General features: G+C 45.8%; 61 protein-coding genes, 1 pseudogene, 1 riboswitch and 1 other annotated feature (2 of these 64 cut by a window edge). Of the genes and pseudogenes, 55 read left to right on the top strand and 7 right to left on the bottom strand.

Features of this window, described 5'->3' with window-relative positions; all coding sequences use genetic code 11:
* Nucleotides 1-418, top strand: the 3' end of a protein-coding gene (locus tag BUB66_RS07710) for a TolB-like translocation protein (RefSeq protein ID WP_143156253.1). The gene continues 1,103 nt to the left of window position 1, outside the view; only the last 418 of its 1,521 coding nucleotides appear in the window; the start codon falls outside the window, past its left edge; its stop codon occupies nt 416-418.
* On the opposite strand, the gene BUB66_RS07705 is transcribed toward BUB66_RS07710, so the two are convergent.
* Entirely contained in the window at nt 405-1,133 is a 729-nt protein-coding gene (locus BUB66_RS07705) for a pseudouridine synthase (RefSeq protein WP_073257089.1), read from the bottom strand. The two genes, BUB66_RS07710 and BUB66_RS07705, sit on opposite strands and share 14 nt — an antisense overlap.
* Before the next feature lie 404 nt (nt 1,134-1,537).
* Here BUB66_RS07705 and BUB66_RS07700 point away from each other — a divergent pair, with 404 nt between their 5' ends.
* From BUB66_RS07700 to BUB66_RS07675, 6 genes are all read left to right on the top strand, one after another.
* A complete protein-coding gene (locus tag BUB66_RS07700) occupies nt 1,538-1,852 on the top strand; it encodes a hypothetical protein (protein ID WP_073257086.1) in 315 nt (104 codons plus the stop codon).
* Between the two features lie 61 nt (nt 1,853-1,913).
* A riboswitch (TPP riboswitch) is annotated at nt 1,914-2,019 on the top strand.
* Between the two features lie 55 nt (nt 2,020-2,074).
* Complete coding sequence (gene thiC, locus BUB66_RS07695; protein ID WP_073257083.1) at nt 2,075-3,373, top strand: phosphomethylpyrimidine synthase ThiC; 1,299 nt, start codon at nt 2,075-2,077, stop codon at nt 3,371-3,373.
* A gap of 22 nt (nt 3,374-3,395) precedes the next feature.
* A complete protein-coding gene (gene thiM, locus BUB66_RS07690; protein ID WP_073257080.1) occupies nt 3,396-4,190 on the top strand; it encodes a hydroxyethylthiazole kinase in 795 nt (264 codons plus the stop codon).
* Nucleotides 4,191-4,369: 179 nt separating this feature from the next.
* Entirely contained in the window at nt 4,370-5,521 is a 1,152-nt protein-coding gene (locus BUB66_RS07685) for a glycerate kinase family protein (RefSeq protein WP_073257078.1), read from the top strand.
* Between the two features lie 13 nt (nt 5,522-5,534).
* The gene (locus BUB66_RS12355; RefSeq protein ID WP_073257075.1) at nt 5,535-5,795 is read left to right on the top strand and encodes a GntT/GntP/DsdX family permease; all 261 of its coding nucleotides are present in this window, start codon (nt 5,535-5,537) and stop codon (nt 5,793-5,795) included.
* On the top strand, nt 5,795-6,430 hold the full coding sequence (locus BUB66_RS07675) for a GntP family permease (protein WP_198409399.1): 636 nt from the start codon (nt 5,795-5,797) through the stop codon (nt 6,428-6,430). The genes BUB66_RS12355 and BUB66_RS07675 overlap by 1 nt, the downstream gene beginning before the upstream one ends.
* Nucleotides 6,431-6,661: 231 nt before the next feature.
* Here BUB66_RS07675 and BUB66_RS07670 read toward each other — a convergent pair.
* Nucleotides 6,662-7,480 (bottom strand): annotated as a pseudogene (locus BUB66_RS07670) (M15 family metallopeptidase); the annotation flags it as partial.
* 189 nt (nt 7,481-7,669) lie between these two features.
* Between BUB66_RS07670 and gatC the strand changes: the two are divergent.
* From gatC to BUB66_RS07630, 8 genes are all read left to right on the top strand, one after another.
* Nucleotides 7,670-7,960 (top strand): Asp-tRNA(Asn)/Glu-tRNA(Gln) amidotransferase subunit GatC, encoded by a 291-nt coding sequence (gene gatC / locus BUB66_RS07665; RefSeq protein ID WP_073257066.1) that lies wholly within the window; start codon nt 7,670-7,672, stop codon nt 7,958-7,960.
* A gap of 20 nt (nt 7,961-7,980) precedes the next feature.
* Nucleotides 7,981-9,429 (top strand): Asp-tRNA(Asn)/Glu-tRNA(Gln) amidotransferase subunit GatA, encoded by a 1,449-nt coding sequence (gene gatA, locus BUB66_RS07660; protein WP_073257064.1) that lies wholly within the window; start codon nt 7,981-7,983, stop codon nt 9,427-9,429.
* A gap of 17 nt (nt 9,430-9,446) precedes the next feature.
* Nucleotides 9,447-10,874, top strand: coding sequence for an Asp-tRNA(Asn)/Glu-tRNA(Gln) amidotransferase subunit GatB (gene gatB / locus BUB66_RS07655; protein WP_073257061.1), 1,428 nt, complete (start codon nt 9,447-9,449; stop codon nt 10,872-10,874).
* A gap of 253 nt (nt 10,875-11,127) precedes the next feature.
* Nucleotides 11,128-12,768: a peptide ABC transporter substrate-binding protein gene (locus BUB66_RS07650; RefSeq protein WP_073257058.1), complete on the top strand. Its 1,641-nt coding sequence runs from the start codon at nt 11,128-11,130 to the stop codon at nt 12,766-12,768.
* Between the two features lie 135 nt (nt 12,769-12,903).
* The gene (locus BUB66_RS07645) at nt 12,904-13,821 is read left to right on the top strand and encodes an ABC transporter permease (RefSeq protein WP_073257055.1); all 918 of its coding nucleotides are present in this window, start codon (nt 12,904-12,906) and stop codon (nt 13,819-13,821) included.
* Between the two features lie 45 nt (nt 13,822-13,866).
* Nucleotides 13,867-14,763 (top strand): ABC transporter permease, encoded by an 897-nt coding sequence (locus tag BUB66_RS07640; RefSeq protein ID WP_073257206.1) that lies wholly within the window; start codon nt 13,867-13,869, stop codon nt 14,761-14,763.
* Nucleotides 14,764-14,780: 17 nt separating this feature from the next.
* Nucleotides 14,781-15,797: an ABC transporter ATP-binding protein gene (locus tag BUB66_RS07635; RefSeq protein ID WP_073257052.1), complete on the top strand. Its 1,017-nt coding sequence runs from the start codon at nt 14,781-14,783 to the stop codon at nt 15,795-15,797.
* Nucleotides 15,797-16,759 carry an ABC transporter ATP-binding protein gene (locus tag BUB66_RS07630; protein ID WP_073257048.1) on the top strand — a complete coding sequence of 321 codons (963 nt, stop codon included), beginning with the start codon at nt 15,797-15,799 and terminating at the stop codon, nt 16,757-16,759. Before BUB66_RS07635 ends, BUB66_RS07630 begins: the two co-directional genes overlap by 1 nt.
* Before the next feature lie 72 nt (nt 16,760-16,831).
* Here BUB66_RS07630 and BUB66_RS07625 read toward each other — a convergent pair whose 3' ends face one another.
* Together BUB66_RS07625 and ltaE are read right to left on the bottom strand one after the other, a co-directional pair.
* Nucleotides 16,832-17,575, bottom strand: a complete 744-nt coding sequence (locus tag BUB66_RS07625; protein ID WP_073257046.1) for a tRNA lysidine(34) synthetase — start codon at nt 17,573-17,575, stop codon at nt 16,832-16,834.
* Between the two features lie 38 nt (nt 17,576-17,613).
* Nucleotides 17,614-18,657 carry a low-specificity L-threonine aldolase gene (gene ltaE / locus BUB66_RS07620; RefSeq protein WP_073257203.1) on the bottom strand — a complete coding sequence of 348 codons (1,044 nt, stop codon included), beginning with the start codon at nt 18,655-18,657 and terminating at the stop codon, nt 17,614-17,616.
* A gap of 234 nt (nt 18,658-18,891) precedes the next feature.
* Between ltaE and BUB66_RS07615 the strand changes: the two genes are divergently transcribed.
* The 33 genes from BUB66_RS07615 (at nt 18,892) to BUB66_RS07455 (ending at nt 49,771) form a co-directional block, all read left to right on the top strand.
* Entirely contained in the window at nt 18,892-19,167 is a 276-nt protein-coding gene (locus BUB66_RS07615) for an acylphosphatase (protein WP_073257043.1), read from the top strand.
* An 18-nt stretch (nt 19,168-19,185) separates the two neighbouring features.
* Nucleotides 19,186-20,523 carry a replication-associated recombination protein A gene (locus tag BUB66_RS07610; RefSeq protein WP_073257040.1) on the top strand — a complete coding sequence of 446 codons (1,338 nt, stop codon included), beginning with the start codon at nt 19,186-19,188 and terminating at the stop codon, nt 20,521-20,523.
* A gap of 55 nt (nt 20,524-20,578) precedes the next feature.
* Nucleotides 20,579-20,980: an Asp23/Gls24 family envelope stress response protein gene (locus BUB66_RS07605; RefSeq protein ID WP_244269795.1), complete on the top strand. Its 402-nt coding sequence runs from the start codon at nt 20,579-20,581 to the stop codon at nt 20,978-20,980.
* Between the two features lie 169 nt (nt 20,981-21,149).
* Entirely contained in the window at nt 21,150-22,856 is a 1,707-nt protein-coding gene (locus BUB66_RS07600; protein WP_073257034.1) for an ABC-ATPase domain-containing protein, read from the top strand.
* 388 nt (nt 22,857-23,244) lie between these two features.
* Nucleotides 23,245-23,907 carry an N-acetylmuramoyl-L-alanine amidase gene (locus BUB66_RS07595; protein ID WP_073257031.1) on the top strand — a complete coding sequence of 221 codons (663 nt, stop codon included), beginning with the start codon at nt 23,245-23,247 and terminating at the stop codon, nt 23,905-23,907.
* On the top strand, nt 23,907-24,206 hold the full coding sequence (locus BUB66_RS12350; RefSeq protein ID WP_198409398.1) for a hypothetical protein: 300 nt from the start codon (nt 23,907-23,909) through the stop codon (nt 24,204-24,206). The genes BUB66_RS07595 and BUB66_RS12350 overlap by 1 nt, the downstream gene beginning before the upstream one ends.
* 83 nt (nt 24,207-24,289) lie before the next feature.
* The gene (locus BUB66_RS07585) at nt 24,290-25,018 is read left to right on the top strand and encodes a copper amine oxidase N-terminal domain-containing protein (protein WP_143156252.1); all 729 of its coding nucleotides are present in this window, start codon (nt 24,290-24,292) and stop codon (nt 25,016-25,018) included.
* Between the two features lie 176 nt (nt 25,019-25,194).
* On the top strand, nt 25,195-25,605 hold the full coding sequence (locus tag BUB66_RS07580; RefSeq protein WP_073257028.1) for a secondary thiamine-phosphate synthase enzyme YjbQ: 411 nt from the start codon (nt 25,195-25,197) through the stop codon (nt 25,603-25,605).
* A 192-nt stretch (nt 25,606-25,797) separates the two neighbouring features.
* A complete protein-coding gene (locus BUB66_RS07575) occupies nt 25,798-26,805 on the top strand; it encodes an ABC transporter ATP-binding protein (protein WP_244269794.1) in 1,008 nt (335 codons plus the stop codon).
* Nucleotides 26,786-27,586 carry an ABC transporter permease gene (locus BUB66_RS07570; RefSeq protein WP_073257023.1) on the top strand — a complete coding sequence of 267 codons (801 nt, stop codon included), beginning with the start codon at nt 26,786-26,788 and terminating at the stop codon, nt 27,584-27,586. The genes BUB66_RS07575 and BUB66_RS07570 overlap by 20 nt, the downstream gene beginning before the upstream one ends.
* A complete protein-coding gene (locus BUB66_RS07565) occupies nt 27,570-28,361 on the top strand; it encodes an ABC transporter permease (RefSeq protein WP_073257020.1) in 792 nt (263 codons plus the stop codon). Before BUB66_RS07570 ends, BUB66_RS07565 begins: the two co-directional genes overlap by 17 nt.
* A 315-nt stretch (nt 28,362-28,676) precedes the next feature.
* Nucleotides 28,677-29,030, top strand: a complete 354-nt coding sequence (locus BUB66_RS07560) for a nucleotidyltransferase domain-containing protein (RefSeq protein WP_073257017.1) — start codon at nt 28,677-28,679, stop codon at nt 29,028-29,030.
* Nucleotides 29,002-29,421 (top strand): HEPN domain-containing protein, encoded by a 420-nt coding sequence (locus tag BUB66_RS07555; protein ID WP_073257014.1) that lies wholly within the window; start codon nt 29,002-29,004, stop codon nt 29,419-29,421. The genes BUB66_RS07560 and BUB66_RS07555 overlap by 29 nt, the downstream gene beginning before the upstream one ends.
* A 200-nt stretch (nt 29,422-29,621) precedes the next feature.
* Nucleotides 29,622-29,838, top strand: a binding site (T-box leader).
* A gap of 56 nt (nt 29,839-29,894) precedes the next feature.
* Nucleotides 29,895-32,543, top strand: coding sequence for a valine--tRNA ligase (locus BUB66_RS07550; RefSeq protein ID WP_073257011.1), 2,649 nt, complete (start codon nt 29,895-29,897; stop codon nt 32,541-32,543).
* 17 nt (nt 32,544-32,560) lie between these two features.
* A complete protein-coding gene (locus BUB66_RS07545; protein ID WP_073257198.1) occupies nt 32,561-33,862 on the top strand; it encodes a bifunctional folylpolyglutamate synthase/dihydrofolate synthase in 1,302 nt (433 codons plus the stop codon).
* Between the two features lie 65 nt (nt 33,863-33,927).
* Nucleotides 33,928-34,182, top strand: coding sequence for a DUF2508 family protein (locus BUB66_RS07540; protein WP_073257009.1), 255 nt, complete (start codon nt 33,928-33,930; stop codon nt 34,180-34,182).
* 134 nt (nt 34,183-34,316) lie between these two features.
* A complete protein-coding gene (locus tag BUB66_RS07535; RefSeq protein ID WP_073257006.1) occupies nt 34,317-35,348 on the top strand; it encodes an FAD:protein FMN transferase in 1,032 nt (343 codons plus the stop codon).
* A 104-nt stretch (nt 35,349-35,452) separates the two neighbouring features.
* Nucleotides 35,453-36,085, top strand: a complete 633-nt coding sequence (locus BUB66_RS07530) for a redox-sensing transcriptional repressor Rex (protein ID WP_073257003.1) — start codon at nt 35,453-35,455, stop codon at nt 36,083-36,085.
* The gene (locus BUB66_RS07525) at nt 36,082-36,891 is read left to right on the top strand and encodes an ATP-binding protein (protein ID WP_073257000.1); all 810 of its coding nucleotides are present in this window, start codon (nt 36,082-36,084) and stop codon (nt 36,889-36,891) included. The genes BUB66_RS07530 and BUB66_RS07525 overlap by 4 nt, the downstream gene beginning before the upstream one ends.
* A 26-nt stretch (nt 36,892-36,917) precedes the next feature.
* The gene (locus BUB66_RS07520) at nt 36,918-38,228 is read left to right on the top strand and encodes a [Fe-Fe] hydrogenase large subunit C-terminal domain-containing protein (protein WP_073256997.1); all 1,311 of its coding nucleotides are present in this window, start codon (nt 36,918-36,920) and stop codon (nt 38,226-38,228) included.
* 23 nt (nt 38,229-38,251) lie between these two features.
* Nucleotides 38,252-38,602, top strand: a complete 351-nt coding sequence (locus BUB66_RS07515) for a DRTGG domain-containing protein (protein ID WP_073256994.1) — start codon at nt 38,252-38,254, stop codon at nt 38,600-38,602.
* Nucleotides 38,596-39,351, top strand: coding sequence for a PHP domain-containing protein (locus tag BUB66_RS07510; RefSeq protein ID WP_073256990.1), 756 nt, complete (start codon nt 38,596-38,598; stop codon nt 39,349-39,351). The genes BUB66_RS07515 and BUB66_RS07510 overlap by 7 nt, the downstream gene beginning before the upstream one ends.
* Nucleotides 39,352-39,412: 61 nt before the next feature.
* The gene (nuoE, locus tag BUB66_RS07505; protein ID WP_073256987.1) at nt 39,413-39,901 is read left to right on the top strand and encodes an NADH-quinone oxidoreductase subunit NuoE; all 489 of its coding nucleotides are present in this window, start codon (nt 39,413-39,415) and stop codon (nt 39,899-39,901) included.
* Between the two features lie 5 nt (nt 39,902-39,906).
* Nucleotides 39,907-40,470 carry an ATP-binding protein gene (locus BUB66_RS07500; RefSeq protein WP_073256984.1) on the top strand — a complete coding sequence of 188 codons (564 nt, stop codon included), beginning with the start codon at nt 39,907-39,909 and terminating at the stop codon, nt 40,468-40,470.
* Nucleotides 40,467-40,832: a (2Fe-2S) ferredoxin domain-containing protein gene (locus BUB66_RS07495; protein WP_073257194.1), complete on the top strand. Its 366-nt coding sequence runs from the start codon at nt 40,467-40,469 to the stop codon at nt 40,830-40,832. The genes BUB66_RS07500 and BUB66_RS07495 overlap by 4 nt, the downstream gene beginning before the upstream one ends.
* A gap of 30 nt (nt 40,833-40,862) precedes the next feature.
* Entirely contained in the window at nt 40,863-42,656 is a 1,794-nt protein-coding gene (gene nuoF, locus BUB66_RS07490) for an NADH-quinone oxidoreductase subunit NuoF (protein WP_073256981.1), read from the top strand.
* A 22-nt stretch (nt 42,657-42,678) separates the two neighbouring features.
* Nucleotides 42,679-44,430 (top strand): NADH-dependent [FeFe] hydrogenase, group A6, encoded by a 1,752-nt coding sequence (locus tag BUB66_RS07485; protein ID WP_073256978.1) that lies wholly within the window; start codon nt 42,679-42,681, stop codon nt 44,428-44,430.
* Between the two features lie 242 nt (nt 44,431-44,672).
* Nucleotides 44,673-45,989, top strand: a complete 1,317-nt coding sequence (rsxC, locus tag BUB66_RS07480; RefSeq protein ID WP_073256975.1) for an electron transport complex subunit RsxC — start codon at nt 44,673-44,675, stop codon at nt 45,987-45,989.
* 51 nt (nt 45,990-46,040) lie between these two features.
* Nucleotides 46,041-46,961: an RnfABCDGE type electron transport complex subunit D gene (locus tag BUB66_RS07475; RefSeq protein ID WP_073256972.1), complete on the top strand. Its 921-nt coding sequence runs from the start codon at nt 46,041-46,043 to the stop codon at nt 46,959-46,961.
* A complete protein-coding gene (locus BUB66_RS07470; protein WP_073256969.1) occupies nt 46,961-47,503 on the top strand; it encodes an RnfABCDGE type electron transport complex subunit G in 543 nt (180 codons plus the stop codon). Before BUB66_RS07475 ends, BUB66_RS07470 begins: the two co-directional genes overlap by 1 nt.
* Nucleotides 47,503-48,108: an electron transport complex subunit RsxE gene (rsxE, locus tag BUB66_RS07465; protein ID WP_073256966.1), complete on the top strand. Its 606-nt coding sequence runs from the start codon at nt 47,503-47,505 to the stop codon at nt 48,106-48,108. Before BUB66_RS07470 ends, rsxE begins: the two co-directional genes overlap by 1 nt.
* Before the next feature lie 15 nt (nt 48,109-48,123).
* A complete protein-coding gene (gene rsxA / locus BUB66_RS07460; protein WP_073256963.1) occupies nt 48,124-48,708 on the top strand; it encodes an electron transport complex subunit RsxA in 585 nt (194 codons plus the stop codon).
* 25 nt (nt 48,709-48,733) lie between these two features.
* Nucleotides 48,734-49,771, top strand: a complete 1,038-nt coding sequence (locus BUB66_RS07455) for an RnfABCDGE type electron transport complex subunit B (RefSeq protein WP_073256960.1) — start codon at nt 48,734-48,736, stop codon at nt 49,769-49,771.
* 92 nt (nt 49,772-49,863) lie between these two features.
* On the opposite strand, the gene BUB66_RS12045 is transcribed toward BUB66_RS07455, so the two are convergent.
* Nucleotides 49,864-50,067, bottom strand: a complete 204-nt coding sequence (locus tag BUB66_RS12045) for a hypothetical protein (protein WP_073256957.1) — start codon at nt 50,065-50,067, stop codon at nt 49,864-49,866.
* 25 nt (nt 50,068-50,092) lie between these two features.
* Between BUB66_RS12045 and BUB66_RS07445 the strand changes: the two genes are divergently transcribed.
* Genes BUB66_RS07445 through BUB66_RS07435 form a run of 3 tightly spaced genes read left to right on the top strand, consistent with a single transcriptional unit; the run spans nt 50,093 to nt 52,104 of the window.
* On the top strand, nt 50,093-51,535 hold the full coding sequence (locus BUB66_RS07445) for an ASKHA domain-containing protein (protein ID WP_143156251.1): 1,443 nt from the start codon (nt 50,093-50,095) through the stop codon (nt 51,533-51,535).
* Complete coding sequence (locus BUB66_RS07440) at nt 51,532-51,804, top strand: hypothetical protein (RefSeq protein ID WP_073256951.1); 273 nt, start codon at nt 51,532-51,534, stop codon at nt 51,802-51,804. Before BUB66_RS07445 ends, BUB66_RS07440 begins: the two co-directional genes overlap by 4 nt.
* 42 nt (nt 51,805-51,846) lie before the next feature.
* Nucleotides 51,847-52,104: an SHOCT domain-containing protein gene (locus tag BUB66_RS07435; protein ID WP_198409397.1), complete on the top strand. Its 258-nt coding sequence runs from the start codon at nt 51,847-51,849 to the stop codon at nt 52,102-52,104.
* Nucleotides 52,105-52,155: 51 nt separating this feature from the next.
* On the opposite strand, the gene BUB66_RS12730 is transcribed toward BUB66_RS07435, so the two are convergent.
* Entirely contained in the window at nt 52,156-52,239 is an 84-nt protein-coding gene (locus BUB66_RS12730) for a four-helix bundle copper-binding protein (RefSeq protein WP_073256948.1), read from the bottom strand.
* A 94-nt stretch (nt 52,240-52,333) separates the two neighbouring features.
* The gene (locus tag BUB66_RS07425) at nt 52,334-52,513 is read right to left on the bottom strand and encodes a YHS domain-containing protein (RefSeq protein WP_073257188.1); all 180 of its coding nucleotides are present in this window, start codon (nt 52,511-52,513) and stop codon (nt 52,334-52,336) included.
* Between the two features lie 230 nt (nt 52,514-52,743).
* On the opposite strand from BUB66_RS07425, the gene BUB66_RS07420 reads away from it, so the two are divergent.
* The 4 genes from BUB66_RS07420 to BUB66_RS07405 form a co-directional block, all read left to right on the top strand.
* Complete coding sequence (locus BUB66_RS07420) at nt 52,744-52,959, top strand: hypothetical protein (protein WP_073256945.1); 216 nt, start codon at nt 52,744-52,746, stop codon at nt 52,957-52,959.
* Nucleotides 52,960-53,089: 130 nt separating this feature from the next.
* Nucleotides 53,090-54,229 carry a spermine/spermidine synthase domain-containing protein gene (locus BUB66_RS07415; protein ID WP_073256942.1) on the top strand — a complete coding sequence of 380 codons (1,140 nt, stop codon included), beginning with the start codon at nt 53,090-53,092 and terminating at the stop codon, nt 54,227-54,229.
* A gap of 65 nt (nt 54,230-54,294) precedes the next feature.
* A complete protein-coding gene (locus BUB66_RS07410; RefSeq protein WP_073256940.1) occupies nt 54,295-54,636 on the top strand; it encodes a spermidine synthase family protein in 342 nt (113 codons plus the stop codon).
* A gap of 286 nt (nt 54,637-54,922) precedes the next feature.
* On the top strand, nt 54,923-56,878 hold the 5' portion of the coding sequence (locus tag BUB66_RS07405) for a heavy metal translocating P-type ATPase (protein ID WP_073256937.1). 444 nt of this gene lie beyond the right edge of the window; the window shows 1,956 of its 2,400 coding nt (coding positions 1-1,956); the start codon lies at nt 54,923-54,925; the stop codon falls past the right edge of the window.

Here is a 56,878-nt window from a genome sequence, read left to right as displayed (position 1 = left end):
TGGAAATGTCACCGAAGTTGCAAAAAATCTGAAAGTCCCGCTGGTAAGTTATTTTGATAAGGAAAAAAGAGCCTTATATATAGCGGACAAAGATGTTCTCGCTTCAAAAGGGGAGCTTTTTTACGTTTCTCCCGGACAGGAAAAAAAGGCGGTCAAAATCGATGGCATGAAAAATTGGATAATAAATGAAGAGACGATAATAGAGAACAGCATACCAGAATATAAGGGAAAGCCGCTGGTTGCGGCTTACTTGGAGGATGGGACATTCAAAATTTTCGCCTTAGAAAGGGAAAAAGCCGAAGAAGTGTTCTCAGAAAAAGGCAGCCTGTGGAAATACACCGTAGCGGGAGATTTTCTCGTGCTTTCGTACACAATGAAGGAGGGGCAAAAGGAGAGACTGGAATTTATAAAGCTGTGAATTTTAACGCCCTTATCTCTTCCTCTGTAAGTTCGCGCCATTCGCCGGGTTTCAGGCTTTCGTCTAATTTGATGGGTCCCATTGAGAGGCGCTTCAGATAAGTCACTTCTTTGCCCCTTGCTTTTACCATGCGTTTTATCTGATGGAACTTTCCTTCGTAAACAGTGACGATGGCCGAAGAGACATCACCCGACTTCAGTATTTCGAGTTTTGCAGGGAGTGCCCTGTAATTCCCCAAAAAAATACCTTCTTTAAAGGCTTTTACATCATCTTCTCCTAAAAGCCCCCGGACCTCGACGTAGTAAACCTTTTCCACTTTTTTTCGGGGCGAAAGCAGCCGGTGGGCGAGCTTCCCATCATCGGTAATGAGCAGGAGGCCTTCGGCGTCCTTGTCGAGCCTGCCGACCGGAAAAAGGTTGCGGTGGGAATATTCCCCATCGAGCAGGTCTATAACCGTAGTCTCGTGGAGGTCGCGGGTGGCAGAGATGACGCCTTTCGGTTTGTTCATCATTATGTAGACGTATTCTTTGAAGATTAGCGGTTCGCCTAGGACCTGTACGAAATCGACGGCAGGGTCTACCGGTGTGGAAGGGTTGGTTGCAGTCCTGCCGTTTATTGTTACATCGCCCTGCTTTATTATCCTTTTAACGTCTTTACGGCTGCCGTATCCCGACATGCTTAGGATTTTGTCAAGTCGCTCTTTTTTGCTGGGCATTTTGAAAACCTCGCTTTGCACTTTGCTGCAACATAATAATATCACTTCTTCAAAAAAATAAAAACCGAAAAATAAAAAAAGCCCCGAACATTCGGGGCTTTCTCTTTCGGATTAGTTGGAAAGGACTACTATCACTATCGGCAGGAAGAATATTATGATTATAATCGGTAAAAACCACCACCACCAGGTCTGAATGCTGCTGAGGTCTGCCATCGTTTTACCCCCTTTCTTTAATCCTCAATACATAATATGTTTATGGGGATAGAAGAGGTACTGATGGTTTTTAAATTAATAAAAAAATACACATAAAGTAATTATATGGCAAATGTTCTCTATACATATTAATCGGGATGGCGGGTCAACATAAATAAAAGAGGACAAAGTTTTTAAGGGGGTTTGTCGTTATGAGGGCGTTAAGACCTTTTATTACAGGAGTTGCAACGGCAGCCTTAGCGTTTATCTTGGGGCCAGAAATAAGGAGGAAAATGAAACCAGCATTAGAAAAGGGCATTGAGAAGGGGAAAGAAAGGATAGCGAAAATTAGGATTGGCAATGATGATGAAGTTGGTGAAGAATATTCAACGGCGGAACAAAGATATGAGAGGGAAATTGTGAAATTGAAAGAAGAAAATAAGGCATACTTGGAAGAAATAAGGGACCTAAAGAATTTGGTAAACAAGCTTTTTGATGAGATTGCATCGTTGAAAGGGAAAAGTTAGCGAAAAAACTTTTTCATTGACTTCAAAAACCATTTTGTATATAATTTTAGCAAAACTTAATATAGACTACCGGGGGTGCTGCGAAAAGCGGCTGAGACGGGAGTTTTTCCCGAACCCTTGAACCTGTTTGGGTAATGCCAGCGTAGGGAGGGTAGTCAGTCGGTTGCTTTTTGAGTTCGTACCCCTGGGTACGATTTTTTGTTTTTAAAGGGGGAGTTTTTTGTGACACAAATGGAAGCTGCCCGGCAGGGCATAATTACCAATGAGATGAAAGAGGTGGCAGAACAAGAACGAGTGGATGCCGAAGAGGTAAGAAGAGCAATTGCTGATGGAACTGCGGTTATCCCGTGCAACAAGAACCACAAGGGCCTGAAACCCTGCGGCATAGGAAGTGGCCTGAGGACAAAGGTCAACGCCAATGTCGGGACTTCAGAAGCCTATGCTGACCTTGAAGAAGAGCTCTTAAAGGCAAAAGCGGCAATCGAAGCGGGAGCCGATGCCATCATGGACCTTTCCACCGGCGGAGATATCGCAGCAATTCGGAAAGCAATACTCGCAGAAATCCACGTGCCGTTAGGGACTGTCCCTATATACGAAGTGGGAGTTAGGGCCAGGAAGGAACGGGGCAGCGTTGTCGAATTTACAGAAGAAGAACTATTTGAAGTCATCGAAGAACAAGCCGAACAGGGTGTGGATTTCATGACCGTCCACTGCGGCGTTACGCTCGAGGCTGTGGAAAGGCTTCGCAGAGAAGGAAGGATTACGGACATAGTGAGCAGGGGCGGGGCATTCCTGACAGGATGGATGCTGAAAAGCGGCAGGCAAAATCCCCTCTATGAAAAATTCGACAAGCTTCTTGAAATAGCTCGAAAGTACGATATTACTTTAAGCCTGGGGGATGGCCTGCGTCCCGGATGTCTTGCCGACGCTACCGACAGGGCGCAGATCCAGGAGCTTATCGTTCTTGGTGAACTAGTGCAGGAAGCGAGAAAGCATGGGGTGCAGGTTATGGTCGAGGGGCCGGGTCACGTGCCGATGGACCAGATTGAGGCGAATGTAAAGCTTCAAAAGAGAATCTGTCACGGTGCGCCCTTCTACGTGCTGGGTCCCCTGGTTACCGACGTGGCGGCGGGTTACGACCACATAGCAGCGGCCATAGGTGGAGCAATCGCAGCGGCGGCTGGTGCAGACTTCCTTTGCTACGTGACTCCCGCGGAACACCTTGGGCTTCCAACTGTGGAAGATGTGAGGGAAGGGGTTATAGCTTCAAGGATAGCAGCCCACGCCGCCGATATCGTCAAAGGCGTCTCTGGAGCAAGAAAATGGGACCTTGAAATGGCAAAAGCGCGAAAAAACCTGGACTGGGATTCTCAGATTAAACTTGCCATCGACCCGGTTAAGGCCGCAAGATACAGGGAAAAAAGGAACACTTCAGATACCAAGACCTGCACAATATGCGGAAATTTCTGCGCCATGGACGTGGTAGCCAAATTCCTGGGTACGGAAAAGATTAATTGTTAATAAATTAGAGGAGTGATTTTTGATGATAGAAGGTTTGCTTGATAAGGTAAGGAATCAAAAGCCCTTAGTACATCACATCACCAATATCGTGACAGTAAACGACTGCGCCAATGTAACGCTGGCAATCGGAGCCCTGCCGGTTATGGCATACGCTCTTGAAGAAGTGGAGGACATGGTGAAAGCGGCGTCAGGCCTCGTGCTGAATATAGGAACTCTTACGCCAAAACAGGTGGAGTCCATGATAAAAGCCGGCAAAAAGGCGAATGAGCTGGGAATACCAGTAGTGCTGGACCCGGTGGGGGCAGGAGCCACGCCCCTCAGAACCGAAAGCGCAAAAAGAATACTTAAAGAAGTCAGAGTCTCTATAGTAAAGGGTAATAGCGCAGAAATAGGGGTGCTTGCTGGTGCAGGGGGTGAGATACGCGGGGTTGAGGCTGTAGGCAGCAGCAAGAACCTTCTCGCAGCCGCAAAAGACATGGCGAAAAACTTTGGAGCAACCGTGGTGATATCGGGAGCAACAGATGTGGTGACAGATGGGGAGAGGGTGGCTTTCGTGGACAACGGCCACCCGTGGATGGGAACGATAACCGGCACGGGGTGCATGCTGGCGTCGGTAATCGGCAGCTTCTGCGGCGTGGAAAGGGATTATTTTAAAGCTTGCGTTGCGGCTCTGGTTGCTTTTGGCCTCGCCGGGGAACTAGCAGCGAATAGACCGGAAGTTCGGGGGCCTGCGAGCTTCAAGGTGTGCTTCTTTGATGAGCTTTATAGCCTCGCGGAGGAAAAGATACGAGCGGGGATGAAATATTCTATTGGTTAGAAGCGGGGAAACCCGCTCTTTTTTTTTCTTTTAGCCACCTCGTCTATGCAGGTGGCATATTATTTTGTCATTTTGCTAAAAAAGTTAGTAAATTATTACTAAAATTTAAGCACAGTGGATATTACAATTTTATAAATATTGGGGTAAAATATACAATAAAAATAAGCTCGGAGGTACTTATGAAAGCAGTTAATATACTGATCGCACCTGATTCCTTTAAAGGAAGCCTCACTTCCTTGCAGGCTGCTAATGCCATCGAAAGGGGGATATTGAAGGCAGCGTCTTGTGTCGGTGTAAAAGTGGATGTAGATAAGGTCCCGATGGCAGACGGCGGCGAGGGCACCGTGGAGGCCATAATCTGTGCCGCTGGCGGTAGAATGGTAAGAACGAAGGCCTTAGATCCTCTGGGTAGAGAAACGGATTCTTTTTTCGGCTTGCTACCGGACGGCACTGCAGTGATAGAAATGGCTGCGGCATCTGGCTTAAATCTTTTAAAACCAGAAGAGCGTAACCCCATGAAGACGACTACCTACGGCACCGGTCAACTGATAAAAGCGGCCTTGGATTACGGTTCAAGGAAACTCATAATAGGTATAGGCGGCAGTGCCACCAACGACGGCGGGACGGGCATGGCACAGGCACTTGGAGTAAGATTTTTAGACGCTGAAGGCAAGGAGATAGGTTTCGGCGGCGGCGAACTTTCGAGAATAGCCAAAATAGATGTTTCGGGGCTTGACCCCAGGGTAAAGGAGGCCGAAATAGTTGTGGCTTGCGATGTGAAAAACGTGCTTTGCGGGCCTCAGGGAGCTTCTGCGGTTTACGGGCCTCAAAAAGGTGCCACGCCGGAAATGGTGAAAATTTTGGATGAAAACTTAAGGCATCTTGCCTGGATAATAAAAAGGGATCTTGGAAAAGATGTATTGGAGGTTCCAGGCTCTGGAGCTGCAGGAGGGCTCGGCGCAGCGCTTATTGCATTTCTTGATGCTAGGATGAAGCCGGGAATAGAGATAATAATGGAGATTACAAAATTTGAAAAAAAATTAAAAGAGGCAGATATGGTGATTACTGGTGAGGGCTCTACGGATAGCCAGACGCTTTACGGCAAAGTACCCCTTGGAATTGGCCGGATGGCCTGCAAGTGGAGAAAACCTCTTGTGTGCATTTCGGGATCGCTAAAAAGGGGTTATGAGGCGCTTTATGCTGAAGGGATAACAGCCTTCTTCAGCATAACAAGCGGTCCCATGACCCTTGAAGAAGCCATGAAAAGGGGGGAAGAACTTCTCGAAAAAACTTCTGAAAATGTATTTAGATTATATTTTTATTCTAGATAGGGGGGGAAGATAAATGACGCCGGAACAACTGGCTGCCGCGAAGGCGGTAATGGTTCACGGTCCCTTGTTGATTTTTATAGTGGTTTTGGCAATACTATTTATCATCTTTGCTACCGCAAAGCTAAAGATACACCCATTCTTGGCGCTCTTACTTGCAGCTTATGGTGTAGGTTTTTTGAGCAAAATGCCCGTAGAATTTATAGGGCCGATGATAGCTCAGGGATTTGGCAATTTAAAGCTCTGGCAAAGAGGGCCAATCTTCCAATTGCAGTGATGGCAGTTGCCCTTTCAACCGGATTGTATGCCACTCATACGTTGGTGCCGCCAACGCCCGGACCAATAGCAGCCGCCGGGAATGTCGGAGCGGACCTCGGACTTGTAATTCTCATTGGAATGGTAGTCTCTATACCGGCTGCTCTGACCGGGCTGTGGTGGGCTCATAGAATAGGGAAGGATATTAAGTCTGAGATGGATGAAGGTGGAATGAGCTATGAAGAATTGAAGAACCAATTCGAAAAACTTCCGAGTACAACCAAATCCTTTATGCCAATTGTAATACCTATATTGCTTATAGCTCTTGCTTCTATAGCAAAATTTACTAAATATTCTGGACCAGGGAGTAATTTAATAATATTTCTCGGTACCCCGGTGAACGCTCTGATGATAGGAATGCTACTTTCACTTTCGCTACTTCCTAAATTTGATGAAGAAACCCTTATGAGTTGGGTGGGACAGGGGATAAAGGATTCGGCGATAATCCTGCTGATAACGGGTGCCGGTGGTTCCCTCGGAGCGGTCCTTTCGGCAACGCCTATATCCGACTACATTAAGACGCTTGCAGGAGGAAGCATATCCGGCGGAATTTTAAAATTACGGGTCTTGATGCACGGAACTTCTCGGATGCTATAAAATTGAAACTGCTTATTTTGATAAGCGAAATGATGGGTTAGGAAAATTTTTATATTTTCACTCCACCTCCAACGTAAGAATAAGTCCTCCAGTATTGTCTAAAGATGCACCGATAGCTTGTCCGGTGTAAGCCCAAACTTCTATTTCCTTTATGTTTCTTATGTTTTCTAAGTAGTGGATAAGGAATTTCTGGCCGTTTTCGGAGGTATATTCGATCTTTTTGTTTTTCTTAAGGTAATCGATGTATTCTTCAAGGCAAAACTTATTTTTATAAATTATTTCCGAATGGGGCTTCCCCAAATACCTGAAGTGCCACGGCTCATATATTATTCCAGTTATTGACTGCTTGTCTGCCGGGTAACGCAAAATAAAACCAAATTTATAGGCATTGTCGCGCAGCCATATACCTTCAGGTGTGCTTTCGAAGTTTTGTTCTAAGCCCCCATTTTTTAAAATCTCTCTTGAAGAAAAGTCTACTGCTAGGCTCGTCTGATGCTCGCTGGTCCCGGGCAGCGCCACTACGGTTGCTGCCAGTTTTTTTGCTTCATTTAAAGATTTTCCCTGCTTTAAGTAGAAGTCTATTTTTCTGTTGTGAAGGTTGTTTTGGTAGTTGTAGGACCTATATGCGCTAACGATGGTAAGATTTTTAATGCCGTCATTTTTTGCAGCACAAAACAAATCGATGAGGGCTTGTGCAGCTTCGCTAGCAAGTTTCAAATTATTTTTTGTTGTAGGAAGTTTATCGGTTAAATCTATCGAATTAGGGTTGTAGAAGTCTTTGTTTACAGGATGGGTTTTATTTACCAGGAGTAGCGGGGCTTTGTCGATTTCTGCAAACCTGAATATTTTGGGTTCTTTAATGTTTTTAAAGTAAGGATTTTGTCCTATCGTAATTCTATTATTAGAAAGGTCAACTGTTACTAATTCCACAGAACTTGCAAGTTGCGCGATATTTTCCGACTGAGCTTGCGTTGAACTGGCGTAAAAATTAGCACTCAAGAAGAAAGTAGATAAAAATGCTATTAAAAAACAGAGAATTAATTTTTTCATAAACCTCATCCTTTTATAAATTTTCTACAATGAGATTATATCCTATAGGGACTATATTCTGCAATTGATTATTGCGGTATTGGCTTAGAGTTATAAATTTTTCCCTAAGGTTGTTTATTTAAACCCAAAATGATAAAATTATAACCGTTAGAAAGAAGGGCGAGTAAATTTTGAAAAGAGGGTGAAAGCGTGAAGATAACAATAGAAACTGTGGAACACGTTGCAAATCTTGCGAGGCTATATCTTTCGGAGGAAGAAAAGAAGGAGATGGCAAATACTCTCAGCTCAATATTAGACTACATGGACAAATTGAATGAGCTCGATACTGCTAATGTTCCTCCGACTGCCCACATCATCCCGATTAAAAACGTCTTCCGCGAGGATGTGGTAAAGGAAAGCCTCCCGCGGGAGGAGGTATTGAAGAACGCTCCAGAAAAAGAACGGGGTTTCTTTAAAGTACCCAGAATTATAGAAGATTAAAGGGAATGGAGGTAGAAGCGTTGAATTTGAGCAAACTCACCATCCATGAAGCGCATGAGCTCCTTTCAAAGAGGGAAATTTCGTCCGAAGAGCTAACGAAAGCTGTGTTAGATAGGATAGATAAGGTGGAGGGAAATATAAGGGCTTTTTTAACTGTCGATAAAGAGAGAGCATTGGAAATAAGCAAAAATGTAGATAAAGATGGAGATTTTTCGAGTCCGCTGGCGGGAATCCCCGTAGCCATAAAAGACAATATATGCACCAAAGGCCTTAAGACTACCTGTGCTTCGAAAATACTTGCTAATTTTGTGCCGCCTTACGATGCTACGGTTTGCGAAAAATTAAAATCTGAGAAGGCAGTAATAATAGGGAAGACCAATATGGACGAGTTTGCGATGGGCTCGTCTACGGAAAATTCCGGTTTTTTTTCGACCAGAAACCCCTGGGATGTTGAGAGGGTCCCGGGAGGTTCCTCCGGCGGTTCGGCGGCGGCAGTGGCGGCGGACGAATGCATATTCGCTTTAGGCTCGGATACCGGCGGTTCAATAAGGCAGCCAGCTTCGTACTGTGGCGTTGTGGGTCTTAAACCGACTTACGGCAGGGTTTCCAGATACGGCCTCGTGGCCTATGCCTCTTCCCTGGACCAGATCGGCCCCATAACGAAGGATGTGACCGACTGTGCCATAGTGTTAAACGCCATAGCAGGGTGGGATGAAAGGGACTCTACTTCTGTAAACTTACCGGTGCCGGACTTCACGAAAAGCCTTGTGGAAGATGTCAAAGGCATGAAAATGGGTCTCCCTAAGGAATACCTGGGAGAAGGAGTGGAGCCGGAAGTTAAAGAGGCAATTTTATCTGCGGCGCGCGTTTTTGAAAGGCTGGGAGCTTCTGTCGAAGAAATATCGTTGCCGCACACTGAGTACGCCCTGTGGGCCTATTACATAATAGCGCCGGCGGAAGCCAGTTCAAACCTTGCCCGCTATGACGGCATTAGATACGGAGTGAGAGCGAAAGATTACGACGATCTCATAGACCTATACAAGAAAACGCGAAGCGAAGGTTTCGGCAGCGAAGTAAAGCGCAGGATTATGCTGGGAACTTATGCCTTGAGTTCGGGTTATTACGATGCCTACTATCTTAAAGCCCAGAAGGTCAGGACGCTGGTGAAGGCCGACTTTGACAGGGCTTTTGAAAAGTACGATGTAATTATAGCACCTACCGCACCGACTCCGGCTTTCAGGATAGGAGAAAAAACCGACGATCCTTTAAAGATGTACATGTCCGATGTCTGCACCATCCCCGTTAACATGGCGGGACTTCCTGCAATTTCGATACCCTGCGGTTTTTCCGGCGGTTTGCCGGTAGGGCTTCAGATAATAGGGAAACCCTTCGATGAAGCTACGGTAATAAGGGCGGCGTATACTTTTGAACGGGCCACCAGCTTTAACACCGAAAAACCTGCCCTATAACGTCTGGAGGTGGAACGATGGAATTCGAAACGGTAATAGGCCTTGAGGTCCACGTGGAACTTCTTACTAAATCCAAAGTCTTTTGCAATTGCACCACCGAATTCGGCGGCGAGGTTAATACCCACTGTTGCCCCGTTTGCCTTGGAATGCCGGGGGTATTACCGGTGCTCAATAAGAAAGCGGTGGAATACGCCATAAAAGCGGCTTTGGCGTTAAACTGCGAGATACCGGAGTTTTCCAAATTCGACAGAAAGAATTACTTTTACCCCGACCTGCCGAAGGCTTACCAGATTTCGCAGTACGATTTGCCTTTGGCCAGAAAAGGTTATATCGAAATCGAAGTAGATGGTAAGCCGAAACGCATAGGCATAAACAGAATCCATCTCGAAGAGGATGCGGGAAAGCTCATCCACGAAGAGGGAAAGTCATATTCGCTTGTGGACCTAAACCGCACCGGCGTTCCATTGATAGAAATTGTTTCTGAACCAGATATACGCACTCCCGAAGAGGCGTGGCTTTACCTCAACAAGTTGAAGACCATCCTCCAGTATATTGAGGTTTCCGACTGCAAGATGGAAGAAGGTTCGTTAAGATGCGATACCAATATCTCACTGAGGCCAAAGGGGTCGGACAAGTTCGGTACGAAAGTGGAGCTTAAAAACCTGGGATCGTTCCGGGCCGTCCGGCGAAGTCTCGAATACGAGGAAAAGCGCCAGAGGGAAATTTTAGAATCAGGTGGGGCTGTTGTTCAAGAGACCCGCCGCTGGGATGAGGCAAGGGGTATTACGATTCCGCTAAGGAGCAAGGAAGAGGCCCACGACTACAGGTACTTCCCGGACCCCGACTTGGTGCCGATAGTTATAGATAGAGAATGGGTTGAAAAGCTTAAGTCCGAACTTCCTGAACTGCCCGATGCTCGGAAAAAAAGATATATGGAGGAGTACGGACTGCCGGCCTATGACGCTGGAGTCATAACGGCTTCCAAGGCACTTGCGAATTTCTTTGAAGAATGCGTTTCTAAATACCACGATCCAAAAACAATTAGCAATTGGGTAATGTCCGAAATGCTGGGGATACTCAACGAAACCGGAAAGGAAGTCGATGAAGTTCCTTTTGAGCCCGCACAGTTCGTAAAAATGCTGAAGATGATAGATGACGGTACGATAAGCACAAAGATAGCAAAAGAAGTTTTCAGGGGAATGTTTGATACCGGCATGGACCCGGAGGTCATTGTAAAGGAAAAAGGCTTGATTCAGATCTCGGACGAGGCAGAACTTGAAAAGATAGCAAGGAAAGTTATTGAAGAAAATCCAAAGTCAGTTGAGGACTACAAAAAAGGCAAAGAAAAAGCCTTAGGATTTTTAGTAGGACAGGTAATGAAAGAAACCCGGGGCAAGGCAAATCCTCAACTGGTAAATAAAATATTAAAGGAACTTCTAGTTTGATCAAAAGCCCCTGCATTTAAGGCGGGGGTTTTTATATGGATGGAAAAATTGGATTGAACGAGTTGTTTTTTAAAAGAAGGATTTTTGTTTTCGTTGAAGAATATATATTTAGCGGAGGCTAAAAACTTTTCATAGAAAGTGTGATTTTAAAAAATTTTGATTGTTTTTGAAGGGGGGTTGAGGAATAAGAAAACCAAAATAAGAAAAGCAATTTGCTCAATTAAAAAAATAGGCAAATCTGGGAGGGGATTTAATGCTAAAGAAAAGTCTAGCAGTTGTTTTAGCGCTGGTACTGGTGGCTGGCGTACTTGCGGGATGCGGCCAGCAGGGTAGCCAGCAACAGGGAGGACAGCAAAGTAAGGCTAAGGAAATAGCCTTTACGATTGGTGCCGAAGTGCCAAGCCTTGACCCGCAAAAGGCGACGGACACTTACGCTATTCTCGTCGGTCACCATATTTTTGAAGGTCTCGTAAGAGTACACGACGGCCAGATACAGCCTGGTATGGCCGAAAAGTGGGAAATCTCTGAAGACAAAACGACCTACACCTTCCACTTGAGGGATGCCAAGTGGAGCGATGGCAAACCCGTAACTGCTTATGATTTCGAATATGCTATAAAGAGGTTACTGGACCCGAATACAGCATCCGAATATGCTTTTCAGGGTTACTATATTGTAAACGGCGAGGAATATAATACCAAAAAGATAACCGATCCGAACCAGATAGGAGTAAAAGCCTTAGACGAAAAGACGCTCGAGATTAAATTGAAAGTGCCGGTTAAGTACTTTGAAAGCCTCCTCAGCTTCATTTCGTTTATGCCCGTGAGAAAAGACTTTGTGGAACAGATGGGAGAAAAATTTGCAGCAGATGCCGACAAGCTCCTTTACAATGGCCCATTCATCTTGAAGGAATGGAAGCACGAACAGGAGCTGGTACTTGAGAAGAACCCCAATTATTGGAATAAAGATGCCGTAAAGATTGATAAAGTCACCATATACGTGGTAAACGATGCAAACACTGCTTTCCAGATGTTTGAAAACGGAGAGACCGACTGGGAATATATACCTGCAGAAATGGTAGAGCAGATGGAAAAGGAAGGAAAGGCCAAGTACTTCTATGATGGCGCCGAATTCTACCTGCAGTTCAACGTAAAGCGCGAAGGCAAGCCGTGGCTTGCAAATGAGAATTTCCAGAGAGCGATAGGTTTTGCAATAGACCGCGAAGCTTTAATAAAAGCAGTATTAAAGGGAGTTTCTGATCCTGCTACAAGATACGTGTTGCCGCAACTTGCAGGCCTGGAAAAGACCTTTGCAGAAGAATATCCTTATGAATTTTATTCGAAGAATGCAGATGTAGCAAAAGCCAAGGAGTATCTTGAAAAAGCGATGAAGGAACTTAAAATAAACGATCCTTCTAAGCTGACTTTTGAATATCTGACTGACGATACCCAAAGGGCCAAGTTAACTGCCGAGTTTATACAGGACCAGCTTAAGAAGAACCTTGGCATCAACATGACTGTCAAGCAGGTTCCCTTCAAACAGAGGCTTGAGCTCATGACCAAGATGGATTACGACGTGGTATTTGCTGGTTGGGGCCCGGACTACAACGATCCGATGACTTACCTTGACCTGTGGGTAACCGGTGGAGGTCATAACGACACCGGTTGGAGTAACAAGCAATACGACGAGCTTATACAGTTTGCCAAGACCACCACTGACTTCAAGAAGCGTGCCGATGCCATGTTTGAAGCCGAAAAACTCTTACTTGAAAAAGGGCCAATTATACCGATATATTTCAGAAAGAGAGCTTGGGTCTGCAATGACCGCATAAATGGCTTAGTAACAGACTTTATCGGTGCAACTTTCGATTTCGTATACGCTGACGTACAAGAGTAAATTTAGTCTTGGGAGTTAATAAGTCGGAGGTATGTGCGATTATGCATATACCTCCGATTATCGTAATATAGGCGATGCATAAATATAAAAAAATATATTCGATTTAAGAAAAATTGAAATGGGGGTGCAAGATATTTGGTCAAATATATTCTGAATCGCCTATTGGTCTCATTAATAACAGCATGGGTGCTGGTAACCATAGTATTTTTCCTCGTTAGACTTCTTCCAGGCGATCCTTTTTTAAGCGAAAAGGTTACACCGGAAATAAAGGCCAATATGATGAGGTATTACGGATTAGATAAACCAATTCACATTCAATATGTGACATTTTTACGGAACTTGCTCAAAGGGGATTTCGGCTATTCGTTGAGATATAAAAACAGAACCGTCAATGAAGTAATCAAACAAGCATTTCCTTATTCGGCTGACCTGGGGATAAGGGCGGTTATTTTTGCTACAATAGCCGGAGTTACTCTGGGTATAATTGCGGCATTGAACAGAAATAGGACATTGGATTACCTTGCGATGTTTATAGCAATTGTGGGAGTTTCTGTCCCTTCGTTTGTCATCGGGCCGCTTCTCCAGTATGTCTTTGCCACAAAGTTAAACCTGCTACCTGTTTCCCAATGGAAGGGATTTTCCTATACGATTATGCCGACCTTTGCCTTAAGTTTAGGTGCGTTGGCGTTAATGGCGAGGCTAATGAGGGCCAGTATGTTGGATGTAGTAAACCAGGACTTCATAAAAACAGCTAAAGCCAAGGGGCTTTCGCCATTCCAGATTATATGGAAACACCAGGTTAGGAACGCCATACTACCGGTGATCACGGTTTTGGGGCCGGTTACCGCCACGCTTCTCACGGGTACTTTTGTGGTCGAGCAAATTTTTGCAATACCAGGACTTGGAAAGTTCTACGTATTAGGTATACAAAATCTTGACTACTCGCTGGTGCTCGGCATGACTACTTTCTATGGGCTTTTTTTGATTGCTGCAAACTTTGTCGTAGATATTATTTACGGGTTGATAGATCCTAGGATTAGAATAGCAAAGTAGGGAGGAGATAAGGTGCAGACATCGAATGATGCGATTACCCAGGAAATGTTTGAACATGTAGGTAAAAATATAAGCCAGATGGAGGCTATCGCAAGACCCAGCATAACCTACTGGCAGGATGCATGGCGGAGACTAAAGCAAAATAAGGTGGCGATGCTGGGACTTATTATTATAGTTTTATACACTGTTTTGGCTATAGTGGGTCCTTATATGACGCCCTACGATTACAGAACCACAAATACTGAAGAAATAGACCAACCCCCTTCGGCGAAACACTGGTTTGGCACGGACACGCTTGGCAGGGATTTATGGGCCAGGACATGGATGGGTGCGAGGGTTTCGCTTTCGATAGGTTTTCTTGCTGCTTTTTTAAATGCCGTAATAGGAGTTATAATAGGGGGAATTTCCGGTTATTTTGGCGGCAAAGTAGATATGGCCATAATGAGGGCTATAGATATTCTCTATGCCATCCCTTATATGATTATCGTTATTCTGATGATGGTGGTCCTTGGCCAGGGGATTATGCCTTTGGTAATTGCCATGATTGCTGTTGGATGGCTTAATATGGCAAGGCTTGTAAGAGGTCAGATCTTGCAGCTTAAAGAGCAGGAATTTGTGCTTGCGGCAAAAGTGCTTGGCGCAAGTCATGCCAGGATAATTTTTAAGCACCTGATACCCAATGCCTTGGGGGTAATTTTGGTCAACCTAACGATGTCGGTTCCTTCGGCAATCTTCACCGAAGCATTCTTGAGCTTCATAGGACTGGGGGTTGTGCCACCGCAGTCCAGTTGGGGGCAACTGGCTTATTACGGAATACAAAGTTTCAGAGTGCGGCCTTACCAGCTTTTCATCCCCGCATTTTTCATAAGTACCACCATGCTCTCTCTGAACCTGCTTGGTGATGGTTTGAGAGACGCCCTCGATCCGAGACTTCGCAGCTAGATGGGAGGTGGCAAAAGGTGGAAAGATTGCTCGAAGTAAAAGACCTGGAAGTTTCGTTCAAGACCTATGCGGGTGAAGTCAAAGCGGTAAGGGGCGTTTCCTTTAACGTAGACAGGGGGGAAACGGTGGCCGTAGTCGGCGAGTCCGGCTGCGGGAAAAGCGTTACAATGCAGGCCATAATGCGGCTCATACCAATGCCGCCTGGGGTTATTAAAAACGGGAGTATTGTCTTCGACGGCAAAGATATAACCAAGCTGTCAGAAAAAGAAATGGAACATGTCCGGGGTTCCGAAATCAGCATGGTATTTCAGGACCCCATGACTTCCCTGAACCCCACCATGAAGGTAGGTGCTCAAATAGCCGAAGGCCTCATAAAGCATCAGAAGATGCACCCCAAACAGGCAAGAGAAAAGGCCATTGAAATGCTAAAACTTGTCGGCATCCCCAATGCGGAAAAGCGCGTGGATCAGTACCCTCATGAGTTCAGCGGCGGGATGAGGCAGAGGGCTATGATAGCAATTGCCTTAGCCTGCAACCCGAAACTTCTTATTGCAGATGAACCGACGACGGCTCTGGACGTAACGATACAGGCGCAGATTTTGGACCTTATGAGGGATTTACAGAAAAAATTGAATACAGCCATCATCATTATCACCCATAACTTAGGTGTTGTGGCAAATCTGGCTGAGCGGGTTCTGGTCATGTATGCTGGTAAGATAATTGAGCGCGGCAGCCTTGACGATATATTTTACAATCCACGCCACCCCTATACGTGGGGCCTTTTGATGTCGGTGCCAACTCCAGATCTGGACAAGAGTAAAAGGCTGGCATCTATCGATGGCACTCCACCAGATCTCTTTGCGCCTCCGGTGGGCTGCGCCTTCGCAGCCAGGTGCGAATACGCCATGAAAATATGTTACGAAAGATATCCCGAGGACTTCACGGTGAGCGACGGCCACAGCACTGCCTGCTGGCTGCTGCATCCCATGGCTCCAAAAGTTAAACCTCCTGTAGGAAAAGGGGTGACTTTATAATGACAGGCCAAGTAAATGCACTAATAGAAATAAATAATCTGAAAAAGTACTTCAACGTGGGCAGGGGTGCGGTGCTGAAGGCTGTCGACGACGTTAATCTTAAGATTATGGAAGGGGAAACCCTGGGTCTCGTAGGGGAGTCCGGCTGCGGCAAGACCACGTTGGGAAGGACCGTAGTAAGGCTTTACGAGCCTACAGGAGGCGAGGTGCTTTTTGAAGGTAAAAACGTGCATAAATTAAAGGGACAGGAGCTAAGAGGGTTCAACCGGAAGGCCCAGATGATTTTCCAGGACCCTTATGCATCGTTGAACCCCAGGATGACTGTGGCCGACATAATAGGCGAGGGCATCGATATCCACGGCCTTTACAAGAACAGAGAGCGCACCGAGAGGATATACGAGCTTTTAAACCTGGTCGGGCTGAACAAGGAACACGCTAACAGATTCCCGCACGAGTTTTCCGGAGGGCAAAGGCAAAGAATAGGTATCGCAAGGGCACTTGCCGTGGAACCCAAATTCATTGTCTGCGACGAGCCTATTTCTGCACTGGACGTCTCGATACAGGCGCAGGTTGTGAACCTGCTCATGGAACTGCAGCAAAAACTCAAGCTTACGTATCTTTTCATAGCCCACGACCTCAGCATGGTGAAGTACGTCTCCGACCGGATAGCAGTCATGTATCTGGGGGTGGTTGTGGAACTTGCGACATCAGAGGACCTGCACAAAAGCCCGCTTCATCCGTATACTCAGGCGCTGCTTTCGGCGATTCCGATTCCAGACCCCGAAACCGAAAGAAATAAAAAGAGGATATTGCTTGAGGGGGATGTGCCGAGTCCTATCAATCCTCCTGAAGGCTGCCGGTTTGCGAAAAGGTGCAGGCACGCAAAGCCTGCATGCACCGAAAAGCAGCCAGAGTTCAAAGAAGTGGAGAAAAACCACTTTGTGGCTTGCCACCTTTACTAAAAACTTGATTAAAAAAGGGTAAAAACCGGCTGGGACGATTTTTACTGCCAAGCCGGTTTTTGTTTCTGCTTCTTATTCAGTTTTTTCCTGCGGTGAGTTGTTTAGGCGGAAAAAATCCCTACGCCTTATGGCTGCGAGGATATTTTCCCTGGCTTTAGGGAAAATTTGGTCCATCTGGTCGAGGAGTTTTCCCACTTCCTCGCGCTTGGTTGTGCCTGAAGCGGGACAGGGGCTTTCTATAACCGGCAGGTTTTGAGATCTAGCGATGGACTTTACGGTTTTTTCGCTAAGATAAATCAGCGGCCTTATCAAAGTGACATTTTTGCGGGACAAGTATGTCTTTGGCTCGAACGTTTCAAAGCGCCCGGTAAAAATGAGATTCAGAAAGAGGGTCTCTATAAGGTCGTCGGCGTGGTGGGCGAGAGCCACTTTGTTACACCCCAGTGCTACAGCAGCGCTGTCTAATGCGCCCCGCCTCATTCTGGAACATAAAGAACATGGGTTTGGTTCCTTTCTTATATCGAAGACCACCCGAGTTATGTCAGTCTTCACCATTTCGAATGGAATATCCCTTTGCCTGCAGAAATCTATGACCGGAGCAAGGTCCATCTCCCACCCCAGATCCACGTTTACCGCAATTATGTCGAACTTCCAGGGCGAATATTTCCTCAAAAGGTCGAGGATGAAGAGCAGAACCGACGAATCCTTGCCGCCGGAGACCCCGACAGCAATTTTGTCGCCGTTTTCTATCATGTTGTAATCGATGATGGCTTTTTTGACCCTGGTGAGAAACCATTTTCCGAAGTTTCTGTTCATGTCTTCCTCCTGTAAAGATTATTAACAAATTCATAATGTTATAAAATTTCTTCAGCAACTTCCTTTACAGCTTCTATGGCCTTCAAGATATCCTTCTTTTCGATCCCGTAATGAGTTACAAACCGGACTAAATACCCAGAACCTCCGTTAATTTTTATTCCCTTTTTAAGAAGCCTTTTTGCAAACTCACTGGCGTTTATTTTAAAGCCGGATATGTCGCAGATTACGATATTGGTCTGGACTGTTTCCATATCGATGAAAATGCCCGGAATGGCATTTAATCCTTCGGCAAGGAGCCTTGCGTTTTCGTGGTCTTCTTTCAGCCTACCCACCATCTTTTCAAGGGCAACTATACCGGCGGCGGCGAGAATCCCGGCCTGGCGCAGCCCACCGCCCAGCATCTTGCGGAATTTTCTCGCCCGCTTAATAAATTCCCTGCTACCTGCTACGATGGAGCCGACCGGAGCACAAAGACCTTTGGAAAGGCAAAACATCACGCTGTCAGCAAATTTTGCAATTTCCTTTACTGGAACACCGAGATAAATAGCGGCATTGAATATCCTGGCCCCATCTAAATGAACCGGTATGCCGTGATTTTGGGCAATTTCGTAGGTCCATTTCAGGACATTGAGAGGGATTACGGTACCACCCGCCCTGTTGTGGGTGTTTTCCACGCAGATCAGACTGGTTTTCGGAAAATGTATGTCATCTTCCCTTATGGCGGCCTCTATTTCGGAGGGGTCCATGACACCCTTTTTCCCCGGGATGGTCCTGGTCTGCACTCCCGCAAGGTAACCTATGCCGCCCACTTCGTAAGTGAAGATGTGGCTTTTTTCTTCCAAGATAATCTCATCGCCGGGGTGGGTGTGGGTCATTATCGATACCTGGTTGCCCTGGGTGCCGCTGGTTACGAACATGGCCGCTTCCTTCCCGGTAATTTCGGCAGCCATTTCCTCCAGCTTTTTTACCGTCGGGTCTTCGCCATAAACGTCATCCCCCACTTCGGCCCGGTACATGGCCTCGCGCATTTCCTGTGTGGGGAGGGTGACTGTATCGCTTCTGAGATCGATGAACTTTTCCATATCTTTTTCCCTTTTGCTCAAGCTGCAAAAACAGCCCGAGGCTGGGATATTTAAAACCGCCATTTGAATGAGCACCTATTCCCAGCAGGCGGTATTAAGGTGCTCATTTTGTTTAGATATTTTTATTTTCGATGCAAAAATAATAATTCTATAACTCGCGCATAAATCCTGCTTGCCTTGCAATAAGTTAATCTTTTATGTATAATCAAACAAAAAGATGTTTGGAGGGATTTTATGAAGAGAAAAGTCCGGGCTATGATTTACGGCCTTGTGCAGGGTGTAGGCCTCAGATATCAGGTTCAAAAAAAGGCTTCGGAGCTTGGACTTGTGGGTTTTGTGAAAAACCTCCCCGACGGTAGCGTAGAAATGGTGGCAGAGGGTGAAGAAGAACTTATAAATGATTTGATAGAATACATAAAAACGGGAATTAGATGGGCGAGGGTGGAAAATGTTGAGCTAGAATGGTCGGAGTGGGAAGGGAAGTACAGGAGGTTTGAAATTGTCTTTTAAATTTGGAAGGTGAAAACAATGGAATTTGAACAGGGTTCGCTATTTGACGGCGAAATTAAAAAAAACGCCCCTCTGGCCGACAGGATGCGCCCGAGGAGCTTAGATGAATTCGTGGGTCAGGAACACCTTTTAGGAAAAGGCAGGATACTTAGAAAATTAATAGAAAGCGACCAGCTCACTTCCATGATTCTCTGGGGCCCGCCGGGAGTGGGGAAGACCACATTAGCCATGCTGATAGCCAAAAAAACCGGAGCGAGATTCGTGAATTTCAGCGCCGTACTTTCGGGGATCAATGAAGTAAAGGAAATCATGAAACAAGCTAGAGAGCGTCGAAGGTATGGCCAGAGGACCCTCATTTTTATAGATGAGATTCACAGGTTTAACAAATCCCAGCAGGATGCTTTTCTTCCCTATGTGGAGAAGGGAGACATTATCTTAATCGGAGCTACCACGGAAAACCCTTCCTTCGAACTTAATTCCGCCCTCCTTTCCCGGATGAAAGTATTTGTCCTGAACCCCCTTTCTCCCGATGACCTCATGATATTGCTGAAGAGAGCCCTTTTCGATGAAGAAAGAGGTCTTGGAAAACTGAAAATACTGATTGAAGACCAATTGCTCTACAAAATAGCGAATTTTGCCGATGGCGATGCCCGGGTCGCCTTGAACACCTTGGAGATAGCTGCTTTCAGTGCGGTGCCTGACGAAAAGGGGATCATTCGGATAACCGAGGAGGTGTTGAAAGAAGCATTTCAGAGAAAGGCTCTACTTTACGATAAAAAGGGAGAGGAACATTACAACCTGATTTCCGCATTCCACAAGTCCCTGAGAAACAGCGACAGCGATGCGGCTTTGTACTGGCTTGCCCGGATGTTGGAGGCGGGTGAAGACCCCTTATATGTGGCAAGGCGCATGATTCGATTTGCTTCCGAAGACGTGGGCCTTGCAGACCCCAAAGCGTTAGAGCAGGCTGTGGCGGCATACCAAGCAGCGCATTTTATAGGTATGCCGGAATGCAGCGTAAATCTTGCCCAGGCTGCGGTGTATCTTGCCCTTGCGCCGAAATCCAACTCCCTTTACACGGGGTATAACAGAGCAAAAAAAGACGCTCTTGAAACGATAGCCCAAGGAGTGCCGCTGCACCTCAGAAATGCCCCCACTAGGCTCATGGAAGAATTAGGTTACGGCAGGGGCTACAAATATGCCCACGATTATGAGGACAAAATAGCCGATATGGATTGCCTCCCCGAGAATTTAAAGGGAAGGGAATATTATATCCCCACCGAGCAGGGCATGGAGAAGAGTTTTAAGGAACGGAAGGAGTTCTTGGAAAAATTGAAGAAAAAACTTAAAATTTAAACAGGAATTTCATTGGTTTTGAAGAATATAAAACTATATATAAAAAAGAGGAGGGATGGTTATAGTGGAGGGTAGGACCAACATAAGTGAAAGCGTATTTATCGAGATAGCCAGGGAAGCCATGCACAAAGTTGAAGATGTTTTTCGCGAGGAACGCAAGGGTGCCCTGTCGGGACTCACCAGAATTTTTACCGAGAGATTTGCCCCGCAGATTACGGTCAGAAAGAGTGAGCCGGCAGAAGGGGAAGAGGGCGTGGGGGGCGTTTCCTTCGAGGTAAAGCTGAGCGTGGCGTACGGCGTCAGGATACCCGAAGTAGCCCAAAAAGTAAGGGAAAAGATAATCACCGAAGTAGAGACGCTGACCGGATACAAAGTGGAGAAGGTGGATATCGTAATAGATAGAATTGTAAAGCCCGAAGAAATTCAGGAAGAGAAAAAGGAAAAGGCCAATCTATGAGATGGTCCCAAAGGGGGCAAAAATCTTACTGGCAAAAGTAGTAATAACGGAATTGGCGGGGTTGTTGCCTGAGACGTGAGTTGCGGGATCGCGGTCCAGAGTGTTGTAAAGCTGGCTTTTTTTTTGCAGAAATTCGGCTTTTGGGTTATCATATTGATGAGGTGGTACGATGAGAACCAAAGAAGAGCTGAAAAAAATCATAGCTAGGATCAACGGCAGGGGATACAAGGCTTACAAAGAAGTCCAGGGGGACTACGATTTCGGCGATTTTATTCTTTACATAGACCACGTCCAGGGAGACCCCTACGCCGCGCCATCGAGGGTAAGGCTGCGGGTAGATATAAAGCGGGCCGGGTTTCCGGCGGAACTCTTTAAAACCCCCGTCAGGACCACCGCTCTTGAGGATTTCCTGGCAAGAGAGGCGGCGGCTGTCATCCGAAATTTGCCGCGGGTAAAAGGCACCGGCGGCAGTGGGGAAATTTACATAGATAAAGGCGGGCAGGAGATTTTGAAGCGCACCGCCGTAAAGGTATGCCATGATTACGTGGAGGCAAGGCTATCCGTGGGACTTCCGGCTTTCGGGAGGAGGATCAACGGCAGCGGAGCCGAGACGCTGCTTTTTTCAAACCTGCCGCAGATAGCGGAAAAAGCCCTGCTTTACCAGAATATAGATGCAGAATCCGTGAGAAAATGGATTGAGCTTGCCGAAGACCAGGAGTACCTGAGGGAAGAGCTTAAAAAAAGGCGCCTTGTGGCTTTTATCGCTGACGGCTCAATCCTGCCCAGGGAGAGCGGAATAAGTGACAGGCCCATGAGAGGGGAGAAAGTGGTGCCCTTCAGGTCCCCAGAAAGTCTAAAGGTGTCCTTTGAGCTCCCCAACGCCGGCGTCGTTGAGGGGATGGGCATACCTGAAGGAGTAACCCTTATTGTGGGAGGCGGCTACCACGGCAAGACCACCTTGCTTTCGGCCCTGCAAAGGGGAGTGTACAATCATATCCCCGGCGACGGCAGGGAATTCGTGGTAACCGTGAAGGACGCAGTGAAAATAAGGGCAGAAGACGGGCGGCGGGTGGAAAAAGTTGACATAAGCCCGTTTATTGCCAACCTGCCCGACGGGCAGGATACCAGGAAGTTCAGCACCGAAAACGCAAGCGGCAGTACTTCCCAGGCTGCCAACATCATGGAAGCGGTCGAAATAGGAACGAGCCTACTTTTGCTTGACGAGGATACCTGCGCCACCAACTTCATGATAAGGGATGCGAGAATGCAAAAACTAGTAGCTAAAGAAAAGGAACCGATTACGCCCTTCATAGACCGGGTCAGGCAGCTTTACGAGGAACTTGGAATTTCAACGGTGCTCGTCATGGGTGGGAGCGGGGACTATTTTGACGTGGCCGACTGCGTGATAAAGATGCAGGATTACCGGCCGTACGACGTAACGGAAGAAGCCCGTCGGATAGCCGCCGAAATAAAGACCGACCGAAGAATAGAAAGGACCGATGGTCCCATTGTGGTAACCCCTAGAGTCATTCTAAAAGAGGGTCTAGAACTCAGGGGTAAAAAGAAAATAAAATCGAGGGACGTGGATACCATCCAGTACGGCGGGGAATTCATAGAATTGGATTACGTGGAACAACTGGTGGACCGCAGCCAGACCAGTGCCGTAGGAGAAATTATAAGGTACGCCGTTGCAAAATACGTGGACGGCAAGAGGACGCTCAGGGAAATCGTGGAAATGGTCTTTGCCGATATAGAAAAATACGGCCTCGACATAATTTCGCCCTTTTACGGAAAGCACCCCGGGAACCTGGCCATGCCGAGGCCCCAGGAAGTGGCGGCGGGGCTTAACAGGTACCGGGGACTTAAGGTGAGGTAAACATACCAGCCTTTAAAATCTGAAGGAGGCTTCAATAGCCTCTTATTTTTTTTCGCTTAAGTTTTATTATTGTTTTTAAGATAATTCCAGATCTTAAAAATGTGCTGGAATATATTGAAATCATATTATGTTAATAGAAAAATATCGGAATCGAGGCAAATTCAAAATAAGGAAAAAGAAAAATATAAAAGGCCATACATTCGGCTTCTCTGAAGAATTCCCATGCAAAAACTAGAAAGGCTAATATAACCGAAAACTAATCGGGGAAACACAAAGGGAAGGCCTAAGATTTCCAAGAGAGGCCGAGCTGGGGAATTTCCTTTGCAAGTGCAAGCCTAACGCTAGCAGGCAAAAATAAAGAATTCTGAAATAGAGAGGGGTGAGAGGGGTGAACAAAGTGAATGTTAAATGGACTCCCTCGCCTAATTTTACTGCAGGTAGAAAAGGTAAAAAAATAATCGCTATTGTGGATCACGTAACCGCCGGATATATGCCGGGGTGCCTTAATTGGCTGTGCAATCCCAAAGCTCAAGTAAGCGCTCATTATCTTGTAACAAAGGACGGCAGAATATTTCAATTGGTTAAAGATGAAAATACAGCATGGCATGCTGGAATGGTAAAAAGACCTTGCTGGCCATTATATGATGGGACAAATCCTAATTATTATACAATTGGTATAGAACATGAAGGTTTCCCGAACGAAGATTTAACTGAGGCACAATATCAGGCTTCACTCTCGTTGCATAGACTTTTAGTACAGAGATATGAGATACCTATAGACGAAGAACATATCATCGGACATTATAGAATAGACAGTGTTGGAAAGGCAAACTGCCCAGGACCAAAATTCCCATGGTATAGACTATTTAATGATCTAAGAAAAAAAGATGAGGAAAATGTGGTTAGAATTAAAATTTTGTTTGAAGGAAAAGAATTGGACGGTTTTATAAAGGATGGCAAAGCGTATGTTGAGGTTAGAAAACTATGTGAAGCCCTTGGCTTGAAAGTTTATTGGAATGACAAAAAGAAACAGGTTGAGGTGAGAAAGTAATGGGAGGCAATTTGAGAGAAAAACTAATGAGCAGAAAATTTTGGATTGCAGTAGCAACTGCTGTGTTTATAGTTTTAAGCGAAGGCCTTGATCTCAATGTGGATAAAGACATATATTGGAAATTGGTAATCCTTGCTATAAGCTATATATTTGGTGAGAGTGCTGTGGATATTGCAAGGGTAAAGGCATTACCAAAATGGGAGTTACCAATTAATATAAAAAAATTGCAGCAAGAGATAAAGGTGATTAAGAAATTTTTAAAAATCAAAGAAACTGACATTAAAACTCAAAGCGAATAGTAAAAATTACCCCAAAAAATAAAATCCGTTTTTCGTATATTGTAATTGAAAAAAAGGATAAAAACTTATGGAGGGGGATCGAGTTGAGGAGAAGAGCTATAAGAATTTTAAGCGTCAGTCTGATTTTCCTTCTTATCATTTCCTCACTTGCCTTCGCAGCGCCCAATCCAAAAGGGAAGGGGACAGAAGTAAAAGCTAAGGCTGAAGTCAAACTCCAGGAAAACAATAAATTGAGCAATGCAGGGAAGGAAAAAAAGCTCCAGGTGCAAGCCGAAAACAGGACAAAAGAGCAGGCTAAGATAAGTTGGGGCAGCATGAAAAAGCTCAGGGGCAGGGTGAGAATCAACAATAAGGAAATAAAATTTGACGTCCCGCCGGTTATTAAGGACGGAAGGACATTAATACCGATTCGGGCTATCATGAACGGTTTTGGGGCTACAGTGAGCTGGGATGAAGTTGCAAAGGCTGTGTATATAGAAAAAGGGGACGTTAAAATCACAATAGTTATCGGGAGTACCACGGTGTACGTCAACGACAATCCTGTAACCATAGATGTGCCCGCCCAACTTATAATCAACAGGACGTTCGTGCCGCTCAGGTTCATTAGTGAAACTCTCGGCAAAAAGGTAAACTACAATCCGGATACCGAGGACATAGACATAGAAGAACCTCAGGAAACGGAAACTAGCCAAGAGAATGTCGCACAAGAGGATGTCACACAAGAGAATATCACTCAGGAAAGCACCTCAAACCAGCAAACTTCTGAAGAAACGGCCGGGCAAGAACCCGGAACTGAAATCCCTCAGGAATAAATAACAAGCAAATGCAGAGAAAAGATAAAACCCCGCGATTAAAGCGGGGTTTTCCTGCATAATGTTTGCCTCAAAAACCGCCTGCTGGGGCTGAGGCAACCTGAAAGGCGGACTATAAATACCCCAGCCGTCTAGGCTGTAAAGTTTTATTACGGCTTAGATGATTAAGGAGGGTTATGATAGAAATCGAAGTGAAGACAACTGCCAGGAATCAGATGGTGGATATAACCGACGAGGTAAAAAAGGCCGTATCGGAATCTGGGGTAAAGGACGGGCTATGCCTCATTTTCGTACCCCATACCACGGCAGGGGTGACCATAAACGAAAACGCCGATGACGATGTCAAAACCGATATAATAAACACTCTGGAGAAGCTTATCCCGCAAAGGGGTAACTATAGGCACGTGGAAGGAAACTCCGATGCCCACATAAAGGCGACGCTTGTGGGAAGCTCCGTAGTTTTAGCGATAGAAGATGGCAGGCCCGTCCTTGGCACCTGGCAGGGCGTGCTTTTCTGCGAATTTGACGGCCCAAGGAAGAGGAAGGTGATTGTCAAGTGTGTGAATTCCGAAACATCGCAACGGTAGCTTGATGTCGGCGATTTTCTGCTTCTAGCAAATAAAGGAATTTTATACATTTGAAACGGGTTTAAAATTTTAATCCATTCGCATGCCTGGCCATGATTTAAATTTCCCGTCCAAATACAATAACAGTTTAATTAATGAAATTTACCCTGTCCAGTGTTTTTATGAAGGCGTTAACTTTTCGTTTAAGGAAAGGTGAGTCCTTTGTGTAAAGAGGTCAACCACGTTTCAAAACACTATACCCTATGGAAGATCAAGGGGTGGACGCGTCGAGAGCGGCAGGTGATAGAGGCGGTAAAAGACGTCTCGTTCAAAGTGGAACCCGGCCGGGCTCTGGCGCTGATAGGACCCAACGGTGCAGGCAAATCGACAATGATAAAACTGTTGTGCGGTATCTTGAGCCCGACGCAGGGCAGCATAAAGGTTCTTGGAATGGACCCTTTTAAAGACCGCAGCAGATTGGCGTACCGTATTTCCTCTGTATTAGGTCAGAGGTCCCAATTGTGGTACCACCTGCCTCCCATAGATACCTATCATTTGCTGGGTAGAATATACGATATAGACCGAAGCGAGCTCAAAGAGCGAATGAAGGAGCTGATCGATTTATTCGATCTCAGCACCTTCCTCTACCAACCGGTACGCAAGCTTTCCCTGGGACAGCGCATGCGCTGCGAGATCGCTGCAGCTCTCATCCATAAGCCGGAGATACTGTTTTTGGACGAACCGACTATCGGCCTGGACGTGGTGGCTAGGTCCATGGTGATAGATATTTTAAAGGACCTTAACCAGCGTAAAAACGTGACCATAATTCTTACCTCCCATGACACTGACGACATTGAGCGGATCTGCGAGGATGTCATCGTTCTCAACGAGGGCAGAATCGTACTGGAGTCGAAAATAAGGGAAATGAGGAAGAGCTTTTTCCATTCCAAGATTGTTGAAATTGAGTTTGCGGAACAGCCCAGCGATTGGAACCTCCTGCCGGGGGCCAGGGTAATCGATCAAAATGGGCCTGTGGTGAGATTAGAAGTAGATTTAAAAACGTGTGATGTAAACGAAGTGGTGAGCCGAATAGTTGCGCACAACACGGTCCGGAACATAACCATTCAGGACCCTCCTCTGGAATCAATAATCCAGCACATTTACCTTTCGGGTTACCTGGCTGGGCGGGAGGCGGAGCAGAATGCTCAAATCGATGGATAAATACTTAGCTGCTGCCGCTTTGAGCGCAAAGAATTACCTGGCGTATACTTCCGAAGTGATTTTCAGGTCGGGGTTCCTGGTGGTTATCCTGTTTTTATTCGTCAATCTATGGACGGTAACCTACAGCCGCTCCGGCGCCGGAGTGATTGGCGGGTTTGACCTGAAACAGATGCTCTGGTACCTGGTATTTACCGAGTCCATCGTTATTTCGCGCCCCAGGGTGTATCAGAAAGTGGAAGAGGATATTCGAACCGGAGCCGTCAGCTATACCCTCGCCCGGCCTTATAACTATCTATTATTTCAGTTGAGCGTAAGTTTCGGGGAACGGATGGTGAGGTTCATATCCACCCTTATGGTGGGATATGCCGTCATGTCCGTTATGATAGGACCATACCTTCCTGGCTTATCTGCGTTGCCTTTTCTTATGGTAACGGTGGCCCTAGCGATGCTGGCCGACCTGATCGGAATGATCACCGTCGGGTTTCTCGCGTTCTGGGTGGAGGATGTATCACCCTTTTTCCTGGTTTATTCCAGGCTGCAGATGCTGCTTGGAGGAATGATAATACCCATTACTTTGTTTCCGCCTTTTCTCCGCAGGCTGTCGGAGTGGCTTCCTTTCCGGTTTATGGTATACGCCCCTGCCAAATTGTTTGTAGATTGTGACATTACTCAAGTTTGGAGCCTTATGGCGGAACAGATTTTTATATGCATTTTGCTATTCTTTATCGGGATGTCAGTATACCGGATGGGGGTGAAACGCCTGGATGTTAACGGCGGGTAAATACCTAGGGCTGTTTTTGGGTTACTTTCACGTTAACGCTAAAGAGCTTTTGGAATACAGGGTCAGTAGTCTTATAGCCCTGTTCGGCTCCCTCTTAAACAGTGCCATCTGGCTGGTCTTCTGGTGGGTGTTTTTCAGGAGGTTTCCCAATATTTCCGAATGGCAGTTCGTCCATTTATTCACTATATGGGCCGTTCTGAACGTTGCTTTGGCGTTGGTCAGCGTGTTCTACAATGTTTACAAGGTCCCGGCGATTATCAACGAGGGCAAGCTGGAGTACTACCTTGTAAGACCTAAAAATGCACTCTTTCACCTCTTGATCGCCAGAATGCAGCTTATAGATTTGCTGGAAGCCGCAATATGGTTTATCAGCTTTATAATACTGAAACCTGAATTGCTGGCGATTTTATTATTCTTGCTGATGTCGGTGATCTCGGCTGCAATCATCCACGGCTTTCTCCTCATCCTAGGTTCACTTGGCTTTTTCCTCAAGTCAGCCGACGGTATCGGTACAGAATTATACAACGCCCTGATCACCTTCAACACGTACCCCAACTGGATATTCAGGGGAGCGGCCAAATGGATAATATTCACCGTAATTCCTGCGGGTTTCATCTCTTACGTCCCCGTTCAGGTGATTTATAACCGGGTTTATTGGTGGATACTGGGGAGCCTGAGATTCGCTGTACTCCTGAACGTTGTCGGTTGCGTCGTCTTTTCGCGGGGACTTAAGTGCTTCGAAACCGGCAATACTTTTGTTCTGAGGGCGGATTGATATGACGGCTGATGATATCAGAAAAGCTTCTTTTATAAAAGGGCAAAATATCGGCGAGATAGTTTGGAAGTTCCGAAGAGATCGAAAAACGATCCGCAAGAGTAAATATATCAGAAGGACAAGAACATATTTTCAATACAAAAGATATCAACGGCGCAAAAATTGACTGAAAGAATTCACCTTACTTTAGGATTATATATATAATTGTAAGAGAGGATTTGCAGGGAAAAAGGCTTTTATTTACAAAAATTTGCTATTATGCTAATATGAAACATAATAATAACCTCCACAATTATTTCCTAGGGAATGAGGGCAATGGATGTAAAAAGGACGGAAAAAGAGTACAAAGCTCTGCTGAAAAGTGAACTGGAAAGAATCACAGCAGAACTAAAAAAGCTCGGAGCGGAAAAAATATTGCTCTTCGGGTCTTATGCCGGTGGGCGTGAGGACCTTTTTACCGATCTTGATATTATAGCTATTTTAAAGAGCGATTTGCCCTTTATCGAGCGGATAGGTTTTATCTATAGGAAAATAGCTCCTAGAGTAGCTGCAGATATACTTGTTTATACGCCTGAAGAATGGCAAACTATAAAGGAAAAGCCTTTTTTCAGAAGGGCTGCTGCCGAGGGGAGGGTGCTGTATGAGAAGGTCGGGGATGGAAGAGGGTAAGAGATGGCTGGAACAGGCAAAAGAAGACTTGAAGTGGGCAAGGATGTTGGCTGAACAAGGCGGCTACCATATCGCTTGCTTTTTAGCCCAGCAAGTGGCTGAAAAAGCCATTAAAGCTCTTTTATATGCTATGGGGGAAGCTATAGTCCTGGGCCATTCGGTGAACGTATTAGCCCGGAAGGCCGCCCAATATGATGAAAAGATAGGAGAAAAGTGTGAAAAATGGTCTGTATTAGACGGCTATTACATTCCCACAAGATATCCTAACGGCCTGCCGGACGGTATTCCCGCGAAGGTGTATAATAGGGAAATAGCTACAAAAGCCGTGGAATTGGCCGAGGATGCAGTCAGTACTGTGGAAGAAATAATTAATGATTTAGGGACTTTTTGACCAATAGACAGCGGCAGCGTGCATAAATTGCAGTCCCAAAAGGATTGAGGACGGCATATATCGCCAGATGCTTGTGTGGATAAGGTTTTTGTTGAGAATAAGCGTGAGTGCCTGGGTTTGAAATGCCGATCGTGTGAAAAAGCTAGATGCCCTTGACAAAGCAAGAGCCTGAAGGTAAAATATACAATAAAATTGAGATTTCAAAGGCTTTGACGGGGAGGAGTAGGAAGCCCGCCCTTATAAAGAGAGGGAGGCCACTGGCTGAAAGCCTTCTTAAGGGCAGCTTTTGAAGGTCGCCCCTGAGCCGCTTCGGCGAAAAGTAGCTGGAGCCGGTTTTTACCGTTATATTTTTGAGAGCCCGGATTTGAAAGTCCGGGAACTAAGGTGGTACCGCGAAAGAGGCCTTTCGTCCTTAAATCAGGGCGAAAGGCCTTAAGTTTTTCTCGAGTATTGAAAGGAGGAGATGTATCATAATGGCTTTTTCCGATATTCCTTCCGTTTACGACCCTAAGAAGGTAGAGGAAAAATGGTATAAGTTCTGGGAAGAAAACGAGTTTTTCAGGGCGAAGATCGAGCCGGAGAAGGAACCCTTCACCATAGTTATCCCTCCGCCCAACGTGACCGGCAACCTCCATCTCGGACATGCTCTGAACAACACCATCCAGGACATCCTGATAAGGTATAAAAGAATGAAAGGATATCCGACGCTGTGGCTGCCCGGCACCGACCATGCGGGGATTGCTACGGAAGCTAAGGTGAAGGAGCAGTTGGCGGAGGAAGGGCTTTCCAAATACGACCTCGGAAGGGAAAAGTTCCTCGAGAGGGTTTGGGCCTGGAAGGAAAAGTACGGCAACACCATAGTAAACCAGCTGAAAAAACTCGGAGCTTCTTGTGACTGGTCAAGGTTCAGATTTACCCTGGACGAAGGGCTCAGCCGTGCCGTGAGGGAAGTGTTCGTGAGGCTTTACGAAAAGGGCCTGATATACCGGGGCGATTATATCGTAAACTGGTGCCCCACCTGCAAGACCACTCTTTCCGATATAGAGGTGGAACACGAGGAAAGGCAGGATAAGCTCTATTACGTGAAATACCCCTTTAGCGATGGTTCGGGGCACATAACGGTGGCGACCACCAGGCCAGAGACCATCTTGGGAGATACGGCGGTAGCAGTAAATCCCGCCGATGAAAGGTACAGGGCATATATCGGAAAGACCGTGATATTGCCGCTGGTGGGAAGGGAAATTCCTGTAATCGCCGACGAGTACGTGGATATGCAGTTCGGCACCGGTGCCGTGAAGATAACCCCTGGCCATGACCCCAACGACTTTGAAATAGGCCTCAGGCACGGATTGCCTATAATCAAGGTGATGGATGAAGAAGGGCGGATGAACGAAAGCGCAGGAAAGTTTAAAGGACAAGACAGGTACGAGTGCCGGAAGGCTATGGTAGAAGAATTGAAAGAAAAAGACTTCATGGCAAAGATAGAAGACCTAACCCACAGCGTCGGCAAGTGTTACAGGTGCGATACCGTTGTAGAGCCAATGGTTTCAAAGCAATGGTTCGTCAGGATGAAGCCTCTGGCGGAGCCCGCCATAGAGGTAGTAAAGCAGGGAAAGGTGCAGTTCGTACCGGAGAGGTTTACAAAAATTTACATTAACTGGCTAGAGAATATCCACGACTGGTGTATTTCAAGGCAGCTCTGGTGGGGTCACAGGATTCCCGCCTGGTATTGCCAGGATTGCGGAGAAACCATAGTTTCTCGGGAAACCCCTGCAAAATGCACAAAATGCGGCGGAACTTCTTTGGAACAGGACCCCGATGTTTTGGATACCTGGTTCAGTTCGGCACTATGGCCCTTCTCCACCTTGGGGTGGCCTGACCAGACTGAGGACCTCGATTATTTTTACCCGACCACAGTGCTGGTCACTGGCTATGATATCATATTCTTCTGGGTGGCCCGCATGATATTTATGGCGATGGAATTCATGAAAAAAGAACCGTTTAAATACGTGGCGATAACCGGCCTTGTGAGAGACGCTCAGGGTCGCAAGATGAGCAAATCTCTGGGCAACGGCATAGACCCGTTGGAGGTCATAGAAAAGTACGGTGCTGACACCCTTAGATTCGCACTTTGCACTGGCAACACTCCGGGAAACGATATAAGGTTTTCGTGGGAGAAAGCGGAGCACAGCAGGAATTTTGCAAACAAGATATGGAACGCTTCCCGCTTCGTGATGATGAACCTGGAAGATTTCGAACCAGGAGAGGTAGAAATTGATAAGCTGTCGCTCAAGGACCGCTGGATTTTGTCAAGGCTCAACGATGTGACGAGGGACGTTACGGAGTTTTTAGAAAGATTTGAGGTCGGGATGGCGGCCCAGAAGGTCTACGACTTTTTCTGGAGCGAGTTTTGCGACTGGTACATCGAAATGGCAAAGATAGACCTTTACGGCGAGGACGAATCGGCAAAAATGAGAACCAAGCAGGTGCTTTATACGGTGCTGGAGAGAGTTTTGAGGCTGCTGCACCCATTCATGCCTTTTATCACGGAAGAGATATGGCAGCACCTGCCACATGAGGGAAGGAGCATAATGGTGTCAGCCTGGCCGGAATACAGACCCGATTGGCAATTTGAAGATGCAGTCAATATGCAACTTCTCATGGATGCGGTGAGAGGCATCAGAAACATCAGAGCGGAGATGAACGTGCCTCCTTCCAAGAAGGCAAAAGCGGTGGTTAGAACTGGTGATGCAAAAACCCACGAGCTGCTTAGGCAAAACATTGAAATAATAAAGGCCCTAGCAAAAGTTTCAGAAGCAGATTTCATCCCTGAAGGAAATCCTGCCCCCGGCAAAGCCATGAGCTGCGTCATAAGGGGTGCGGAAATATTCATCCCCATGGAGGGGCTGGTGGACCTGGAAGCAGAAGTCGCAAGGTTACAAAAGGAAAAGTCGGATTTGGAAAAAGAAATTGCATCAGTCAGGAAAAAACTTTCAAACCACAATTTCCTCGCAAAAGCTCCGAAGGATGTTGTGGAAAAGGAAAAGCAAAAGGAGAAGGACTATCTCGATATACTAAAGCGCATAGAGGCTAGATTGAAAATACTTAGTGGAGGAAGTTGAAAGGAGATATCCTCATGCTGAGTTATAAGGAAGCCCTAGAGTATATTCATGGACTTACAAAATTCGGTATAAGGTTAGGATTGGATAGAATAAAAAAATTGCTAGAAATCCTGGGAAATCCCCAGGAAGGAATCAAAATATTACACGTGGCTGGCACCAACGGCAAGGGTTCTACCTGCGCCATGATAGATTCTATTTTGAGGGCTGCAGGTTACCGGGTTGGGCTTTATATTTCGCCCTACCTGGAAGTGTTCAACGAGAGGATAAAGGTTGACGGCCGAAATATCCCCGACGATGACATCGCAAGGCTCACCGAAAAGGTGAAAAACGCGGTCGAAGAGATGGAAAAAAAGGGCTGGAGTGTCCCCACAGAGTTCGAAGTAGTGACGGCTCTCGGTTTTCTTTACTTCAAGGAACAAAAGGTGGATTTCCTGGTGCTGGAAGTGGGGATGGGTGGAAGGTTCGATGCGACCAACGTAATAACTCCTCTTGTAAGTGTCATCACACCCATCAGCTACGACCACCAGCAGTACCTTGGCAGCACGCTGACAGAAATTGCAAGGGAAAAGTGCGGAATAATCAAACCAGGCAGGGCTACGGTAACTGCACCGCAGGATGAGGAAGCCATGAAGGTTATCGAAGAAACGTGCAGTAAGCTGAACTCATCGCTGGTGAAGGTTGAAAAAGAGGCGAGCTACCGCCTAATAAATTGGGGTGTGGAAGGCCAGACTTTTGACCTCAAGACTTCAAAGCACAATTACCAACAACTGAAAATAAGGCTTTTAGGGGACCATCAACTGGACAATGCTGCTACTGCGGTGGTTGCGGTAGAAGCCCTGCAGCGCTATGGAATTGATATACCTTCTGAAGCGGTGAGAAAAGGCCTTGAAAAAGCCCGATGGCCCGGGAGACTAGAGATATTGAAAGAAAATCCTTACGTGTTGATCGACGGTGCTCACAACATTGCAGGGATTCGGGTGCTAAAAGAAGCTTTATTGAAATATTTCCCCGAAAAGAGGATTATACTCGTGATAGGCATTTTAAGTGATAAGGATTACGTTGATATGTTGAGTGAAATAACTCCGATAGCAGATTCGATAATCACCACAAGACCTGATAGCCCAAGGGCGTTGTCGGCAGCAGAGCTTGCAGAATCAATTAGGAAACTTACTTTTGGAAAAACTCCGGAAGTATACGAAAGCGACGATATAGAAAAAGCTGTTAAAGCGGCACTGGATATGGCCTCTTCCGAGGATTTGGTGGTCTTCGCTGGTTCACTTTACCTGATTGGTAAAGTAAGAAGTATTTTGAAGAATTAGTCGAAGTTGGTTGAAGTTTTGCCCCCTTCGGTGAATATATATGGATTATAGAAGGGGGCTATTTTATGGCGAAAAAGTGTAACTGCAATCGTCCTAAAAAGGACAATAAATCCATCCTGAGGGAAATTGAGGAAGCGAAAAATGAACTCCAGATAGCTGAAAAAGCCTTTCAGTGGGCAAAAAATGAGCCGGAAGAAATAGATGCCGCCATTGCACGGCTGGAAGCAGCAATGTTCAGGTATAATGTTCTAATAAAGAAAGCAAAGGAAATGGGGATAAAATTAGATAAAGTTACTATGTACAGTATTTTGTTGAAATAGAGAGAGTAATAGCAAAAAATATTGGTACAAAAAAATATTTGATTGAACATTTGAAGGATATCAATTTATTGATATAATAGTGTATGAAATTGAGAAAAGGGGGTGGATGCGACAAGACTTGTCGCCTTTTGAAGATGAGAAGGAGAATCTTAACTTGCATCATTCTTTCTGCGCTTATATTCATTTTAACCTCCTGTAGCCGTTCTGAGGACAAGCCGGTGGTGAAGACAAATTTTCAGCTCGATACGCTTATCAAAATTTCGGCATACGGCGATGGGGCGTCGGAAGCGATTGACGCTGCTTTTGAGAGGATCGGACAGATAGACAAAAAGATGAACGCGAGGGCGAGCGACAGCGAGGTTACGGCGGTAAATGAAGCGGCGGGTAAGAATCCCGTAAAAGTCAGCTCCGATACCTTTTTCGTGATAAAAAGGGGACTTTACTTTTCGGACCTATCCGGTGGAAAGTTTGATATAACCGTCGGACCTTTGGTGAATCTGTGGGGTATTGGCACCGATAAAGCGCACGTACCCGAGAAAAGCGAAATAATAGAAGCCCTTAAGCTTATAAATTACAGGGATGTTTTGCTCGATGAGAACGAAAAAACTATTATGCTAAAAAAGCCCGGAATGGCTATAGACCTTGGCGGTATTGCGAAAGGTTATGCAGCGGATGAAGTTATAAAGGTATTAAAGGAAAGGGGAATGAAAAGTGCAGTGGCAGACCTCGGTGGAAATGTGTACGTACTCGGAAGAAAGCCGAACGGACAGCTATGGAAAATAGGTATACAGGACCCGTTTAAGCCGAGAGGAGAGATATTTGCCACTATAGAAGCTGAAAATAAGACTTTGGTCACATCAGGAGTGTACGAAAGGTTTTTCGAAGAGGGAGGAAAAAGATATCATCATATACTCGACACTTTGACGGGATATCCAGTCGAAAACGGCTTAGTGAGCGTGACAATAATAGGGAATAGTTCTATAGATGCTGATGCACTTTCTACTGCCGTTTTTTCGCTGGGTTTACAGCGCGGCATGGAACTGGTTGAAAACTTGCCGGATATAGAGGCGATTTTTGTAACGAAAGACAAAGAAGTATACGTCTCATCCGGTGTTAAAGAGCTTAATTTTAAAATAACCGATAACGACTATACTCTCAAAAAATAGTAGTTAAATGCATTGTTAAAAAATTAACAAACTGTGATTTTTTTCTCTTTTAATATTGTAAAAACAAGTATATTATGATAAAATGAATACAAGGAGTGATTTGGTTGTTTAAAAAATTCAAAATACCTGAAGCTACTGTAGGGAGGCTCACTGCCTATTCGCGTTATTTAAAAGAAGCTGACGAAAAGGGAATTTCCACTGTTTCTTCTCAACAGATAGCAAAAGCGACTGGAGTCACTCCTGCTCAGGTTAGGAAAGACCTGGCCTACTTCGGGGAATTCGGAACGAGAGGCGTGGGTTATAATCCTAGGGAGCTCTATAACTACATCATGAAGATTTTAGGGCTCGACAGGCGCTGGCCGGTGATAATAATTGGTGCAGGGCGCTTGGGGGCAGCCCTCGCTATGTATGGTGGATTTGCCGAAAGGGGTTTTGACATAGTAGGCATTTTCGACGTTGACCCTGCGAAGATAGGGAATAAAGTAGGGGAGATAGAAATAAGACCACTTCAAGAGCTGAAGGAAAAAGTTAAAGACCTTTCGATAAAATTAGGAATAGTAGCGGTACCCGCAGCTTCTGCCCAGGAAGTAGTGGATTTCATGGTAGATTGTGGAATTAAAGGGATAATAAATTTTGCGCCGGCAAATATCTCGGTCCCTGAAGGTATTGTGTTAAGGAGGGTAGATTTGGCCTCACAGCTTGAATACCTAACGTTTCATTTGGGTGAATCTCGATGAAACTTAAGAAGATAAAGGAGATTCTCAAGGCCGAGGTTCTAACGGGAGATGATGGTGCGTTAGAATTGGAAATCACGAACGCGTGCGGTGCTGACCTCATCAGCGACATATTAGCTGATACGAAGAGAAACGCAGTTTTGCTGACTGGTTTAACCCATCGACAGATAATACAGACTGCTGGCATGTCAGAATTTGCGGCTATAATTTTCGTTAGGGGGAAGTGCCCGACCGGCGATGTAATAGAGCTGGCAAAGGAGAGGGGTATTCCTCTCCTTTGCACAGATTTTCCGCTTTACGAAAGTTGTGGGCTTCTCTATGAAGCGGGTTTGAAAGGGGACTTTTTAGCAAGGAAAGTTCAAGAAGAACAAAACTCAAGCGAAAATGTACCTGGCACTATGCGCCTGGTATATGAAGTGCACGGAGGAGATTTCGAGAATGCGGGGAGAGCTACGGAACAAGCGAAGAAAGTCTTAAAACAATTGGGCGTCAACCCCTCTGCAATGAGAAGGGCATCAATAGTTGCTTATGAAGCGGAGATGAATATAGTCATCCATGCTTTCAGGGGAAAGTTGATATTTGAAGTAACACCCTACTGCATAGAAATAACGGCAGAAGATGAGGGACCTGGCATAGAGAATATAGAATTGGCCATGCAGGAGGGATATTCGACAGCTCCCGAGCGTATAAGAGAAATGGGATTTGGAGCTGGAATGGGGCTGCCGAATATGAAGAAATTCTCAGACGTTTTTGAAATAACTTCTGTTGTCGCAAAAGGCACAAAAGTGAAAATGAAAATCTATTTATAGCAAGGGCTTAGAAAGCTGGTGGAGCAATGAATTTTTACCATTCGGTTACGCTGGATATAGAAAAATGCAAAGGGTGCACCAACTGCATAAAAGGTTGTCCCACAGAGGCCATTAGAGTGCGAAACGGCAAAGCCTTCATAATGCAAGAAAAGTGCATAGACTGCGGCGAGTGCATTAGGGTTTGTCCAAATCAAGCTAAGTTTGCGGCAACTGACAATATTGACATGTTAAAGGATTACAAATTTACGATAGCTTTGCCGGCACCCAGTTTTTACGCGCAATTTAAGGAAGGCGCCACCAAGGAGGCAATAAATGCCGCTTTAAGGGCTTCTGGCTTTGACGAAGTATATGAGGTTCCTTTGGCTGCAGAAGAAGTTACCGCTGCTATAAGGGAATATATAATGAAAAACAAGGATATAAGGCCCTTTATTTCTTCATCATGTCCGGCAGTTTTGCGCCTGATCAGAGTTCGTTTTCCGGGGCTTATAAGGAACATAGTGCCGGTAAAGGCTCCGGTGGAAATAGCCGCTAAAAGAGCTAAGGAAACTGTAAAAAAACTGTACGGATTGGAGGACCGGGAAATAGGAGCCTTCTTCATAAGTCCATGTCCAGCAAAAGTGACGGCGGTAAAGCAGCCCATCGGCGCTTCTAAGTCTTACGTTGACGGGGTACTTTCAATGAGCAAGGTTTACGCAAAGGTGCTGAAAAACATCGGCAAAGGTACTCACCATTCTATTTTTGGAACTTCCGGCAGCATGGGGGTTGGATGGGGACGGGCGGGAGGAGAAAACGAGGCATTGGATTTTGGCAACCGCCTGGCTGTCGATGGTATACACGATTGCATTGAAGTTTTAGAAGAAGTGGAATTGGGGAGGCTCGCCGATATAGATTATCTGGAACTGCAGGCATGCAGCGGCGGATGCGTGGGAGGGGTGCTTACACCCGAAAACAGGTTTATCGCCGGTGTGAGATTGAAAAAGATGGCAGAAAAGTTGGCAAGTAAAACAGGGATAGATGAAGCGGCAGTAATAGAGGACTTTAAAAAAGGTTACCACTTTTTCGAAGAAGAGATAAAACCCGTTCCTGCGATGAAGCTGGACGAAGATATGGCCAAGGCCATTAAAAAGATGGAACTTTTGGAAAGGATCTTGAAGGAATTGCCCGGCCTTGATTGCGGAAGCTGTGGTTCGCCTAACTGCAGGGCGCTGGCGGAAGATATAGTGCAGGGTAGAGCAAATGAGACCGACTGCGTTTTTAAACTAAGGGAAAAGGTGAGGCAGCTTGTTGAAGAAGTAATGGAATTATCACAGAAATTGCCCCCTACGATGGAAGGTTAAGATAAGAAAAGAGGTGAAGAATTATGACTTTAGAGGAGCTAGGGGCAAGGTTCTCGCTGAATCTTGTGACGAAGGGAACGAATTTGGAAAGAAAAGTAACTGGTGCATACGCTTCCGACCTTCTCAGTTGGGTGATGGGGCACGCTGCTGAAAATCAAATTTGGATTACAGTGCAGAGCCATCCAAACATAGTGGCTGTGGCGGCGCTACTTGGCCTTGCGGGGATAATTGTGGCAGAAGGCGTTGAAGTTGAGGAAAATACGGTCAAAAAAGCTGAGGAAGAAAATATACCGATATTTTCAACTAAAATGTCAATTTTCGAAATATGTGGAATACTGTATAATGTATTGTCAAAGGACAGGGAAAAATGCTAAGGGAATTTCCTGCAGATCTCCACGTGCACACATGCCTTTCTCCGTGTGCAGAAGACGAGATGGTTCCCCCGAATATTTTAAATATGGCAAAGCTTATGGGGATTAAGATTTTAGGAATAGCCGACCATAATTCAGCAAAAAACTTATCTGCTGTAATGGAGGCATCCTGTGATTTTGATGGACTGATACTCCCGGGGATTGAAGTTCAGACCAGAGAAGAAGTTCACGTGCTTTGCTATTTTGAGAACCTAGAATTGGCAATGGAATTTGAGGATTTCATTTACCAACACCTTCCTCCTCGGAAAAACGACCCTAAAAGGCTGGGACGCCAGTACGTGGTGGATAAAATGGGCAATGTGATTGGTGAAGAAGATAGGTTGCTCATAGCATCTGTAGGCCTTTCGATAGATAATGTGTCAGAAAAAGTAGTGGAATTAGGGGGGATAGTGATACCTGCACATGCGGAGAGGATGAGTTTTGGCATAATAGGGCAGTTGGGTTTCATACCGGAGGACATGAAGATAGATGCTGTAGAATTTTCTAAAAATATATCGGTTGATGAAGCTAGAAATAAATTTCCGGATATTTTTACAAGGTATAGCGTAGTATTTTCTTCCGATGCCCACTGCCTTAAAGATATGGTATTTAGAAAGACTTACTTTCTCTTAGAAGAACCGACCTTTGATGAGTTAGGAAAAGCATTCAAAGGCCGGAGTGGAAGGAGGGTTATCCTTAAAGATCAATTTTAGTTGTGATTTATTGTGAAAGTATAAACAATAACATTAATCTAAAGCGGGAGGGTTGATGGCCATGGAACTTGCGGCCAAAAAAGATGCGGAGTTGGCAGAAAAACTCAGGGAAGTTGAAAAGATGCTGGAAAAATACAAAGGCCAAAGGGGGGCACTACTGCAGGCTCTACAGGAAGCTCAAAAAATAGTTGGTTATCTCCCAATAGAAGTGCAAAAGCTTGTAGCAGAAGCGTTAAATGTGACGCTCAGCGAAGTTTACAGCACTACTACATTTTATTCATTTTTCAACTTAAAACCCCGAGGGAAGTACCAGATAAGAACCTGCCTGGGCACTGCATGTTATGTAAAAGGAGCGGACAAAGTTTTGGCAAGGATCGAGCAAGAACTGGGCATAAGAGTAGGAGATACCACCGATGACTTAAAATTTTCATTGGATGCTTGCAGGTGCGTGGGTGCATGCGGACTTGCACCGGTAGTAATAATAAACGACGATGTTTACGGCAGGATGACGCCGGACAAAGTGCCAGAAATTCTGAAAAACTACGAGTGAGCAAGATGAAAGAATTGTCCTTGCACGTCCTTGACATCGTTGAAAACTCCCTGCGGGCTGGGGCCACGGATGTAAATATAAAAATAGTGGAGGATTCTAAGAAGGATGTTTTGTCGATTGAAATAAAAGACAATGGCAGGGGAATGGACGAAGAAACGGTAAAAAAAGCAATCGACCCATTCTTTACAACGAAAACTGAAAGGAAGGTGGGACTTGGTCTTCCGCTATTGGCCCAAGCTTCAAGAGCAACAGGAGGAGACCTTGCCATAGAATCAATTCCCAATGTGGGTACAACAGTAAGAGTATGGTTTCAAAAAAGCCACATTGACCTACAGCCGCTGGGTGATATGGCTAGGACGATATCTGCATTAGTGGCACTTCACCCAGAAGTGGATTTTCATTACACACATGTAAGGGATGGTAGAATCTTTTGCTTCAGCACAAAAGAGCTGAAAGAGAAGCTTCAAGAAGTGCCGATAAATAATCCTTTAGTGATTGACTGGATTTTAAGATTTCTAAGGGAAAATTTGGACAAATTGGATGGGGGTGCTGAAAGATGGGAGTCATAAAGTCTATAGAAGAACTTGAAAAAATAAGGGATCAGGCGAGAGAGCTTATAAATCTCAGAAAGGACAACGAAAATAAAACGCGGGTAGTTGTAGGGATGGGTACCTGTGGTATATCTGCTGGGGCAAGAGAAGTCCTTATGGCGATACTGGACGAAATAAAAAAGAGAAATCTAACCGATGTCGTTGTCACGGAAACCGGATGTATTGGCATGTGCAGGTTTGAACCTTTGGTGGATGTAATAAAGCCCGACCAGCCTAAAGTGACTTACGTCAACGTAAATCCTGAAAAGGCAAGGCAAATAGTGGCAAGGCATGTGGTCAATAACCAGGTCATCGACGAATGGGTAATTCCCAATATATAAAAAATATTTTTACGCTCGGAGGGGATTAAAATGGAGTTTTACAGGGCGCATGTACTCGTCTGCAGGGGGACCGGATGTACGGCCTCCGGAAGCGAGCCCGTTATGGAAGCCTTTGAAAAGGAGATAGAAAAAAGGGGTCTTTCAAAAGAGGTAAAGGTGCTATTGACAGGCTGCCTTGGCCTTTGTGAGCTGGGGCCGAACATCATAATTTATCCTGAAGGGACTTACTATTGCAAGGTTAAGGCAGAGGATGTGCCTGAAATAGTAGAAGAACATCTGGTAAAGGGCAGGATAGTGGAAAGGCTCCTTTATAAAGAGCATGCCGCAGAAGAGAGGATGAGGGCCCTAACCGACATAAACTTTTATAAAAGGCAAAAGAGAATCGCACTTAGGAACTGCGGCCTTATAAACCCCGAAGTCATAGAAGAATATATAGCAAACGACGGGTACAGAGCACTTGCCAAGGTTTTAACAGAAATGACGCCCCAGCAGGTTATCGACGAGGTTACAAAATCGGGTCTCAGGGGCAGAGGAGGCGGAGGCTTCCCGACAGGAAGAAAATGGCAGTTTGCGAAGGATGCGCCGGGAGACGTGAAGTACGTGGTATGCAACGGAGACGAAGGTGACCCTGGTGCTTTCATGGACAGGAGCATTCTCGAAGGAGACCCGCATACTGTGCTGGAAGCCATGGCTATTGCTGGGTACGCCATAGGGGCAAAGGAAGGTTATATATATGTCCGTGCCGAATACCCCTTGGCAGTAAAGAGGCTTGAAATAGCCATTGAACAGGCGAGAGAGAGGGGACTTTTGGGCAAAAATATCCTCGGAACTGGATTCGAGTTTGATATTTTCTTACGCCTCGGTTCCGGAGCTTTCGTATGCGGAGAAGAGACGGCGCTACTGGCATCGATTGAAGGAAGGAGGGGCGAGCCAAGGCCCAGGCCACCGTTCCCGGCGATTGAAGGGCTGTGGGGTAAGCCAACGTTGATAAACAACGTAGAAACTTTCGCCAACATCCCGCCGATAATATTGAACGGCGCCGAATGGTTTGCAAGCATTGGAACCGAAAGAAGCAAGGGCACGAAGGTGTTTGCAATAGGCGGAAAGATAAACAATACGGGGCTTGTGGAAATCCCGATGGGGATGACTCTTAGGGAAGTTATATACGATATCGGCGGTGGTATTCCGAACGGGAAGAAATTCAAAGCGGTTCAGACCGGCGGACCTTCGGGTGGATGTATACCGGCCGAACTTCTTGATATGCCGATAGAATACGATACTTTGACGCAGGCCGGCTCGATGATGGGTTCAGGCGGTATGATAGTGATGGACGAAGATACCTGCATGGTAGATATAGCCAAGTTCTTCCTCACGTTCACCCAGGACGAGTCCTGCGGAAAGTGCCCGCCCTGCAGGATCGGCACAAAGAGGATGCTTGAAATTCTGGAGAGGATAACCAATGGCGAAGGTCGAGAAGGAGATATCGAGCTTTTGGAGACATTGGCCAAGAATATAAAGGCTTCGGCCTTATGTGGTTTGGGCCAGACAGCGCCGAACCCGGTGCTTTCTACATTGAGATACTTCAGGCACGAGTACGAAGCCCACATTAAGGAAAAGAAATGTCCTGCGGGAGCCTGCCGAGCGCTCATAAGCTATGAAATAATAGCGGAAAAATGTAAAGGATGCGGCCTTTGCGCCAAGGTATGCCCGGTTGGGGCCATTTCCGGCGAGCGCAGGCAGCCGCACGTGATAGATAAAGAAAAATGTATAAAGTGCAACAGTTGTATCGAAAGATGCCCGTTCGGAGCTATTGTGAAAAAATAATGGGCAAAGGGGAGGATTTACAATGGAAATGGTCAATTTAACGATAGACGGCGAAAAGGTTCAGGTTCCGAAAGGCACCACCGTCCTTGAGGCCGCCCGAAAAATAGGCAAAAAAATTCCCACGCTTTGCTTTCTCAAAGGTGTAAACGAAATAGGCGCATGCCGTATGTGCGTGGTGGAAGTCAAAGGCGCGAGAGCCCTTCAGGCAGCCTGTGTCTACCCTGTGTCGGAAGGCATGGAGGTATATACCAACACACCGGCGGTAAGGGAAGCAAGGAAGGTTACGCTGGAACTGCTTTTGTCCGACCACAATCTCGAATGCCCAACCTGCGTGCGCAACCTTAACTGCGAGCTCCAAAAGCTTGCGGAAGAACTGGGAATAAAGTCGATAAGGTTTACCGGCGAAAAACACAAAGCGAAATACGATGATTTCTCGCCATCGATAGTAAGGGATACTTCGAAATGCATACTGTGCCGCCGCTGTGTGAGCGCCTGCCACAACGTACAAGGCGTGGGAGTAATCTCACCGAACCACCGTGGATTTGAGACTATGGTAGCTCCTGTTTACGACCTGAGCCTTGCCGAAGTGGCTTGCGTCAACTGCGGGCAATGCATTATAGCTTGCCCAGTTGGAGCATTAAAGGAAAAAGACGATACCGACAAAGTCTGGCAGGCCTTGCAGGACCCCGAAAAGCATGTCATAGTGCAGATAGCACCGGCAGTAAGAGTATCCTTGGGCGAGGAATTCGGGTTAGGAAGGGGTGCCATAGTTACCAAAAAAATTCCGGCAGCACTGAGGAGACTCGGTTTTGACAGAGTTTTCGATACCGATTTTGCTGCTGACCTTACCATAATGGAAGAAGGCCACGAGTTTTTGGAAAGACTGGAACATGGAGGAAAGCTCCCGCTCATTACCTCGTGCAGCCCGGGGTGGATAAAGTTCTGCGAGCATTACTATCCTGAGTTTTTGGAGAACCTGTCCACATGTAAGTCGCCGCAGCAGATGTTCGGGGCAGTTGCAAAAACCTACTATGCTCAGAAGATGGGAATAGATCCGTCAAAGATTTTCGTGGTATCCATCATGCCATGCACAGCCAAAAAATACGAGTGCCAGCGGCCCGAGATGAGGTCCAGCGGATACCAGGATGTGGATGCGGTGCTCACCACCCGCGAAATATCAAGGATGCTCAGAGAGGCAGGCATAAATCTGGCAGCGATGCCCGATGAGGAATTCGATGAGCCCCTCGGCATATCTACCGGTGCAGGAGCAATATTCGGCGCCACCGGCGGTGTGATGGAAGCGGCCCTGAGAACTGTTTACGAAGTTGTGACAGGAAATGAGCTCGAAAATATAGAATTTACCAGCGTCCGCGGTGTGGAGGGGATTAAAGAGGCAACGGTCGAAATAAACGGCATGAAAATAAACGTAGCGGTTGCTCACGGCCTCGCAAATGCGCGAAAACTATTGGACAGGGTAAAAAATAAAGAAGCTGAATACCACTTTATCGAAATTATGGCCTGTCCAGGAGGTTGCGTGGGTGGAGGTGGCCAGCCGATATTGAGCGCCGACGAGCGATTTGATGTGGACTACCGCGCTGTTCGCGGCAACGCCATCTACGAAGTAGACAGAGAGATGCCGCTCAGAAAGTCCCATGAAAACCCGGCAGTTCAGCAGCTTTACAAGGAATTTTTAGGTAAGCCGCTGAGCGAAAAATCCCACGAACTCTTGCACACCCATTATACGTCAAGACCGAGATACCCGGAAGCGGAGTAAAAAAAGCCCGGTGACATTCACCGGGCTTTTTTTACCAAAATTATCAGTATAAACTTAACAGGCGATTATTGTATAATTATATAGAAAAAGGCGCAAATTTGTTGTATAATTGTGATGAGCGGATAGCCTATTTTGTATACTTTGTACAGATTGTGAAAAATTTATTTTTTTGTTTTAAAAGGGATTAGGGAAAATTTGTAGAATTACTATTAGGTTTTTCATACCGGAAGGAGAGGTGAAGCATGCTAAAAACTTTTAGAGGAGGCATTCATCCTCCCTACAACAAAGAATTGACAAAGCACAAGCCTGTGGAAAAGGCAAAGTTGCCGCAGAAAGTTGTCATTCCCATGAGTCAGCACGTAGGAGCTCCCTGCGAACCCGTAGTTAAAGTTGGGGACCAGGTTAAAGTGGGCCAGAAAATAGGTGAGGCTAAAGCTTTTGTATCGGCTCCAATACATTCGAGCGTCTCCGGCAAGGTGGTGGCGGTGGAACCGAGGCCTCATGCCAGCGGGGCGCAGGTGATGTCCGTAGTAATAGAGTCCGATGGCACTGATGAAGTGTATGAAGGCATAAGGCCGCCGAAACCTTTAGAAGAATTGACCCCCGATGAGATAAAAAATCTGATCAGGGAAGCGGGAATTGTCGGAATGGGCGGAGCGGGTTTCCCGACCCAGGTTAAACTCTCGCCGCCTGCGGATAAGAAAATTGATACCGTAATCGTAAACGGCGCCGAGTGTGAGCCTTATCTTACAGCAGACCACCGGCTTATGGTGGAAAGGTCTGAAGATGTGGTGCTGGGACTTAGAGCTATAATGAAGGCGACCGGGGTAAGCACAGCTTACATCGGAATAGAGGACAACAAACCCGATGCCATTGAAGCCATGAAAGAAGCTATAAAAAACTATAGCGGTATAGAGGTAGTTCCGCTTGCTACTAAGTATCCTCAAGGAGGAGAAAAACAACTGATTAATGCCATAACTGGGAGAGAAGTTCCATCCGGGGGACTTCCCATGGATGTCGGCGTAATAGTGGATAATGCAGGTACCTGTGCCGCAATAGCCAATGTATTAAAGACTGGCATGCCGCTTATCGAGAGAATAACGACGGTAACCGGTGCAGGGGTAAAAGAACCAAAGAATATACTTGTAAGGATAGGAACTCCTGTATGGGAATTAATTGAACAATGTGGTGGATTTGCAGGAGAACCGGGGAAGGTCATTATGGGAGGCCCGATGATGGGGATTTCCCAATCTTTGCTGGAAGTTCCTGTAATGAAGGGAACGTCGGGGGTTTTGGTGCTTCAAAAATCCGAGGTGAAGGCAATAGAGCCGATGCCTTGCATAAAATGCGCAAGATGTGTTGACGCGTGTCCTATACATCTTCTTCCCACTTACCTCGGCAAATTTGCAGAAAGAGGCTTATGGGACGAAGCCGAAAGGTACCATGCGTTAGACTGTATAGAATGCGGATGTTGCGCTTATGTTTGCCCGGCAAACATCCCGCTTACCCAGCTCATCAGGCTTGCCAAGAACCGCATATTGGCTTCTAAAAAGAAGTAATAGATAATATAGTTTTATTGCGAAAAAAGCTTAAGTCAGGAGGTCTTTCCGATGAGTCAATATAAATTCCTAATAACCTCTTCTCCGCACATCCACTCGGGAGAAAGCGTGCAGAAGATTATGTTCACCGTTGCAGGAGCTTTACTCCTGCCAACTTTAGCAGGAATTTACTTTTTCGGGACAAGGGCGCTGATTCTAGTGATAACTGCAACCATAGCGGCGGTGGTGACCGAGGCTATTTTCCAAAAGCTTCGCGGAAAGCCCATCACGATTTGGGACGGCAGCGCTATAGTGACGGGAATGCTTTTAGCTCTCAACGTAACGCCAGCATTGCCGGTTTGGATGGTTGTCGTGGGTTCGACCGTAGCAATTGGACTTGGTAAGATGATATACGGCGGCCTAGGTATGAATCCTTTTAATCCAGCACTTATAGGTAGGGTATTTTTGACCGTAACGTTTCCAGTGCAGATGACCACGTGGATAAATCCGGTGGACGGTACAACCGGTGCGACACCTCTTGCTCTAATGAAAATGCAAGGGGTTACGACCGATTACGCAAGGCTGTTTTTTGGAAGTGTGGGAGGTTGCATTGGGGAAACTTCTGCGCTAGCGATCTTAATAGGAGGCCTATATTTGATATATAAAGAATATGTAGACTGGAGGATACCAGTAAGTTACCTGGGCACTGTGGCAATTTTGACTGCTGTGCTCGGAAGAGATCCGATTTTTCACATTCTTTCCGGTGGTTTGATGTTGGGTGCGTTTTTCATGGCTACTGACATGGTAACTACGCCGGTGACGAGATTGGGAAGGATAATATTCGGAATAGGTGCAGGGGTCATAGTTGTTCTCATCAGGCTTTACGGTGGGTATCCGGAAGGAGTTTCGTTTTCAATATTGCTGATGAATGCATTTACCCCGATAATTAACAGGCTCACGATTCCCAGGATTTACGGGGAGGTGAAGCGGTAATGAACCAGTATTTGAGAATGATAGTTGTCCTTCTTATATTTTCGATATTGTCGGGAGCAGTGCTCGCCTTTTCATACGAGATAGCAAATCCTAAAATTCAGGAACAGGCAAGGAAAGATCTAGAAGAATCGATAAAAAATGTTCTTCCTGGAACGACGAAATACGAGCCGGTGGAAAAAGAGGGTATGACCTTTTATATAGGATTGGATGAAAAAGGAAACAAAGTAGGAATAGCTTTCAAAGCTACGGGTCAGGGATTTGGCGGTCCCATCGAAATGATGGTAGGATATAATCCTAAAGAAGGAAGACTTACTGGACTTCAAATCCTTTCGATGGCAGAGACCCCTGGCCTTGGTGCAAGAATTAAAGAACCAGCATTTACGGAGCAGTTCAAAGGAAAGTCGGTAAACGACCCCTTTGAGCCAAAAAAGGACGTAAAAGTAATAACGGGAGCCACCATATCTCCGGCTGGTGTAGCCAATGGAATAAAATCCGCCCTTGAGAAAGTAACGAAAATATATCCGGTGGGAGGCGACTTCTGATGTACCAGCTCATTAAAGACTTCCTGAACGGTCTGTGGAACGAGAATCCCACTTTCAGGATGATTATAGGAATGTGTCCTACACTTGCAGTGACGACGGCTGCAATGAACGGGATAGCAATGGGGCTTGCTGCTACATTTGTTCTTGTATTTTCTAGTTTATTGATTTCGCTGCTTAGGAATTTCATTCCTGCAAAAGTTAGAATTCCTTGCTTTATAATTGTTATTGCTACCTTTGTTACGGTTGTGGACCTTTTCATGGCAGCATATTTCCCCGCTATGTATAAAATATTAGGCCTTTTTATTCCGCTTATCGTCGTAAACTGCATTATAATGGCAAGGGCTGAGGCTTTTGCGTCAAAAGTGAATCCACCAAGGGCAATAGCAGATGCCTTAGGAATGGGACTTGGGTTTACATGGGCAATTACTCTGATAGGAGCTGTAAGGGAACTTATGGGTTCTGGAACAATATTCGGATATCATGTATTAGGAGAAAATGTCACCCGCTGGGTTATAATGCTTTTACCACCCGGAGCATTTATTACGATGGGCATTCTTCTTGGCTTGATGAACGTAATTGTCCGAGGCGCAAAAGGCAGCCATTGACAGGGGGTGTAAAAGTTGAAGGAACTTTTATTTATTATAGCAGGTTCTGTGCTGGTAAATAACTTCGTTCTGTCTAGATTTTTAGGGGAATGCCCGTTTTTAGGAGTATCAAGAAAGCTAGAGACTGCCATAAGCATGGGGATAGCTACTACTTTTGTTCTCACAATGACTTCAGTTGCGACTTATTTCATTCAGTTTTATATTTTAGAGCCGTTCGGATTGTCGAGATTTTTACAAATAGTATCCTTTATACTGGTTATCGCTTCGCTGGTACAGTTGGTAGAGATGGTAATTTTGAAAACGAGCCCAGCTCTCTATAAGGCCCTTGGAATTTATTTGCCTCTTATAACAACTAACTGTGCTGTATTAGGGCTTGCTCTGTTGATAGCGATAAAGAGGTATAATCTCGTTCAGAGCATTGCTTTCGGCCTAGGGGCTGGTATCGGCTTTACGCTAGCAATGGCGTTAATGGCAGGCATTAGGGAGGAAATGGAGTTCGCCGATATTCCCGAAGCTCTGCAGGGAGCCGCTATCGTTCTGATAACGGCGGGACTATTGTCCATGGCATTTTTAGGATTTTCAGGATTAATTCCGATGTAATTGTCACGCGGAGGAGGTGAAAATCATGGCCAATGTTATACTTGTTTCAGTGCTTAGCATGGGAGGGCTGAGCCTCCTTTTAGGAGCGGGGCTTTCCTATGCGTCGAAAAAGTTTGCCGTTGAAACGGACCCGAGAGTTGATGAAATTAATGAGGTGCTGCCGGGAGCGAACTGTGGTGCCTGTGGCTATCCCGGATGTTCGGGCCTTGCAGGAGCTATAGTTGAAGGAAAGGCACCGGTTAACGCTTGCCTTGTGGGCGGGCCCGCCGTTGCGCAAAAGATAGCTGAGATTATGGGAGTTTCGGCTTCGGAAGAAACGAAGGAAAAGAAGGTTGCAAGGGTATTATGCCAGGGTGGAATAAATGAAGCTAAATTCAAGGCGGATTATCACGGAGTAAAAACTTGCAGGGCCGCGACCATGGTAAACGGTGGGCCTAAGGCGTGTCCCTTTGCCTGCATAGGATTCGGAGATTGCGCAAAGGTGTGCCCTGTAGGTGCCATAACCATGAGTGAGAACGGCTTGCCTGTAATTGACGAAGAAAAATGTACCGGCTGTGGATTATGCGTAAAAGAATGCCCAAAAATGGTGATATCTCTTTCGCTCCAGAGAAATGAAGTTCACGTGCGCTGCAGAGCCACCCTGAAGGGCAAGGATACCAGGGATGTCTGTAAAGTGGGGTGCATTGCCTGCAAGCAATGCGAAAAGGTATGTCCCTTCGACGCCATTCACGTGGTAAACAACGTGGCAGTAATAGATTATGATAAATGCCGCAATTGCATGCTGTGCGTCGAAAAATGTCCGACCAAGACTATTACTTCGCTTTTCCCAGCCAGGAAAAAAGCGGTTATAAACGATAACTGCATAGGATGTACCATCTGCGCAAAGAACTGTCCGGTAAACGCCATATCGGGCGAGGTAAAGAAAAAGCACGAGGTAAATCAGGAGCTTTGTATAGGCTGCAGCATCTGCGCTGAAAAATGTCCCAAGGATGCGATAGTGATGGTTCGCGAAAAATATAGCGAAAACGGCGGAAGATGTGGCGATTGCGCTGAGGCGAAATAGGTTTTAAAAAGCGGGAGGTTTTTCCTCCCGCTTTTGCTTTTTTCATTTTTGCTTCTTTCGGGATGGCTACTCTTTGTTCGGAGATGCTATGATCATTTAATAATATCGCTGGCTAGGTTTTCAGAGTATTCTATTTTCATGCCGGCTCTCAATATATTTTCAACTGTTTTTCTATTTATATTATCGCCGATCAAAAACCTCGGCAAAAGATTTAATAAATCCATCAAACGACCGGCCAGCGGCCTTTCGCTCCTTACATGCTCGATAAATAAAATTTTGCCCCCGGGCTTTGTCACCCTCCGCAGCCCTTTAAGGCCCAGGATGGGCTCTGGAACCGTGGAGAAGACCCGGGCAGTTGGTTTTCCAATAGAGCCTGAGTGCAGGCTGGAAGTGCTGCGGTTACTATCCCGGCGCTTGTCCGAAGAGGGGACGGCGGTAATAAAAAATGGAAGGATAGTCGGTGTTGAAGACGGCGATACTACCGGCGAAATTTACGGTGCTGCAATAGATATAGGCACCACTACTGTAGTTCTGTCTCTGATAGATATGATAACAGGAAAAGAGCTTGCCGTGGTCTCTGCCCTAAATCCCCAGAAGGAATTTGGCCAGGATGTGTTGTCCCGCATTTCGCATGCAAAAAGAGGGGAACCGTTCCTTTTAGAACTTCAAAAATCAATCATAGATTGCGTAAACGACCTCCTCGAAAAAGCTTCTCAAAAGGTCAGTATCGATAAAAAACACATCTACGAAATAGCAGTGGCTGCAAATACCACTATGACCCATCTTTTCCTAGGAGTAAATCCCGAATCCATAGGTTATGCCCCCTACAGTCCGGTATTGGCCGGAGGAATCGATGTAAAAGCCAAAACGCTGGGGCTTGATATTTCACCCTTCGGAGGAGTTTACTGCGTGCCTGCAATTTCCGGTTATGTAGGTGGGGATATAGTCGCTGGTATTATTGCCACCGGGTTTTACAAAAAAGGCGAAGTTGCCTTATTTATAGATATAGGTACCAACGGAGAGATAGTTCTTTTTGACGGCTGCGAAATGGTGGCATGTTCATGTGTTGCAGGACCTGCTCTAGAAGGGGTCAACATAAGCTGCGGCATGAGAGCAGCAAGCGGTGCCATCTATGAAGCGAAGATAGAAGATGATGTATTTGTAAGGACCATTGGCGATGAAAGACCCAAGGGAATATGCGGTAGCGGCATAGTAGACCTGGTGGCGGAACTTTTAAAGGTCGGCTTTGTAGAACAAAGCGGCAGAATGCTGCCTCCGGCTGAAGCACAAAAAATCATAAGAGAGGATTTGGCTTGCCGCTTGATTGAAAAAGGAACGTCCATAGCTTTTGTGGTGGCCTACGGCGGAGAGCATGGGGATGATGTTTATATAACAGCCCGGGATATCCGCCAGGTTCAGCTGGCTAAAGGGGCCGTTTGGGCCGGTATAAGGTCTCTCCTTAAGGAAAAAAGACTTTCGCCCAATGATATAAACCGGGTTTATGTGGCGGGTGCTTTTGGAGCTCACCTTCGCCCTCAAAGTCTTTCCCGAATCGGGATGATAGCTGCTGAATGGGAAGAGCGCCTGGTGTTTGCCGGGAACACCTCTAAAGCTGGAGCTTTAATGTGCCTGCTTTCGAGAACGATGAGAGAGGAAGCCGAGAGGATAGCCCGAAAGGTAAAGTGCCTCGAACTTTCCACATTGGAAGGGTTTGACCGCCTTTTTGCGGATAGCTTGAGATTTCCGGAAGGGGATAGGCCATGAACGGGAAACAAAGAGTTTTTAAAATGTTAAAGGGCGAGCACATTCGGGCTTGCTCCGTTTTTGCTACCGAGTTTTGGGCTTTAAACCGGCGGTGCTACAGTTTAAAAAAGTTTTTGGAAGACCCAGATGGGATGTTGCCCTTGATTGCCCAAGAAGCCCAAAGTATCGATTCCGACATATTTTTCGGCTTAGATAAGACCATAACATATTTATCAAGCATATTAGGGAACAATAATCATGAGTCAAGACATTACTTCATTATATCCTAAAACTTTTTGCTCTATTCCCGAATGAAAGTGAGGTGGCAATAAATGATGCACTGGTTCTACCCTGGGTGGGGTTACGATGGGGGCATGATAATGTATCTGGGGATGTTCCTGTGGGTCTTGTTCTGGGCGGCTGTGATATATTTTATATTCAGATTGATAAAGTTAATTCCAATAAATGGGGCATCAGAAAGGCGAAATTTCACCGAAACGCCGCTGGATATCCTTAAAAAGCGCTATGCCGCGGGAGAAATAACAAAAGAGGAGTTTGAGAAGATAAAGGAGGATCTGAATAAGACTTGATTTTATGGAAAATGATTAAAGAGGCGCCTTTGTTAAGGCGCTTCTTTGTTATCACATATTTGCTAAATTTTTGCATTCCTGAGCACACTGGCGGCAGATATCGGCACACTGCTGATAATGTGCATCTTTAAACATTTCGTACTCTCTGGCGAAAGGCTTCGCAGATGTCTGCGCATAGAGAGCAGATTAGTTTTGCGAAAGCATTATTCTTTGCCATGAACTGGGAACACTAACAACAGCAGTGATGATGACCTTTATCCTCTTTGTTTTTCAGGTATTTTTCAGGATTTTTGTCAAAGGCTATTTGGCAGTGTTTGGAGCAGAAATAGTAGGTTTGGCCATTGTAAGTAGATGTGGCGAAAGCGTCATTTTCATTTACCTTCATGCCGCATACCGGATCGATAGCCATATTTTCACCTCCTGCACTAGTAAATATACCCCTTAGGGGTATAACGTCTTCTATTACTTTATCATTTTTATTTTTAAATGTCAATATATCTTTTCAAAAAGATCCTCCAAAACAAGAGTTTGAAGTCTCTGATGTTTTGATTGACAGAGTGTTTATAATTATTTATAATATATACCCATAAGGGGTATAAGTATAGTCATTTTCATAAAATTTTATGTGGGGGATCGACAATGGAATCGCGTTTACCGTATTTCATGGCGATGTTTATGCTTTCTGGCTTTCTATTTTCCCTGGAATTTCTTTTTACGCGGATTTTTTCGTTTCTCGTATGGTATCATTTTGCATTTATCATAATTTCAACGGCTATCCTCGGCCCGGGGCTGGGCGGTCTGTGGGTCAGAAAAGGCTGGCCGATAATCAAGAAAAATCGAACTCCATATCCTTAATTCGGCCCAGTGGGTTTTATTACTGGCTTATGGAGCTATCATACTGCTCCTTTACATTAACTTATTTAACTTCTTTCCCATGTTATATATGTTATTGAGCATTCTACCTTTTGCTGTCGGAGGAGCTATAATGTCGACTATTTATGTTCGCATGTCGCATTATGCTCACGCGCTTTATTTTACTGATTTAATAGGTGCGATTACCTTTGGATTGCTGACCTTTTTAATTCTCGACAAGTACGGCATGATAGTATCCTTATTATTCCTATTGATGACCCTTTTTGTTATACAGATGCTGCTTTCCAATGCGTATAAAAATATAAAAGTGTTCCTTTTATCGGTATTGCTGGTAGCAGCGGCTATTTCTGTTTCGACATTAAACCTGACTAGCTTCGAGCGGCGTTTTGGCGAGCTCTTAGCTATGAACAAGGTAAAGCTTTACGGCATAGAAAAAGACGGAAAAACCAGAATAGAGTATACGAAGTGGGATTCCTTTTCGAGAACCGATGTGGTCGATACGGGGGATGCCAAAAGCAAAATTATTTTTATAGACGGGGATGCCGCTTCAGAAATGTATAGATTTGACGGTAGTCTGGAGTCAATATCGTGGCTAAAAAGTACCCCTGGCTTCCTGCCCTTTACACTGCAAAGACAGCCCAAAACTCTGGTCATAGGTCCTGGTGGCGGCAAGGATATACTACTTGCCCTCCTGGCCGGGAGTGAGGATATAACAGCCGTCGAGATTAATAAAAGCAGTATTCAGGCTGTTAAGGCATTTGCTCCTTTCACAGGCGATATTTATAATCTTCAGCAGGTAAAGATATATGCAGGGGATGGGAGAAACTTCATCGAGCAGACGAAGGAAAAATACGATACTATTTTCATGTCGCTGGTGATGACAGAAGCTGCCGGGTCAGGCGGCCTTGCCCTTACGGAAAATTATATTTATACCAAAGAAGCTATTTTGAAGTATTTTGAGCGCCTGACGGAGGACGGGCAGTTGGTTTTTGCGGCTCACGATGAACGAGATATGACACGAATCATAACAACCGCACTTGCTGTTTTTGACAGCCTCGGTATCCCATATCGGGAGGCGATCAAACACATCGTCGTAGTGTCCATGCGGTTTGAGGATCACGATAGTGACGGCAAGCACTTTCATTACCCTGCAATTGTCATACGAAAATTCTTACGGTGTTCCGAATTCAGTAAAGGCTGTGCTGTTTCTGGTTATTTATGTTTTATGGGTATATTTCGAACCCCATTATAAAAAAATGAGCAGGCTAGAGAGAAGCCTTGCTAGTTATTTTTTCCTGATAGGTAGGTATCGGTTTTATGGCTTTGGAAATCTCTCTTGCACAAAAAAATATCCTTTTGTTAGGCCATCCTTCTACGGCTTTTCTGACAACGGTTAGCATCCTGGTAATAGCATGCAGTTTGGGGAGTTTGGCTAGCAAAAAGTTTAAAAGCTTAAAAAAAGATTTGCCCATTGTTTTGGCCTTTGGAATAGTCATGATGGCAATCCTGTACCGAGCGGTGTTTCCGGGTTTTCTCGGGAAATCCTTTTATTTTAAGCTATCCATTATGACTTTGATCTTAATTCCCATAGGCTTTACTATGGGCGTCTTTTCCCCGCTGGAATTGAAAAGGTCCGGCAGTTGGGGGAACCTTCACTAATACCGTTGATGTGGGGAATAAACGGCGTTGCTTCATTGTTGGGCTCTACTCTAGCTATTGTAATTGCGGGGATTTTCGGTTTTACTTATTCTATGTTATTAAGCGCTGCCGCTTATTCTCTATTAATTTTTTCTATCCAAGATATGTGGATGTGACAAAAAGCATCACTTTCTAGAATAGGCAGATACTATAAATAAAATGTTGACATTTTATTCACCGAAGAATATAATGGAAATGAGATACCCCCATAGGGTATATATTTGAGGAAATTAGGAGGGGATAAGATATGCCGGAAGCTGTAAAGAAAGCAGCGCTGAATATAAAAGGGATGACCTGCGCTTCCTGCGCCGCCCGTATTGAAAAAGTACTCTCAAAGATGGCAGGTGTGCAGGAAGTAAATATAAACTTTGCAGTAGAAAAAGCCAGCATCGCCTTTAATCCCGGAGAAGTTTCGATTGCGGATCTTGTGCAGAAAATAAGAGATCTCGGTTATGATGTTATCCCTGATAGGGTGGAGCTGGGGCTGAAAAATATGAGCTGCGCTTCCTGCGCCGCCCGAATAGAAAAGGCACTATCTCGGGCTCCGGGAGTTTTAAAAGCTTCGGTGAATTTCGCCTCTGAGACCGCCACGGTAGAGTATTTGAGCAGTTTAACCGATGTGAAAACCCTCATCAAAGTTGTTCGGGACATAGGCTACGATGCTTATGAAAAGACCGAAATGGATGTGGACAGGGAAAAACGGGAAAGAGAGAGGGAAATCCGGACTCTGGGCAGTTTGGTGGTAATTTCAGCCATCCTCACCGTGCCACTGGTGCTGTCGATGATTTTCAAGTTTCTAGGCTGGTATGGAGGTATCCTTGACAATCCGTGGTTTCAGATAGGGCTTGCCACCCCGGTGCAGTTTGTAATCGGCTACAGGTATTACCGGGGGGCTTACCATACTCTGAAGAGTGGGTCGGCCAATATGGATGTGCTGATTGCCATGGGCACCACCGCCGCGTATTTTTACAGTCTTTATAACGTTTTTGCTCTTCCGATGGAAATGATTCACAACTACCTTTACTTTGAAGCATCGGCGGTTATCATTACTCTCATTACCCTGGGCAAGTATCTGGAGGCCGTAGCTAAAGGCAGAACGTCGGAAGCCATCAGAAAATTACTGGGACTTCAGGCCAAGACTGCCCGGGTGATAAGAAACGGCGAAGAAATGGAGGTACCTGTGGAGCAGGTAGAAGTGGGGGACATTGTGGTGGTCAGGCCCGGTGAGAAGATACCAGTGGATGGTGTCATCATTGAAGGTTATTCTTCGGTGGATGAATCCATGCTCACGGGGGAAAGCATCCCCGTGGAGAAGAGAGTAGGGGACGAAGTAATAGGTGCTACCATCAATAAGACGGGCACTTTCAAGTTCAAAGCCACCAAAGTCGGTAAGGATACTGTACTTGCGCAGATCGTGAAACTGGTAGAGGAAGCCCAGGGGTCGAAGGCGCCGATTCAAAAGCTGGCCGACCAGATATCGGGGGTTTTCGTCCCTGTGGTCATCGCCATTGCGCTCATAACTTTTGCGGTTTGGTATTTTGTGTATGGCAACTTTACCGCAGGCCTCATAAACGCCGTAGCGGTGCTGGTAATAGCGTGTCCGTGCGCCCTGGGTCTTGCCACACCTACCTCGGTAATGGTAGGAACTGGCAAAGGTGCCGAGTACGGCGTGCTTATCAAGGGCGGTGAACACCTGGAGAGAGCACACCGGATCAAAGCTATCGTGCTCGACAAGACTGGAACCATTACTAAAGGAAAACCGGAGGTTACCGATATTATTCCGACCGGCAAATTAAGGGAAGAGGAAATATTAAGTTTTGCGGCTATAGCAGAAAAAAATTCCGAACATCCTCTGGGTGAAGCTATTGTAAATAAAGCTAAAGAAAAGGGGTTTGAACTTCCCGATCCTGAAAATTTCGAGGCTATACCCGGCCACGGCATATATGCAAAAATCAAAGGGAGGGAAGTTTACCTGGGTAACCGCAGACTCATGAAGGCAAAAAATATTTCCACGGAAAGTGTAGAAGATCTGCTGACGAAGCTTGAAAATGAAGGTAAAACTGCGATGATTATGGCTATTGACGGGACTCTTGAAGGTATTGTGGCTGTAGCCGATACTGTAAAGGAAAATTCCAAAGAAGCCATCGACGAGCTGAAGAAAATGGGTATCGAAGTCTGGATGATAACCGGAGACAACGAGCGC

The sequence above is a fragment of the Caldanaerovirga acetigignens genome (assembly GCF_900142995.1).
Classification (GTDB): Bacteria; Bacillota; Thermosediminibacteria; order Thermosediminibacterales; family Thermosediminibacteraceae; genus Fervidicola; species Fervidicola acetigignens.
The sequence above is the reverse complement of the archived record's forward strand: the minus strand, read 5'-3'. Positions and strand labels throughout refer to the sequence as shown.

Excerpts from the sequence above, each read along its gene's own strand:
- BUB66_RS07515 (WP_073256994.1), top strand. The coding sequence starts at position 38,252 with ATGACTTTAGAGGAGCTAGGGGCAAGGTTCTCGCTGAATCTTGTGACG.
- BUB66_RS07410 (WP_073256940.1), top strand. The coding sequence starts at position 54,295 with ATGGCTTTGGAAATCTCTCTTGCACAAAAAAATATCCTTTTGTTAGGC.
- BUB66_RS07540 (WP_073257009.1), top strand. The coding sequence starts at position 33,928 with ATGGCGAAAAAGTGTAACTGCAATCGTCCTAAAAAGGACAATAAATCC.
- BUB66_RS07550 (WP_073257011.1), top strand. The coding sequence starts at position 29,895 with ATGGCTTTTTCCGATATTCCTTCCGTTTACGACCCTAAGAAGGTAGAG.
- BUB66_RS07625 (WP_073257046.1), bottom strand. The coding sequence starts at position 17,575 with ATGAACAGAAACTTCGGAAAATGGTTTCTCACCAGGGTCAAAAAAGCC.
- BUB66_RS07615 (WP_073257043.1), top strand. The coding sequence starts at position 18,892 with ATGAAGAGAAAAGTCCGGGCTATGATTTACGGCCTTGTGCAGGGTGTA.
- thiM (WP_073257080.1), top strand. The coding sequence starts at position 3,396 with ATGATAGAAGGTTTGCTTGATAAGGTAAGGAATCAAAAGCCCTTAGTA.
- BUB66_RS07445 (WP_143156251.1), top strand. The coding sequence starts at position 50,093 with ATGGGCTCTGGAACCGTGGAGAAGACCCGGGCAGTTGGTTTTCCAATA.
- rsxC (WP_073256975.1), top strand. The coding sequence starts at position 44,673 with ATGCTAAAAACTTTTAGAGGAGGCATTCATCCTCCCTACAACAAAGAA.
- BUB66_RS07525 (WP_073257000.1), top strand. The coding sequence starts at position 36,082 with ATGAAACTTAAGAAGATAAAGGAGATTCTCAAGGCCGAGGTTCTAACG.
- BUB66_RS07440 (WP_073256951.1), top strand. The coding sequence starts at position 51,532 with ATGAACGGGAAACAAAGAGTTTTTAAAATGTTAAAGGGCGAGCACATT.
- BUB66_RS07565 (WP_073257020.1), top strand. The coding sequence starts at position 27,570 with ATGTTAACGGCGGGTAAATACCTAGGGCTGTTTTTGGGTTACTTTCAC.
- BUB66_RS07610 (WP_073257040.1), top strand. The coding sequence starts at position 19,186 with ATGGAATTTGAACAGGGTTCGCTATTTGACGGCGAAATTAAAAAAAAC.
- BUB66_RS07475 (WP_073256972.1), top strand. The coding sequence starts at position 46,041 with ATGAGTCAATATAAATTCCTAATAACCTCTTCTCCGCACATCCACTCG.
- BUB66_RS07435 (WP_198409397.1), top strand. The coding sequence starts at position 51,847 with ATGATGCACTGGTTCTACCCTGGGTGGGGTTACGATGGGGGCATGATA.
- nuoF (WP_073256981.1), top strand. The coding sequence starts at position 40,863 with ATGGAGTTTTACAGGGCGCATGTACTCGTCTGCAGGGGGACCGGATGT.
- BUB66_RS12355 (WP_073257075.1), top strand. The coding sequence starts at position 5,535 with ATGACGCCGGAACAACTGGCTGCCGCGAAGGCGGTAATGGTTCACGGT.
- BUB66_RS07675 (WP_198409399.1), top strand. The coding sequence starts at position 5,795 with ATGGCAGTTGCCCTTTCAACCGGATTGTATGCCACTCATACGTTGGTG.
- BUB66_RS07605 (WP_244269795.1), top strand. The coding sequence starts at position 20,579 with ATGGTTATAGTGGAGGGTAGGACCAACATAAGTGAAAGCGTATTTATC.
- BUB66_RS07485 (WP_073256978.1), top strand. The coding sequence starts at position 42,679 with ATGGAAATGGTCAATTTAACGATAGACGGCGAAAAGGTTCAGGTTCCG.
- BUB66_RS07705 (WP_073257089.1), bottom strand. The coding sequence starts at position 1,133 with ATGCCCAGCAAAAAAGAGCGACTTGACAAAATCCTAAGCATGTCGGGA.
- BUB66_RS07570 (WP_073257023.1), top strand. The coding sequence starts at position 26,786 with ATGCTCAAATCGATGGATAAATACTTAGCTGCTGCCGCTTTGAGCGCA.
- BUB66_RS07685 (WP_073257078.1), top strand. The coding sequence starts at position 4,370 with ATGAAAGCAGTTAATATACTGATCGCACCTGATTCCTTTAAAGGAAGC.
- BUB66_RS07555 (WP_073257014.1), top strand. The coding sequence starts at position 29,002 with ATGAGAAGGTCGGGGATGGAAGAGGGTAAGAGATGGCTGGAACAGGCA.
- BUB66_RS07650 (WP_073257058.1), top strand. The coding sequence starts at position 11,128 with ATGCTAAAGAAAAGTCTAGCAGTTGTTTTAGCGCTGGTACTGGTGGCT.
- BUB66_RS07455 (WP_073256960.1), top strand. The coding sequence starts at position 48,734 with ATGGCCAATGTTATACTTGTTTCAGTGCTTAGCATGGGAGGGCTGAGC.
- BUB66_RS07425 (WP_073257188.1), bottom strand. The coding sequence starts at position 52,513 with ATGGCTATCGATCCGGTATGCGGCATGAAGGTAAATGAAAATGACGCT.
- BUB66_RS07415 (WP_073256942.1), top strand. The coding sequence starts at position 53,090 with ATGTCGACTATTTATGTTCGCATGTCGCATTATGCTCACGCGCTTTAT.
- BUB66_RS07520 (WP_073256997.1), top strand. The coding sequence starts at position 36,918 with ATGAATTTTTACCATTCGGTTACGCTGGATATAGAAAAATGCAAAGGG.
- BUB66_RS07510 (WP_073256990.1), top strand. The coding sequence starts at position 38,596 with ATGCTAAGGGAATTTCCTGCAGATCTCCACGTGCACACATGCCTTTCT.
- BUB66_RS07535 (WP_073257006.1), top strand. The coding sequence starts at position 34,317 with ATGAGAAGGAGAATCTTAACTTGCATCATTCTTTCTGCGCTTATATTC.
- BUB66_RS07640 (WP_073257206.1), top strand. The coding sequence starts at position 13,867 with ATGTTTGAACATGTAGGTAAAAATATAAGCCAGATGGAGGCTATCGCA.
- BUB66_RS07560 (WP_073257017.1), top strand. The coding sequence starts at position 28,677 with ATGGATGTAAAAAGGACGGAAAAAGAGTACAAAGCTCTGCTGAAAAGT.
- BUB66_RS07600 (WP_073257034.1), top strand. The coding sequence starts at position 21,150 with ATGAGAACCAAAGAAGAGCTGAAAAAAATCATAGCTAGGATCAACGGC.
- BUB66_RS07700 (WP_073257086.1), top strand. The coding sequence starts at position 1,538 with ATGAGGGCGTTAAGACCTTTTATTACAGGAGTTGCAACGGCAGCCTTA.
- gatB (WP_073257061.1), top strand. The coding sequence starts at position 9,447 with ATGGAATTCGAAACGGTAATAGGCCTTGAGGTCCACGTGGAACTTCTT.
- BUB66_RS12730 (WP_073256948.1), bottom strand. The coding sequence starts at position 52,239 with ATGTTTAAAGATGCACATTATCAGCAGTGTGCCGATATCTGCCGCCAG.
- BUB66_RS07470 (WP_073256969.1), top strand. The coding sequence starts at position 46,961 with ATGAACCAGTATTTGAGAATGATAGTTGTCCTTCTTATATTTTCGATA.
- BUB66_RS07630 (WP_073257048.1), top strand. The coding sequence starts at position 15,797 with ATGACAGGCCAAGTAAATGCACTAATAGAAATAAATAATCTGAAAAAG.
- BUB66_RS07580 (WP_073257028.1), top strand. The coding sequence starts at position 25,195 with ATGATAGAAATCGAAGTGAAGACAACTGCCAGGAATCAGATGGTGGAT.
- BUB66_RS12350 (WP_198409398.1), top strand. The coding sequence starts at position 23,907 with ATGGGAGGCAATTTGAGAGAAAAACTAATGAGCAGAAAATTTTGGATT.
- BUB66_RS07420 (WP_073256945.1), top strand. The coding sequence starts at position 52,744 with ATGGAATCGCGTTTACCGTATTTCATGGCGATGTTTATGCTTTCTGGC.
- rsxE (WP_073256966.1), top strand. The coding sequence starts at position 47,503 with ATGTACCAGCTCATTAAAGACTTCCTGAACGGTCTGTGGAACGAGAAT.
- ltaE (WP_073257203.1), bottom strand. The coding sequence starts at position 18,657 with ATGGAAAAGTTCATCGATCTCAGAAGCGATACAGTCACCCTCCCCACA.
- nuoE (WP_073256987.1), top strand. The coding sequence starts at position 39,413 with ATGGAACTTGCGGCCAAAAAAGATGCGGAGTTGGCAGAAAAACTCAGG.
- BUB66_RS07500 (WP_073256984.1), top strand. The coding sequence starts at position 39,907 with ATGAAAGAATTGTCCTTGCACGTCCTTGACATCGTTGAAAACTCCCTG.